Origin of the sequence: Gaetbulibacter sp. PBL-D1, assembly GCF_050509525.1 — a bacterium.
Taxonomy (GTDB): domain Bacteria; phylum Bacteroidota; class Bacteroidia; order Flavobacteriales; family Flavobacteriaceae; genus Gaetbulibacter_B; species Gaetbulibacter_B jejuensis.
The window spans coordinates 1-56482 of the sequence record NZ_JBNWKB010000011.1 but is presented as its reverse complement, the minus strand read 5'-3'; the positions used below and the strand labels follow the sequence as shown (position 1 = coordinate 56482).

The following is a 56482-nucleotide window of genomic DNA, read 5'->3' as shown; positions in this document are numbered from 1 at the left end:
TGCTCGTTACCTACAGTGTAAACCATTCCGCCAACATCAGGAAAATCTTTAATACGTTGAATAGCTGTACCAATGTCTTGTGTCATATATACTGCTGTACCATCACTACGAAGCACGATTTTTTCATCGAGTCCTTCATCGGTAAGGTCGCACCACACTGAGCCATCTTCTTTTTTAAAGAAAACTCCTGTTTTCAATCCTTCGGCAACAAATTCTTTACCTAATAAATAGGTTTGACTTTCATAATACAGTTTGTCAAAATCAACACCCAAGTTTTTATACGTAACATCAAATCCCTCATAAACCCAACCGTTCATTTTTTCCCAAAGCGCAACTGTTTCAGGATCTCCAGATTCCCATTTTTGAAGCATTTGCTGAGCTTCTACCAAAATAGGAGCTTGTTTTTTTGCATCTTCTTCAGTCTTTCCTTCTTCTACTAATTGCTGAATTTCGTTTTTATACTCTTGGTCAAACTTCACATAATAATTACCTACCAGCTTATCGCCTTTTAAGCCTGTGCTTTCAGGAGTTTCATTATTACCGTAACGTTTCCAAGCCAACATACTTTTACAAATATGAATACCTCTATCGTTTATAATTTGAGTCTTGTATACCTTTTTTCCAGATGCTTTTAAAATTTCGGCAACGCTATATCCTAACAAGTTATTTCTAATATGACCAAGGTGTAATGGTTTATTGGTATTTGGTGAAGAATACTCTACCATTATTGCATTGTCGCCTTCTTTTGGTGTTACCAATCCATAAGTGGCTTGATTAGAAATTTCGTTAAAGAAGTTAAGGTAGTAAGCATCATTAATTTCAACATTCAAAAAACCTTTAACTACATTAAATGCTTTTACCTCATCAACCTTTTCAACAAGATATTGACCTACAGCTTCTCCTATTTGCACAGGATTACCTTTTACAACACGCAACATAGGAAAAACAACAATTGTTATATCTCCAGCAAATTCCTTACGAGTAGCTTGGAATTCAACCGATTCTAAATTAGCGTTATACAATGAAGTTATAGCTTCTTGTACGTGCTTTGTCAATATATCTTGAAGACTCATTTGTAGTTAATTTTTAAGTGTGCAAAGATAGCATTTTTATTAAAATTTTAAGACCCAATGCCGCTTAAATACTTAATCTTAAAGCACAATACCGAAATCTAAATTTATATGGAATGTAAAAAGAGCGATTGACAATTTGCCATTGAAGTCTGCTTTTTAAAATATACTCTTATTTGAAAAAATAACAATCTTAAATTAAGAATGGTAATTTAATTAAGTTTTGTGAAGTTATAGCGTAGCGTTATCAAATTACTTCAAAATTCATTTTTAATACTAAAATTCTGACAATCAATATTTTAAATAAAAATTTGTTAATAACTTTAATTAACGTGCATTTCGTCGATAAAAGTGTAGTTTTTCTATGATTTTTTACCGTTCATCGAGTAGGAAAATTTTTAAAATTAAATAATATTCCTTTTATCTAATTTTTTGGTAGTAAAACCTAGAAATTAGCTTTTTATAACCCTTTTAAAGATTTTTGGAAAGCTATTAATCAAAGTCCCAATCGTTGATGATACCTATTTTTCAACCTTTAACAGGATTGTTATTGTGTTTTGTGTTTTTACTTTTCCTATCCCTCAAGGCAAGTTGGCGTCAAAGCAGCATTGCAATTTATAACACTAATTGTAGAAGATGAAACAGTTAATAACTTTAGCTGCTTTTTTTTCTGTGCTCTCTACTTTTGCTCAAAAAATAGAGAAGGATAGTCTTTTTATTCAATCAGAGATTGAACACCTAACTATTCAATTAGCTTACCAACCTCAGGATTCTGCAAAGGTTGAAACTTCCCTTTTATTAATTGAAAAGCTATACACTGTAAAAGACTACAAAAAAGCGTTATTGTTTATTGACCAAACTGAAAGGTTATCTGAAACTTTAAAATATAAAAGAGCAATTGCCGAAGCCAAATATTTTAAAGCCCTTATTTATTCAACAAAAAATGATTACTACAACGCAATTGATAGTTACAATAAGTCCAAGAGACTATTTAAAGAACTTGACGACACACTAGGTTATGCCAGAGTTAGTAATGGTATTGGTCTTATTGAAATTAAACGTGGAAACTATGCTGAAGGTCTTGAAAATGCTTTATTAGCTATTCAGGTTTTTGAACGCATGAACTTGAGAGAAGAACTTAGTTTAGCCTACAATAGTTTAGCCGAAGCTTACTACAATACAAACCAAATAGATAAAGCGCTTGAGTTTAATTTTAAAGCATTAAACGTTAGAACCCAACTACAAGACAATGCTGGAATTAAAAACTCAACCAAAAACATTGCTTTACTTTATTCTGAAAGAAAAGAACATAGAAAAGCCATTGAGTATTTTGAGAAAGTTTTAAATCTTTTAGATACTGAAAATGATAATGACTTAAGAGGCGAGATTTTACCTCGAATTGGTGAAGAATATTTACAGTTTAGAGAATATGAAAAAGCTGCAGAGTATTTACTTGAAGGATTAAAATACAACAGAAACACACAAAATGAAGATGGTCTAATTAGGTCATTAAACTCTATAGGTCATCTCAATTTAAAACAAAATAAGTTAAAACTTGCCCAAGCACAATTAGACGAAGCCTACAGTATTGCAAAAAATGGAGTTAACAAACATGAGCTTTTAAAAAACTACAAACTTCACAAAGAGCTAGACTCCATACAAAAGCAATATCAAAACGCATTTTTCTGGCAAGGAAAATATTATGACTTAAAAACTGAACTTGATAAAGAGAGTCAACCTAAAATACCTGTAATTACTACTCCTATTGCTGAAACCAATATTGACGAAGTGTTTACTAACGAGGTGAGTATTGAAAATGAAGCAATAAATAAAGAGAATGAAAAATCTATTAAACGATTAAAACTGCTAAGTTACGTCTTAGCTTTTGCTGTTTTAGTATCCTTACTTGTTTTAGTTATTTCTCACCTAAAGCATAGAAAACGTTTAGAGTACGCTAGAGAACTTGAAGAAAAAAACAAACAGATACAGTTACAAAACGAAGCTATATTAGAGCAAACACACCATTTAGAAGAGGTTAACAAGGTAAAAGATCGTTTGTTTTCTATAGTATCTCACGATTTAAAAGATTCGATTTCGTCCATTAAAGGATTTATTGATTTGCTTCGCGAAGACAGTCTTACCAAAGAAGAGTTTTATGAGCTTATCCCTGAGTTAAGTGAGAATGCTGACAATGCTTCTTTATTACTTTTTAACCTATTGAACTGGTCTAAATCCCAAATGCAAAACTTAGAGTCTAACCCTGAGTTATTCAACATCCAAGATGTATTCCACAATAAAATGGGATTAATAGAACAAAAGGTTGAACAAAAACGAATTGTTTTAATTGACGAGTCACAAAGAGATTTTGTTTATGCTGATAAGAGCATGATAGAAATTGTAATCCAAAATCTACTTACAAATGCTGTTAAGTTTAGTAGAATTGGTGATGCTATAACTGTTTCAAACAGAGACCAAAATGGTAAGTCCTTGATATGCGTAGAAGATACTGGAGTTGGTATTTCTCCAGAAAACTTAAACAAGCTATTTAAAAATAACAATACTTTTACTACAATAGGTACTAAAAACGAAAAAGGTACAGGATTAGGATTAACTATTTGCAAAGAACTAGTTGAACTTAATGATGGTAGAATTTGGGTTGAAAGTGTTCAAAATGTGGGAACTAAATTCTACGTTGAGCTTCCAAAAGTAAAATCAGCAGAATAATTAAGCTCTAGGTAAAAACACCTCAGCCATCATACAACGAGCACTTCCGCCTCCACAAGTTTCTATAGTTTCTAAAGAGCTAGAAATTATCTCACAATGCTTTTCTATTTTTGAAATTTGTGATGCTGTTAAACTATCATGAGCAGCTTTACTCATTATTAAATAAGGTGTATTGTTTGCTCCTTTTAATTGAAGCATGTTACCAGCAAACTGATGCATTTGAGACTCAGTAATTTCTATAATTTCTTTACCATCCGATTTTAGATGCTGAATAACATTTTTGCGTTCTTTTTTATCATCAATAGTATCCAAGCAAATCACAGCAAAGTTTTCAGCTAAACACATCATTACATTAGTATGGTAAATTGGTAATCGCTTACCACCTACAGTTTGGTTAGCGGTAAATACTACAGGAAAATAGTCAAAATCTTCACAAAACTCAATAAACAACTCTTCGTCTGCTCTAGGTGACAACGCGCAATAAGCTTTACCATTAGCTCTATCTAACAATAAACTTCCTGTTCCTTCAAGAAAAATGCCTTCATCTTCTGCACTTGTATAGTCAATAATATTTTCAATTTTGAAACCTTCGTTTTCAAGCCTAACAAATATCTCTTCGCGTCTTTCTTTTCTTCTGTTTTCTGCAAACATTGGATAAATTGCAACATCACCATTTTCATGAAAACTCACCCAGTTATTAGGAAAAATTGAGTCTGGAGTATCTGCTAACACATCATCTTGCTCAACAATTACATTAATGCCAACTTGCCTTAACTTTGCAACAAAAGCGTCAAACTCTTCTTGAGCTTTGGCATTAATCTCAGCGTTTTTAACATCTATAGTTTCTTGAAAATAATTGTTGACAGCTGTCTGTTCGTTCATCCTAAAGTTTATAGGACGAATCATTAAAATAGTATTCGTAATCTGTTGCATTATTGGTAAAAATTCTGCTGCAAAATTACTATTTTAAAATGTATTTTTCTCTAAAGACATCAATGAAGTATGTGTTAAAATTTACATTGAAATTCTTTTATTTTTCTCTTCATTAAGCCATATCAAAGCTTCTTCTCTTAGATAAAACATTTTCATTGTCCAGTTTTCATCATTATTCAAACTCAATATTGTTTTAGTAGCCATTTTACTACCAATTGAGTTCACAACAACTGCTACAGCAAAAACTTCTTTCAATTTTGAAATCTTACGTTGAACATCAAAAGTATAAGAGTAAGAATGAAGTTTGTTTACTAAAAGCGAAAATGGAGGCGTTAAATTTTCGAGTAAAAAATTATGATATTCTTCCATTAGTTTTTTGTCCATTTCAACACCTTCGTCAATAATTACCTCAGCTAAATGCTCATTGAGAATAATAATAGTGCCAAATGACAATTTGTGAGAAAGCTCTCTTTCTTGCATATTATTTTAGTTAATAAGGGATAGTTAAAAATAAAAAAAATCCTTGATTTTGCTAAGGTTTTGACAAAATAAATACACGATATTCTAACATAAAACGATAACAATCTTAAAATCAATTACTATTTTAAGTAAGTTTGAAATATCAAAAATCATACACATGAAAAAATTTGCGCTACTTTTTATAATACTGTGTTCTTGCTCCCAAAACAACCCCAAAAAAACTTATGATTTCACTACTGTTTTTGAAAAAAGTGAAGGCAAGGAAACTGCCACTTATGAAGAAACCATAATGTATTATAAAAACTTAGCCCAAGCTTATCCTGAAATTTCGATAGACTCAATTGGTAAGACAGATTCTGGCAAACCACTTCATCTTGTAACATTAAACCCTGACAAAGTTTTTGATTTTTCGCAAATAAGAGCCAACAATAAGCGCATACTTCTTATCAATAATGGCATTCATCCTGGTGAAAGCGATGGTATAGATGCCACAATGCTGCTTTACAGAGATATTGCTCAAGGCACTATTGAAATGCCTAAACACACTGTTTTAGCAACCATACCAATATATAACATTGGAGGTAGCTTAAATAGAAATTCTACAACAAGAACAAACCAGAATGGACCTGTATCGTATGGTTTTAGAGGAAATGCTCAAAACTATGACCTCAACAGAGATTTTATAAAATGTGACACCAAAAACGCACGTGCTTTTACTGAGATTTATCATTTAGTAAACCCTGATGTATTTATTGATAATCATGTAAGCAATGGTGCAGACTACCAATATACGCTCACTCATTTATTCACACAACACAATAAATTAGGAGGCGATTTAGGCAATTATATCCATACCGAAATGATGCCTAAACTAGAAGAAAAACTAGCCGCAAAAAATTGGGATATTACACCTTATGTCAATGTGTTTAACAGAACTCCAGAGACTGGTTTTAATCAGTTTATGGACTTCCCAAGATACTCTACTGGTTACACAACACTATTTAACACTTTAGGTATGATGGTTGAAACTCACATGCTAAAACCCTACAAACAACGTGTTGAAGGCACTTATGAACTTATGAAAAGTATGATTGATATTATTGAAGAAGACTATCAAAAAATACAATGGAAACAAATAAGCACAGAAGAACATATTCGTGATTATGCTGAGACCTATACGCTAGATTGGAAAATCGATACTAGCAAAACCTCTACATTAAGTTTTAAAGGATATGAAGGCAATAGAATACCTAGTGAAGTTACTGGAGCGCAACGTTTAAAATACGATCGCACAAAACCATTTACAAAAGATGTGGTTTACAACAACTATTTTGAACCAAGCATTGAAGTAACTATACCTAGTGCTTACATTATTCCACAAGGTTGGTGGAAAGTAATTGAACTTTTAAAACTTAATCAAGTAGAAATGCGCAAGTTTGAAAAGGACACTACAATAACAGTAGAATCCTATGAGATTGAAAGTTATGAGAGTAGAAAAATGCCTTATGAAGGCCATTATCAGCATTACAATACAAAAGTTGTTAAAACAGAAAAAGAGGTAACATTTTTGAAAGGCGATTATATTATTAACACACATCAAAATGCGTTCAGGTATTTAATGGAAACTTTAGAACCTGAAGCTCCTGATTCATTCTTTAACTGGAACTTTTTTGATACAATTCTGCAACAAAAAGAAGGTTTTTCACCTTATGTATGGGAAGATATTGCTAAAGAATTATTAGATAAAAACCCTGATTTAAAAACAGAATTTGAACAGAAAAAACAAACAGATACTAATTTTAACAATAACTGGTATGCGCAATTAGATTGGCTACACAAACAAAGTGACTATTACGAAAAAGCTCACCTACAATATCCTGTGTACAGATTGCACTAAACCAAAATTTTAATATTAGCATAAGAGTTTGTCATAGCTTCTTGACGTTGCGTTTCGTTGAGCCATTCTACCTTGGTAATACCTTCTTTCTCTTCTGGTTCAAGTTTACCTGAGTAAGTTGTTTTCATCTCAAACCAGTAAGTTACTTTTATTTTGTGCTTACCATTTCGCTTAAAAATGTGATAGGTAGTATCAAGCGGTTTTACAATTTCAAGACCTTTAACACCTGTCTCCTCTTCCACTTCTCTAATTGAGGTTTCTTCTATCGATTCTTTAGCTTCAGCTTTTCCTTTTGGTAAGTCCCATTTTTTATTTCGGTAGATAAACAGTGTTTCTCCTTTTTCATTAATAACCTTACCACCTCCTGCAACTACATTTGGTAATTTCTTTAAAAATTTTTTAAGGAGTTTATCAGGGTTTTTGTGTATTAATCTCACCTCTTCCAAACTGGTAGAATTAAGTTCTTTTATAACTTTACCAATATTAACTGTATCTAATAAATAGTTTTTAAAGTTAGTTTCTTCACTAACAATAGTCGTTAATATAATTGGTTTGTCACCTACAAAAACTTTATACATAATATTTAGGCAAATAGGTTTTCAATGGTAAAAATATAACTTTTAAGCACATATTACCATTTTCAAAAATTAATTTTATTTTAAGTTTTGAAATTTAAATTTAACAAAATTGTGTAGTTTTGCGCTATGATTTTTAACAAACATACCGCTAAAAAAACTGCTGAAGTTTTATTGCAAGTAAATGCGATAAAACTTAGCCCTGAAGAGCCTTTTACTTGGGCTTCTGGCTGGAAATCGCCAATATATTGTGATAACAGAATTGTGTTATCTTATCCGCAAATTCGCAACTACATTAGAGAAACCATGGCTAAGCAAATTGAAAAGCAATATGGCAAGCCTGATGTTATTGCTGGTGTTGCTACAGGAGCTATTGGTATTGGGATTTTAGTTGCTGAGTATTTAGGACTTCCGTTTGTTTATGTAAGACCTGAAGCAAAATCGCATGGTCGCAAAAACCAAATTGAAGGTCATCTAGGACATGGACAAAATGTGGTAGTTGTTGAAGACTTAATAAGTACTGGAAAAAGTAGTTTAAATGCTGTAGCTGCTCTTAAAGAAGCTGGTGCCAATGTAAAAGGAATGATTGCCATTTTTACTTACGGTTTCAATGTTTCTAAAGACAGTTTTGAAGCTGAAGACCTTACTTTACATACTTTAAGTAACTATGAAAGCTTATTAGACCAAGCACTAGAAACTAACTATATCACTAAAAAACAACAGGACCTTTTGGCACAATGGAACGCTAACCCAAGCGAATGGAACGCTAATTGATACACCTTTAGAAAAAGACTTATATACATGAATTTAGAATCGCCAAAGGTAACCCTTAACAAATCAGCTCAAGAGACTTTTGATTTTTTATCTGATGTGAAAAATTTTGAAGCTTTAATGCCTGAAAACATCAGCAAATTTGAAGTTTTAGAAAACGACAAATTTTTGTTCGCTTTAAAAGGAATGCCTGAAATAGTGCTTAAGAAAAAAGAAGCTACACCTCCTAATAAAATTGTACTTGGTGCTGCTGGTGGAAAACTAGACTTTTCACTTACAGGAAACATCACTGAAGTAGATGCTAATACTAGTGAAGTTCAATTAACTTTTGAAGGAGAGTTTAATGCTATGATGGCTATGATGATTAAAGGCCCAATTAGTAAGTTTATTGAAACTCTAGCAACAAACATGACTACTGCTGTTTAGTACAACAGAGTTATTTCTTTTAAATCAAATTCTTTAATGATTTCATCTTCAAGCAACACTTGAAGATTACCAGAATTTGACACACCTTTTATATAACCTGAAAACATATTACCTTCCATATCTTTAAATGTGGAAGGTTTATTTTTTCTAAAGAGATGCTCTTCATACTGAGATTTAAGTGTAGAAAAGCTATTCTTCTGTAGTAATTCGAAAAAATATTCAAGCTTCTGTAATACAGTAATCATTATCTCATCCAATTCAAAAAAGCGTCCAGACATTAATTGTAAAGACGAAGCTTTAGGTAAATTTTCAAATTCTGTTTGGTTAACGTTAATCCCAATGCCTATAATAGAAGCTTGTAATCTATTTTGCTTTATGACATTTTCAATTAAAATTCCAGCTATTTTTTTATTTTCTGACAAAATGTCGTTAGGCCATTTAATGCTTAGTTTTTCAACGTTAAGGCTTTTTAAAGCTTCAAAAACCGCTAAAGACACAGCTATACTAATATAAAAATTACGTTCTACATCAACACCTGTAATGTCTTTAAACACACTCATAGTAAGATTTTTAGCATCCTGAACGTTCCATTGGGTTCCCATTTGTCCTCTGCCTTTTGTTTGATGTTTAGCAACAACAACCGTAAAATCCTCAATAGCCTTACTAGCACTTAATTGTCTTAAATAAGTATTAGTTGAGTCAATGGCATTAAGTTTGATTATATGCATAAAAGCAGCAAATGTTAATTTATAATTTTCTTAAGAAGAATTAAAGTTCAAAAGAACTAAAAAAATAATAACTTTGCACAAAACTAAATCAATTTAATGGCGAAAAAAAATAGTAATGTCGACCAATTAATAACTACCATATTAGCTGGTATTGAAGATGTAAAAGGGAAAGAAATAACAATCCTTGATTTAAGAGAAATTGAAAACACAGTTTGTGATTATTTTATTGTTTGCGAAGGTACTTCAAATACGCAAGTAAACGCCATAGTAAATTCAATTCAAAAAAAGGTTAGCAAAGAACTTAAAGACAGTCCTTGGCATGTTGAAGGTGTTGAAAATGCTGAATGGGTTTTGATAGATTATGTTAATATTGTTGTACATGTTTTTCAAAAACACATTAGACAGTATTACGACATTGAAAGTCTTTGGGGAGATGCAAAAACAACTGTTATAGAAACTAGTTACTAAAAAAGAATTAATGGCAAACGAAAATAAAAATACAAATAAGAAACCAAAGCTTAATCCGTATTGGATTTATGGAATAGCAATTTTTGCTATTATCGCTTTTCAGTTATTTTCAGGTGGATTTGGATCGCAAAATGTGGCGACCACAACTCCTTCTCAATTTTTAGAATATTTAAAAAATGGTGATGTTTCAAAAATTGAAATCATAAACCGAAGAGAAGCAAAAGTTTATCTTACCGAAGAAGCACAAAATAAAGAAATACATAAAAAGACTAAACCTAGTAGTATTTTCCCTGCAATGACTCCTGCTCCAAACTATTCGTTTGAGTTTGGTGATTTGCAAAACTTTGAAAAAGACATCAACAAAACCCTTGAGGATAACAACTTAAATACTGAGCTAAAGTATAAAACCGAAGAAAATCTTTGGGGTAACTTTTTAATCTCCTTATTACCGTTTATCCTAATCATAGGTGTTTGGATTTTTATAATGAGACGTATGTCATCAGGTGCTGGTGGAGGCGCTGGAGGACAAATTTTTAACATCGGAAAATCTAAAGCAAAACTTTTTGATGAAAAGACTGACATTAAAACTTCATTCAAAGATGTAGCAGGTTTAGAAGGTGCAAAAGAAGAGGTTCAAGAAATTGTAGACTTCCTTAAAAACCCTGAAAAATACACTTCACTTGGTGGAAAAATACCTAAAGGAGCTTTACTGGTAGGACAACCTGGAACAGGAAAAACCTTATTAGCAAAAGCTGTTGCTGGTGAAGCACAAGTACCTTTCTTTTCACTATCTGGTTCTGACTTTGTAGAAATGTTTGTAGGTGTTGGAGCATCGAGAGTACGAGATTTATTTAAACAAGCAAAAGAAAAATCGCCTTCAATTATATTTATTGACGAAATTGATGCAATTGGTAGAGCTAGAGGAAAAAACAATTTTTCAGGATCTAATGACGAACGTGAAAATACCTTAAACCAATTATTAACTGAAATGGATGGTTTTGGCACTAACACCAATGTTATTGTATTAGCTGCTACAAACAGAGCCGACGTATTAGATAAAGCTCTTATGCGTGCTGGACGTTTTGATCGTCAAATTTTTGTTGACTTACCAGATGTAAGAGAACGTAAAGAGATTTTTGAAGTTCACCTAAGACCTATCAAAAAAGCAGAAGATTTAGATATCGATTTTCTTTCAAAACAAACACCAGGTTTCTCTGGTGCTGATATTGCCAATGTATGTAATGAAGCTGCACTTATTGCTGCTAGACAAGGTAAAAAAGCAGTAACAAAACAAGATTTCCTTGATGCTGTTGATAGAATTGTTGGTGGATTAGAGAAGAAGAACAAAATCATTACACCAGAAGAAAAACGTGCTATTGCTTTCCACGAAGCAGGACACGCAACTGTAAGCTGGATGCTAGAGCACGCTGCTCCTTTAGTAAAAGTAACTATTGTTCCTCGTGGACAATCGTTAGGAGCTGCTTGGTATTTACCAGAAGAACGCTTAATTGTTAGACCAGAGCAAATGTTAGACGAAATGTGTGCTGCATTAGGTGGTAGAGCTGCTGAAAAAGTTATTTTCAATAAAATATCAACTGGTGCTTTAAGTGACTTAGAAAAAGTAACCAAACAAGCTCGTGCCATGGTTACAATCTATGGATTGAGTGATAAAGTAGGAAACTTAACCTACTACGACTCTTCAGGTCAGTCTGAGTATGGGTTCACAAAACCTTATAGCGAAGAAACTGCTGAGTTGATTGATAAAGAAATTTCTAATATTATCGAAACACAGTACCAAAGAGCTGTAGCACTTCTTGAAGAAAACAAAGATAAGCTTACTGAACTTGCAGAAGTTTTATTGGAAAAAGAAGTTATTTTTAAGGATAATTTAGAGAAGATTTTTGGTAAGCGTCCTTTTGGAAAAGACGAAGAAGAATAAAAGCCAAAAACATAATATTATTATAAAAAGCTTAAATTAATCACGTGTTAATTTAAGTTTTTTTATATTTGAAATAATACGCAAATTAAAACCTAGGTAATAGCAACCCATACATGAGTCTATTTCGTAAAATCTTCGGTCTAAAATCTGATAGTGAAGAAGATAACATAAAAAGCGAAGAGAGAGGCAAATATATGCCTGAAATTAAATTGCCCGCTGACGAGAGATTTACCATAAATTTTAAAGCCAATGGCGGAAAGTTTTTGTATTGCGAAAATTTAAACGAAGTCAAGGATAATTTATCGCAAATTCTTAGTGAAAATGAATGGGAAGACAAAAACGCTTTACTCTTTGATGATAGACTTTCTGAATTATTTAAAGATTTTCATTTAAATCCAACTAAAAAAGTTTCAGAAAGCACGTATTTTTTATCCACTTGTGAATACCTTATTTCAGATGATGGTTCGCTATTAATTTCTTCAAATCAAATTGCTGAGAAAAAACTAAAAGAGCTGCCTACCAATTTTATAATATATGCAACAACAAGTCAGTTTGTTGAAAATATAGGTGAAGGACTTAGAGGTATTAAAGGTAAAAACAGAGAAAAAATCCCAACTAACATTACTACGATAAAGCATTTTAAAACTGTTGAGGATAAAGATTTTCTAACTTATGGAAGTAGCTCAAAAAACCTATATTTGCTTCTTCTAGAAGACCTATAGATGAAAGAAGCCGTTACCAGAGCATTATCCGGAGCAATATACATCACATTACTAATCTTGTCACTGTATTGGCAACATGCATTGGCTGCATTATTTTTTGTGTTTGGTATTATTTGTCTAGCTGAGTTTAAAAAACTTATCAACTTAAAAGATTTTTATCCGTTTATAATCTTCACGATTTTATATTTTGTGTTTGGATATTGGTCAACTATTATAACCACTACACATGGTTTTGATGAGGCTATTCAAATACTTCATGTAATTACAATTTTTGTTCAGTTGTTTTTAATTAAAGATTTATTTTCTGAGAAAACCATACCGCTTTTCAGCTCTAAAAGATATCTAATCACTACTTTTTATTTAAGTAGTGCGTTTGTGTTTTTAATTTTAATAGCAAACTTTAAGCATGAGTTTACACCATTGTTGCTTTTAGGTACTTTTATTCTAATATGGATCAATGACACATTTGCGTACTTGGTTGGAAAAAACTTTGGAAAACAAAAGCTATTTCCTAGTATTTCGCCTAAAAAAACAGTTGAAGGATTTTTAGGTGGTTTGTTTTTTTCGTGTGTTGCTAGTTATTTTATTGCTAAATTTACAAATACGTTAGATTCTACTTATTGGTTAATTTTAGCAATTATTGTTAGTGTTTTTGGTACACTTGGAGATTTGATAGAATCTAAATTTAAACGACAAGCTAAAGTAAAGGATAGTGGTGTAATCATGCCTGGTCATGGTGGCTTATTAGACAGACTAGATAGTATAATATTTGCTGCTCCTTTTATTTATTTATTTTTAAGAATAGTAACTTATGTTTCATAAAGAAGGCCATAAAATTATATTTATTTCACTAGTTATAGTAGTTGGAGCTGTTTTGCTCATTGATTATTTTATACAACTACCTTGGCTAAGAACTTCACTAATGCTACTTTTTGTAGTGTTCTTGGTTTTAATTCTTCAATTTTTTAGAAACCCTAAACGAAACACCATTTTAAATGAAAAACAAGCCGTTTCGCCTGTTGATGGTAAGGTTGTAGTTATTGAAGAAGTTTTTGAAAAAGAATATTTTAACGACAAGCGCATACAGGTATCTGTTTTTATGTCGCCAATTAACGTTCATGTTACACGTTATCCTATAAGTGGAAATGTATTGTACAGCAAATACCATCCTGGGAAATATTTAGTTGCATGGCATCCAAAAGCCAGTGAAGAAAACGAGCGCACGACTATTGTTGTGGAAAACAACTCGTTTGGAAAAATACTATATAGACAAATTGCTGGAGCACTAGCAAAACGTATTGTTAACTATGCTAAGGTTGATGACAAAGCAATACAAGGTGCTGATGCTGGGTTTATAAAATTTGGGTCGAGAGTAGATTTATTTTTACCTTTAGATGCAGACGTTAAAGTAACCTTGAACCAAGTTGTAAAAGGAGGCGAAAGTATTATTGCTGAAATTTAAAATGACACCTGAAGAACTAGACATAGAGTTTAGAGACGCTGTAGAGCGTATAAACAATCATACCGAACCTTTTCCGGCTGATTTTTTACTTCGCCTTTATGCTTACTACAAAAAGGCTACAAACAACTATGGTAGACCAAGTAGCCGAAAGCCTATAATTAACGCGTTTAAAACAAATGCATTATTTCAGGTTAAAGATGTTTCGCCAGATGAAGCTAAACGTATTTATATTGATTTGGTAAACAATTATTTTTTATACCGAAAATAAGTTAATCCCTTATCAAAGGCATTGTAGAGCAACGTAGTAAACCTTCTTGTTTAGCTATTTCTGCATAAGGCACTTCTTCAACAGTAAATCCATTTTTTCTTAACCAAGTATTTAATCTTGTAAAGTTTTTTTCTGAGATAATCACGTCTTCAGATATTGAAAAAATATTACTGTTCATATCATACATTTCGTCTTTTGTAATGACAAAACAATTTTCTTCTCCAAAGAAATTAAGCAACCACTCATACTCTTCTTCAACTAAAAACCCTTCTTTATGTAAGATTGCTTTATTTGTTCCTATTGGCTGAAAGCAGCAATCTAAATGTAAAGCATTGTCTCTAGGGTTTACTTGAGATTTTCTAAGGTCGAAACTTTTTATGGTTTTATGCGGAAATTTTTCAGTAATGTAATCTACACCTAATTGGTTTGTACGAGCCACTATATAATCAGAATAATCAGCTCCTCGGTAAGTTCCAATAAAGATATGGTCATTCCATACAATCACATCTCCTCCTTCAATATGAGCTTCTTCAGGAGGTCTAATTACTTTTTTAGGGTCAATTTGGTCAATAACATATTGAATCGCTTCAAGCTCTTCTTCTCGATCTGGTAATATATTGGCTTTTACAAACACATCGTCAATTACGAAAGCTATATCTCTGGCAAAAATTTGATTACAGTCCTCAATAATATTAGGTCTGTACACTTTTACATCATACTTTTCAAAAACTTTAGCTACTGCTTCCATTTCATTAACCATATCGGCTTCTAAGGGATATGTCCCTGCTTTTATGTGCTCAAGAGATTTTGGGTCGTATGCATCCTCTATTTTAGGAGTTGGACCATTACTTTTAGCTGTTCCTAAAACCACTGCTCTAAGACGAGAGGTTTCATTTTTAACATTCAATTTCAGCATAATATAAATTATAAAAAAAGCTTCATTAAAATAAATAATGAAGCTTATATGATGTAATAAGCCTAAGCTTAACGCTCGTTAATTCCTTTAAACGATCTTAATGTTTCACCTGTATATACTTGTCTTGGACGACCTATTGGCTCTTTATTTAAGCGCATTTCTCTCCATTGAGCAATCCAACCAGGTAAACGCCCTAGTGCAAACATTACTGTAAACATTTCAACAGGAATATTCATTGATCTATAAATAATTCCTGAGTAGAAATCTACGTTAGGATATAGTTTTCTTTTTACGAAGTAATCATCTTCTAAAGCTTCTTTTTCTAATCCTTTAGCAATATCTAAAATAGGATCTTCAACACCTAAATCACCTAAAACGTCATCGGCTGCTTTTTTGATTATTCTAGCTCTTGGGTCAAAATTCTTGTATACACGGTGTCCGAATCCCATTAAACGGAAAGGGTCTTCTTTGTCTTTTGCTTTACTCATATATTTTTTAGTATCTCCTCCATCTTCTTTGATAGCTTCAAGCATTTCTAAAACTGCTTGATTTGCTCCACCATGTAAAGGTCCCCAAAGTGCAGAAATACCTGCAGATAAAGAAGCAAATAAACCAGCATGTGAAGAACCTACAATTCTTACAGTAGAAGTTGAACAGTTTTGTTCATGATCAGCATGTAAAATTAAAAGCTTGTCTAAAGCATTTACTAAAATTGGGTTTTGCTCATAGTTTTCATCTGGTCTTTTGAACATCATTTGTAAAATGTTCTCAACATAGCCTAATGATGAGCTTCCGTAATCTAATGGTAATCCCATTTTCTTACGCATTGTCCATGCTACTAAGATTGGGAACTTACCTAAAATTCTAACAATAGCATTGTACATTTCTTCTTCAGAATCTACATTTACTGACGAAGGATTAAATGCTGTCAATGCACTTGTAAGTGAAGATAAAACTCCCATTGGATGTGCTGACTTAGGGAAAGCATCTAAAATTTTCTTTATATCGTCGTCAACAACAGAATGCTTTTTTATGTCGGAGTGAAATTTATCTAATTGCTCTTGTGTTGGCAATTCTCCAAAAATCAAAAGATAAGCTACTTCAAGGAAATCTGCTTTTTCAGCTAGTTCTTCAATTGAATATCCTCTATACCTCAATATTCCTTTTTCTCCATCTAGAAATGTAATGGCACTTACACAAGATCCTGTATTTTTATAACCTGGATCAATTGTAGTAACGCCTCCTGTTACACTTCTTAAGGCCTTAATATCTATTGCAACCTCATTTTCGGTTCCTGTAATTAAAGGAAATTCATGTTTTTGACCGTTAATTTCTAATGTAGCTTTATCTGACATTTTTATGTTTATATTTTTTTAAAGTTTTATTGTTAAAAAGATTGTACGAAAATACGAAATATCTTAGGATTTTTAAAGCTTCTCCATAAAGGATTTATCTATTGTGATATTACGAAAATTGATGCTTGGATGTAACTCATAATTGAAAATACAAGCGCACATAAACTACAGCATTATTTGACATTTATTTTATACAATTTCTTGTAATATTCTCTTACTGAAGATTGCCATGTAAACTTTTGTGATTTAGCATTGAGGCAAATAGTATCCCACTGACTTTTGTCTTCAAAAAAGATTTTTAATGCTTGAGAAAATACCGATAAAAAGTTAGCATTCTTTTCATTAATTGTTTTTCCGTTGAATGAAAACCCTGTTTTTAAATGTTCAACAGTATCTTTCAATCCACCTGTATGGTGTACTAGACATGGTTGAGCATTTCGCATTGCTAACATTTGACTGATTCCACATGGTTCAAAAAGACTAGGCATTAAGTATAGATTAGATTCGGTATAAATCGAATCTATAACCTCTTCGGACTGTCCATTAAAAAACACAAAGTTGTCATATTCATAGCTTATGTTTTGTAATAGCTGCTCATACTCTGGTGCTCCAGTTCCAAGTACTACATAAATACCATTTACTGCTTTTAGTTTTTCTAAAATTGATTTTAATAATTCAGGTGAATTTTTAAAAAAGAAAAACTTCTGCTCAGTTAATCTCGCAACACTAGCACAAACAAATTTTGCTGGTTCTTTTATAAGTTTTACAATTTTTTCTCCTGTATGAATTAAAAAATCAGCTTTATATTCTTTTTCAGGTTCTTGCAACCACTCAAAAATCGCTTGAATAGCATTAACATAAAATGCTCCATGTTGCACTAAGTTTATGTTTTGATAATTACAACCGTTTAAAATTCCTACTAGGCGTTTTTCTTTATTAGCTTCTTTTAAATAGTTTTCTAAACCTTCTCCACCTATAAAATCTGGAAAATTGCTAGACTTCATTATATCTTCTTTATAGGAAGGAGACACTGTGTGCACAACATCAGCAAGTTTAATTCCTACAGCCATAAGGTTTATACAATCTTGATATCTTGGATCTTTTAAATTCTCATAATCTATATCTAACTCAGGATAAAAAGTATGTAACGAAGAGTAATTATCCTTAAATGGTCTAATACCTTGAATAGCCAAATTATGAATTGAATATACAAACCTTATATTTTGCAATACTTTATAAGAAGGATGATATTCTTTTAAAAACAACAGTAAACTAGTATGCCAATCGTGTAAGTGTACAACATCTAATTTCCCAAAACTATTTTGTGTTATACTCTCTGCTACTGCACTACAGAATAAGGAGAACATACAAGCATCAGTATAAAATGGTTGTTCTGGGTCATTAAAATAAATATGGGCAATATTACCTGACTTTATATCAGGATGATGAACAACATAATGTGTAATGTTTTCAATTTCTTTCTTTGGAGCTACTTGATAGATAATTGCTTTGGCTGTTTCTCCTCTATAAGAAAACTCAACCTCTTTAATCTTTTTTTGCCCTATGTGCAATCGTCCATAAGCAGGTGTTACAACACTAACTCCATCACCTAAAGCTGCTATTTGCCTAGGAACGTCTCTAACAACATCTCCCATACCACCAGCTTTACATTTTTTGATGGCATCGTTTTCAGCAGAAACAAAAAGGAAATTTGACATTAAGTACTGAGTTTTAATAATGAAGTATAAATTACTTAAAATAAATTTACTTAAAAAACTAATACACATTAATTAGTTGTTAAAAGTAAAAAAGGCTTCTGTAATTAAACAGAAGCCTTTTTTAATACCATATTTTAAATATTACTTTACTTTAAAAGCCTTTTCTTGAGGATAGTAAGCAACGTTACTTAATTCTTCTTCGATTCTTAATAACTGATTGTACTTTGCCATTCTATCACTACGAGATGCAGAACCTGTTTTAATTTGACCAGTGTTTAATGCTACTGCTAAATCAGCAATAGTATTATCTTCAGTTTCACCAGAACGATGAGACATCACTGACGTATAACCTGCGTTATGAGCCATATTAACAGCTGCAATAGTTTCGGTTAAGGTACCTATTTGGTTTACTTTAATTAAAATTGAGTTAGCAATACCGTTTTCAATACCTCTTGATAAACGCTCTACATTGGTTACAAATAAATCGTCACCTACTAGTTGTACTTTATCTCCAACTTTTTCGGTTAAGTATTTCCAACCTTCCCAATCGTTTTCATCCATTCCATCTTCAATAGAAATAATAGGATATTTAGCAGCTAATTCAGCTAAGTAGTCTGCTTGCTCTTGACTAGTTCTTACTTGACCTTTGTCTCCTTCAAACTTAGTATAGTCATATTTTCCATCTACATAAAATTCGGCCGAAGCACAATCTAAAGCAATCATTACTTCATCACCTAATTTATAACCTGCTTTTTCAACAGCTTTGGCAATTGTATCAAGTGCATCCTCTGTACCATCTAATGTTGGAGCAAAACCTCCTTCATCACCTACAGCAGTACTAAGACCTCTATCGTGTAATACTTTTTTAAGGTTGTGGAAAATTTCTGTACCCATTTGCATAGCATGAGTAAAGTTTTTTGCTTTTACAGGCATTACCATAAACTCTTGAAATGCTATTGGCGCATCACTATGAGAACCTCCATTAATGATATTCATCATTGGTACTGGCAACGTGTTTGCTGAAACGCCTCCAACATATCTGTATAATGGCATTCCTAATTCGTTTGCAGCAGCTTTAGCAGCAGCTAAAGACACTCCTAAAATAGCATTAGCTCCTAATTTTGATTTATTTGGTGTACCGTCTAATTCAATCATTAATTGATCGATAGCATTTTGTTCAAACACTGAAACACCTAACAACTCTTGAGCAATTATAGTATTGACGTTTTCTACAGCTTTTGTAACTCCTTTTCCCATATAGGCATTTCCACCATCTCTAAGTTCAACTGCTTCATGTTCTCCTGTTGACGCTCCTGATGGCACTGCAGCTCTACCTACAACTCCATTTTCTGTAGTAACATCAACCTCTACAGTTGGATTACCACGTGAATCTAAAATTTGTCTTGCATGAATATTAATTATAATGCTCATATATTTCTATTTAATGTTGTTTAATTGTATGTCAAATTTACAAAATTGTTAATCTAAAAGGTATTTACCAATTCATTATTACATTTTAATTTTACTAAAATGTTTTCGTAAATAAAAAACCTCAATGAAAATCGATTTTCTTTGAGGTTTGTTCATTATTTATTTTTAATGTTTTCTATAAATTGGTCAAATAGATACGACGAATCGTGAGGTCCAGGACTTGCTTCTGGATGATATTGAACTGAAAAACAGTTTTTACTCTTCATTTTAATACCTGCTACAGTATCATCATTTAAATGCAAATGAGTAATCTCAATATCTGGATGATTTTCAGTTTCTTCTCTATTGATAGCAAAACCATGATTTTGCGACGTAATCTCTCCTTTACCTGTAATAAGGTTCTTTACAGGATGATTAATACCTCTATGTCCATGGTGCATTTTATAAGTAGAAATTCCGTTTGCTAACGCAATTACTTGGTGTCCTAAACAAATACCAAATAGCGGAAGGTTACGTTTAATGATTTCTTTAGCCAAATTTTGTGCTTCAACCAATGGCTCAGGATCTCCTGGTCCATTAGATAAGAAGTAGCCATCTGGTTTAAATGCTTCTAACTCTTCAAAAGTCGAATTGTAAGGAAATACCTTAATATAGGCATCTCTTTTAGCTAAATTTCTAAGGATATTAGTTTTAATTCCAATATCTAAAGCTGCTATTTTATACGTAGCATTTTCGTTACCAAAATAATATGGTTCTTTAGTAGATACTTTAGAAGCCAACTCTAAACCATTCATATTTGGTACATCTGCTAGTTGTTTTTTAAGGTCTTCAATATTATCAACCTCAGTAGAAATTACAGCATTCATAGCTCCATTGTCTCTGATATAGCTTACAAGAGCTCTTGTATCTACATCAGATATAGCCAATACATTATGCTTCTCAAAGAAATTTTCGAGTGAATCATCAGCTGCAGGTCTTGAATAGTTAAAACTGAAATTTTTACAAATTAGACCTGATATTTTAATGGAATTAGACTCCACTTCTTCAGAAAGTGTTCCATAATTACCAATGTGCGCATTGGTAGTCACCATTAATTGTCCGAAATAAGATGGATCGGTAAATATTTCTTGGTAGCCTGTAGTACCAGTGTTAAAGCAAACCTCTCCAAATGCAGTACCTTTTTTCCCTATTGATTTTCCATAGAATATGGTTCCGTCTGCTAGTAATATTAGTGCTTTTTCTCTTTTATTATACTTCATAGATTCTAAAAGTTTCGCAAAATTGCATAAAAAAAAGGATAAACTAAAATGTTTATCCTTTAATATTTCAAATGCTTATTAACATTTATTCTTCTTCGTTAGTAGCCTTAGTTTCTGCAACAGGAGCTGCAGCTGCTTTGCTACCACCTCTTCTACTTCTACGAGTAGATTTTTTCTTAGGCTTGTCAGCATTGTAGATTTCATTGTAATCAACTAATTCTATCATTGCCATATCAGCGTTATCACCAAGACGGTTACCAAGCTTAATAATTCTTGTATATCCACCTGGACGATCACCTACCTTAGCAGCAACATCTCTAAATAATTCTGCCACAGCCTCTTTTTGTCTTAATCTAGAAAACACAATACGTCTGTTATGAGTAGTATCTTCTTTAGATTTAGTTACTAAAGGCTCAACAAATTGTTTTAACGCTTTAGCTTTAGCTACTGTAGTGTTAATACGTTTGTGCTCTATTAAAGAACATGCCATATTAGCTAACATTGCTTTTCTGTGGGCAGTTTTTCTACCTAAATGATTAAATTTCTTTCCGTGTCTCATGACTTTTGTTTTATCATCTTGCTACCAAATCCAAAGAGTAAATCTAAGGAGAGCAAAATATGATTAATCTTTATCTAATTTGTATTTGCTTAAGTCCATTCCGAAGTTAAGACCTTTAACATTTACTAATTCTTCTAGCTCTGTTAAAGATTTTTTACCGAAGTTACGGAACTTCATTAAATCATTTTTGTTGAATGATACTAAATCTCCTAATGTATCAACCTCTGCTGCTTTTAAACAGTTTAAGGCACGTACAGAAAGATCCATATCAACTAATTTAGTTTTTAATAACTGTCTCATGTGAAGTGATTCTTCATCATAAGTTTCAGTTTGAGCAATTTCGTCAGCCTCAAGAGTTATACGCTCATCAGAGAATAACATGAAGTGGTGAATTAATATCTTAGCCGCTTCAGTTAATGCATCTTTAGGATGAATAGAACCGTCTGTGATGATTTCAAAAACTAATTTTTCGTAATCGGTTTTTTGCTCAACACGGAAGTTTTCTATACTGTACTTCACGTTTTTTATTGGCGTATATATTGAGTCAGTAAAGATAGTTCCAATAGGTGCAGAAGCTTTTTTGTTTTCTTCAGCAGGAACATATCCTCTACCTTTTTCAATAGTGATTTCCATATTGATGCTTACTTTAGGATCTAAGTTACAAATCACTAAGTCTTTGTTTAGTACTTGGAAACCTGAAATAAACTTTTGGAAATCTCCAGCTGTTATTTGCTCTTGACCAGAAATTGAGATTGAAACAGACTCATTATCGATTTCATCTATTTGACGCTTAAAGTTTACTTGCTTTAAGTTCAAAATCATTTCTGTTACATCTTCAACTACACCTGCAATTGTAGAAAACTCGTGATCTACACCTTCTATTCTTACAGATGTGATTGCGAAACCTTCTAAAGAAGATAATAAAACTCTTCTTAAAGCGTTTCCTACTGTTAGTCCATAACCTGGTTCTAGTGGTCTGAATTCGAATTTGCCTTCAAAATCAGTAGAATCGATCATGATTACTTTGTCAGGCTTTTGAAAATTTAATATTGCCATAGTGTTCTTCGTTTTAATTGTTATTTAGTTGCGCGATTTAAAAGCTTGAAGACGTCTAATAAATCCTTTGGCTAAATACCAATATGTTTAATTTATTATTTAGAATATAATTCGACGATGAATTGCTCGTTGATGTTCTCAGGAATTTGAACTCTTGCAGGAACAGATACAAATGTTCCTTGTTTAGTGTCGTTATTCCATGTAATCCACTCATAAACATGACTAGAGTTTGTTAATGAATTTTGGATTGCTTCTAAAGATTTTGATTTTTCTCTTACTGCCACAACATCTCCTGCTTTTAATTGGTAAGAAGGAATGTTTACGATATTTCCGTTAACAGTAATGTGTCTGTGAGATACTAATTGTCTAGCTCCACTACGTGAAGGAGACATTCCCATTCTGTAAACTACGTTGTCTAAACGAGACTCACAAAGTTGTAACAACACCTCACCAGTAATTCCTGGAGCAGCAGTTGCTTTTTTGAACATGTTTCTGAATTGCTTTTCTAAAATACCATAAGTGTATTTAGCTTTTTGCTTCTCCATTAATTGGATAGCGTATTCAGATTTTTTTCCACGACGCTTGTTTGCACCATGTTGACCTGGAGGATAATTTCTTTTTTCAAAAGCTTTATCATCTCCAAAAATAGCTTCACCAAATTTACGAGCTATTTTAGTTTTAGGACCAGTATATCTTGCCATTTTTAAATTAAATTATGAGAGTGTTTATGAATTAAGGTCTTAATCTTATCCTTCGATAAACGTGAATCTCTCGTTGATACTTGTTTAAAATTTTTCAGTTTGCAAATTTACATATAAAAAATTAATATCAACTATAAAAAACAGTTGATATTAATTCTTCAAAATATAAATTAAACTCTTCTACGTTTTGGTGGACGACATCCATTATGTGGTAATGGAGTAACATCTACGATTTCTGATACTTCAATACCAGAGTTGTGAATAGATCTAATTGCAGATTCTCTACCATTTCCAGGACCTTTAACAAACACTTTCACTTTCTTTAATCCAGCTTCTTTTGCTACTCCTGCAGCATCTTCAGCAGCTAATTGTGCAGCGTATGGAGTGTTCTTTTTAGAACCTCTGAATCCCATTTTACCTGCAGATGACCATGAAATTACGTCACCTTTTTTGTTTGTTAAAGAGATAATGATGTTATTGAAAGATGCAGCAATGTGCGCTTCTCCAATTGCATCTACTATTACTTTACGTTTTTTAGTACTTGACTTTGCCATATTTTTTAGTTTCTAGTTGTTAGCTTTTAGTTGTTAGAATCCTAAACCTTTCGATTTCGAACAGATTCATCTAACGTCTAATTACTAATGACTACTGTCTTGTTATTATTTAGTTGCTTTCTTCTTGTTAGCAACGGTTTTTCTTCTACCTTTTCTAGTTCTAGAGTTGTTCTTTGTACGTTGACCTCTTAATGGAAGCCCAGATCTGTGACGAATACCTCTGTAACATCCAATATCCATTAATCGCTTAATGTTTAATTGAGTTTCAGAACGCAATTCACCTTCGATAGTATAAGTTCCAACAGCGTCACGGATTGCTCCAATTTGATCATCTGTCCAATCTTGTACTTTTGTGCTTTCATCAACTTTAGCCGTTGCCAAAATTTCTTTTGCTCTACTTTTACCTACTCCGTAGATATAAGTTAAAGAGATTACTCCTCTTTTCTGTTTTGGTATGTCTACACCTGCAATTCTTGCCATAATTATCCTTGTCTTTGTTTGAATCTAGGATTCTTTTTGTTAATTACGTAAAGTCTACCTTTTCTACGCACTAATTTACAATCAGCGCTTCTTTTTTTAACTGATGCTCTTACTTTCATCGTATTAGTATCTATAGGTTATACGAGCCTTTGTTAAATCGTAAGGACTCATTTCTAATTTTACTTTGTCTCCTGGTAACAACTTAATATAATGCATACGCATTTTACCAGATATATGTGCAGTCACAATATGACCATTTTCTAATTCAACACGAAACATCGCATTAGATAATGCTTCTATTATTGTTCCGTCTTGTTCTATTGCTGCTTGTTTTGCCATAGTATATAGTTTTAAGCTACTGCTTTTCTATTTTTACCTGTTTTCATCAAGCCATCATAGTGTTTATTCAACAAGTAAGAATTTACTTGTTGCATGGTATCAATTGCAACTCCTACCATAATCAATAATGACGTTCCTCCAAAAAACAATGCCCAACCAGCTTGTACGTCCATAAGCTTTACAATAATTGCTGGGAACACAGCTATTAATGCTAAGAATAATGATCCTGGTAAAGTTATTTGAGACATTATTTTATCTAAATACTCAGAAGTTTCAGTTCCTGGTCTAATACCTGGAATAAAACCTCCGCTTCGTTTTAAGTCGTCAGCCATTTTGTTTGTTGGTACTGTAATAGCTGTATAAAAATATGTAAACACTATAATTAAGAGTGCAAATACTAGGTTGTACCAAAATCCGAAAATATCAGAAAACTGTGTTTGCATCCATGTACCTACTTCTCCTGATCCAAATGATTTACCAATTAAACTTGGCACAAACATGATAGCTTGAGCAAAGATGATTGGCATAACTCCTGAAGCGTTTAACTTTAATGGTAAAAACTGTCTAGAGCCAAATGCATTTTTTTCGTATCCACCTGTAGCTGTACGTCTTGCATATTGCACTGCAATTTTACGTACTGCCATAACTAGCATTACTGAGCCTAGTATAATTAACAACCAAATAACAAGCTCAATTAAAATCATAATTAAACCTCCATTAGATTGTGTTACTCTAGCCGCATACTCTTGTAAAAATGATTGTGGTAAAGTAGCTATAATACCTACCATAATTAATAATGAAATACCATTACCAATACCTTTATCAGTAATTTTTTCACCTAACCACATTGCAAAAATACATCCAGTAACTAATATTATTACTGAAGAAATCATAAATGTAGTTGGAGAAAAACCATTAACTAAAAGTGCACTTGTTGAGTTAACTCCTGTTAATGATGGTAAGCTTGCTAAATATCCTGGTGCTTGAACCAAACAGATACCTATTGTTAACCAACGGGTTATTTGAGTGATTTTCTTTTGACCACTTGCTCCTTCTTTTTGAAGTTTTTGTAAATAAGGAATTGCTATTCCCATTAACTGCACTACAATAGAAGCAGAGATATAAGGCATAATACCTAGGGCAAATACTGATGCGTTAGAAAAACCTCCACCAGTAAACGCATTGATTAACCAAATTAATCCACCTTCGGCAGCATCTCCTTGTAATCCTGATAATTTAGTAAAGTCAATACCTGGAAGCACAATTTGTGCACCAAAACGGTAAACTAAAAGCAAACCAAGTGTTAACATGATTCGGTCTTTTAGTTCCGTTATTTTCCAAACATTTTTTATAGTGTCTATAAATTTCATACTTATAATAATCTTATAAAGTTACAGCTTCTCCTCCTGCAGCTTCAATAGCAGCTTTTGCTGAAGCAGTAAATTTATGAGCAGATACTTTTAATTTAGATTTTAATTCTCCACGACCTAATATTTTTACTAAATCGTTTTTACCAGCCAAACGTAATTGTACTAGCGTTTCAAAATCTATAGTATCTTTTATCTTCTTATCGTCAACCAATTGTTGTAATGTATCAAGATTTACACCTTGATATTCTACACGGTTGATGTTAGTAAATCCGAATTTAGGCACACGTCTTTGAAGTGGCATTTGTCCACCTTCAAAACCAAGTTTTTTAGAATATCCAGAACGAGACTTTGCTCCTTTGTGACCACGTGTTGCAGTACCACCTTTTCCAGAACCTTGTCCTCTACCTACTCTTTTTCCTTGATTTTTAACTGAGCCTTCAGCTGGTTTTAAATTACTTAAGTCCATTTTTATGTCTTATTATTTTGTTTCTTCAACAGAAACTAAATGTTTAACTTTATTAACCATACCAACGATATTTGGAGTGGCATCATGTTCTACAACCTGACCGATTCTTTTTAAACCTAAAGCCTCTAAAGTTCTCTTTTGGGTTTGAGTACGATTGATTGTACTTTTTACTTTTGTTACTTTGATCTTTGCCATCTTCCTTAAGATTAACCGTTAAATACTTTTTCTAATGATATTCCTCTATCCTTAGCAACTGTGTCAGCACTTCTTAATTGTAATAAAGCATCAAAAGTAGCTTTAACAACGTTGTGAGGGTTAGAAGATCCTTGAGATTTAGATAATACATCATGTACACCTACTGCTTCAAGAACTGTTCTTACAGCTCCACCAGCAATTACTCCTGTACCAGGAGCAGCAGGAATGATGTTTACTCTAGCTCCACCAAATTTACCTTTTTGCTCGTGTGGCAAAGTTTTTTTGATGATTGGTATTCTAACCAAGTTTTTCTTTGCGTCTTCAACTGCTTTTGCAATTGCGGTAGCAACATCTTTAGATTTTCCTAAACCATGTCCTACTACACCTGCTTCATCACCTACTACTACGATAGCTGAAAAACCAAATGCTCTACCACCTTTAGTTACTTTTGTAACTCTTTGTACACCAACTAAACGATCTTTAAGATCTAATCCACCTGGTTTTACTAATTCTGCGTTTTTATATTTTTGATACATAATGTCTTAAAATTTTAGTCCGCCTTCTCTAGCACCTTCTGCTAACGATTTTACTCTTCCGTGATATTGATATCCACCTCTGTCAAAAGAGATAGTTTCTACACCTGCTTTTAATGCTTTTTCAGCTACTGCTTTACCAACTAAGGCTGCAATTTCTGTTTTAGTACCTTTTGCAGAACTAATGTCTTTGTCTCTTGAAGATGCAGCACTGATAGTTTTACCTGTTACATCATCCACAACTTGAGCATAAATTTCTTTATTACTTCTAAATACAGCTAAACGTGGTCTAGATTCAGTTCCTGAAACTACCTTACGAATTCTGCTTTTTATTCTTAATCTTTTTTGATTCTTTGTTAATGCCATAACTAAACTATTAAGCTGATTTACCTGCTTTTCTTCTTAATACTTCTCCTACAAACTTAATTCCTTTTCCTTTGTAAGGTTCTGGTTTTCTAAATGCACGAATTTTCGCTGCTACTTGTCCTACCAATTGTTTGTCGTGAGATGTTAATTTTACGATTGGGTTTTTTCCTTTTTCAGAGATTGTCTCTACTTTTACTTCTGGAGCTAAATCCAAAATAATGTTGTGAGAAAATCCTAAAGCTAAATCCAATTTTTGTCCTTGGTTAGATGCTCTATAACCTACACCTACCAATTCTAGTTCTTTTGTCCATCCTTCAGATACACCTTTAATCATGTTGTTGATTAAAGCTCTGTAAAGACCATGTTTTGCTCTTTGGTCTTTTTTATCTGTTGAACGCGTTACTTGTACGCTTCCTTCTTCAACAGCTATATCTACGTCTGAAAATTCTTGAGTTAATTCACCTAATTTACCTTTTACAGTAATTACATTGTCTTTAACTTCTACTGTAACTCCTTGTGGGATAGTTACTGGGTTATTACCTATTCTTGACATGTTCTTTCTGTTTTAAATTAGTAAACGTAACACAATAATTCTCCACCAACGTTTTCTCTTTGCGCTTGTTTTCCTGTTAATACACCGTGAGATGTTGAAACAATTGCAATTCCAAGACCGTTAAGGATTCTTGGCATTTCGTTAGCACTTGCGTATTTACGTAAACCTGGTTTACTTATTCTTTGAATTTTCTTGATTACAGGTTCTTTAGTCTCTTTATTGTACTTAAGAGCTATTTTAATAGTTCCTTGTACTGTAGAGTCATCAAACTTGTAACTTAAAATATATCCTTGATCGAATAATATTTTAGTAATTTCTTTTTTTAGATTAGATGCAGGTATCTCAACCACTCTGTGGTTAGCTTTTACTGCATTTCTAACTCTCGTTAGATAATCTGCGATTGGATCTGTATACATTTATATTAATTTGCGGTTTTGGTTTTCGAAAATTAGTTTTCGAACTTCAAACCAATTTATAATTCTTTGTTTACCAACTTGCTTTTTTAACTCCTGGTATTAAGCCTTTGTTAGCCATTTCGCGTAACATTACACGAGAAATTCCAAATGTACGTACGTATCCTTTTGGTCTTCCTGTTAATTTACAACGGTTGTGCATACGTACAGGTGATGCATTTCTTGGTAACTTTTGTAATGCTTCGTAGTCTCCAGCTTCTTTTAAAGCTTTACGTTTTTCAGCATATTTTGCTACCGTTTTTGCTCTTTTCACCTCACGGGCTTTCATTGATTCTTTAGCCATATCTTAGTTCTTTTGAAAAGGTAATCCTAATTCAGTTAATAACGATTGTGCTTCTTTATCTGTGTCTGCAGATGTTACGAAAGTAATATCCATACCAGAAATTCTGTTGATCTTGTCAATATCAATCTCAGGGAAAATGATTTGCTCAGTAACTCCTAAGTTGTAGTTACCTCTACCATCAAATCCTGTAGCTTTAATACCATCAAAGTCTCTAACTCGTGGTAAAGCTGAAGTAATTAAACGGTCTAAAAACTCATACATTTGCTCACCTCTAAGTGTAACTTTAGCACCTATTGGCATTCCTTTACGTAATTTGAATGATGCAACGTCTTTTTTAGATAAAGTTGCAACAGCTTTTTGACCAGATATTTTTGTTAATTCTTCAACAGCGTGATCAATTAATTTTTTATCTGCTACTGCTGCTCCAACACCTTTAGAGATTACAATCTTTTTAAGTTTTGGAACTTGCATTACATTTTTATAACCGAATTCTTCTGTAAGAGCAGAAACTATTTTGTCCTTGTACTCTTGTTTTAATCTTGGAATGTAAGCCATAATTATATTACTTCATTAGATTTTGTAGAAAATCTTACTTTCTTATCACCTTCCATTTTATATCCTACTCTTGTTGGTTCACCTTTACTTGTTAAAAGTGACAAGTTAGAGATATGAATTGGTGCTTCTTTTTCTACGATACCACCTTGAGGGTTTTGTGCACTTGGTTTAGTGTGTTTCTTTACCATGTTTACACCTTCTACGATGGCCTTGTTTTTATCGATAAATACTTTAAGTACTTTCCCTTCAGATCCTTTGTGATCTCCAGCGATTACTTGTACTGTATCTCCTGATTTTATTTTAAGCTTTGTCATCTTGTTTATCAATTAAAGCACTTCTGGTGCTAATGATACAATTTTCATGAATTGTTTATCACGAAGTTCTCTAGCAACAGGTCCAAAAACACGTGTTCCTCTCATTTCTCCTTGCGGATTTAAAAGTACACAAGCGTTATCGTCAAATCTGATATAAGATCCGTCTGGACGTCTTACTTCTTTTACTGTACGCACAACAACAGCTGTTGATACTGCTCCTTTTTTAATGTTTCCGTTAGGAGTTGCGTCTTTTACTGAAACTACTATTTTGTCACCAATAGAAGCATATCTTCTTTTGGTTCCACCTAGAACACGTATTGTTAATACTTCTTTTGCTCCAGTGTTATCAGCTACTTTTAATCTTGATTCTTGTTGTACCATAATTACTTCGCTCTTTCAATTATTTCTACTAATCTCCAACATTTAGATTTACTTAAAGGTCTTGTTTCCATGATCTTTACTGTATCTCCAATGTTACAGTCGTTTGTCTCATCGTGTGCAACGTATTTTTTCGTTTTTAACACGAATTTTCCATACATAGGATGTTTTACTTTTTTAACCTCAGATACCACAATTGATTTCTGCATTTTGTTACTTGTAACAACTCCTATACGTTCTTTTCTTAAGTTTCTTTTTTCCATCTTTCAGCGGAATACAATTATTGTATTTCTCTTTTAGTTAATTCAGTTGCGATTCTAGCTACTGAACGTCTTACGTTTCGTAACTGGATTGGATTCTCTAAAGGAGATACTGCGTGAGCCATTTTTAGGTCAGCATAACTCTTTTGTGTCTCACCAAGTTTTTCTTGTAACTCAGCCGTTGATAGCTGTTTAATTTCTGATTGCTTCATAATACTACTATTAAGCCTCGTAATCTCGAGCTATTATAAACTTTGTTTTAACTGGTAACTTTTGAGCTGCTAAACGTAATGCTTCTTTAGCAGTTTCTAAAGGCACACCTCCAACTTCAAATAAAACTCTTCCTGGTTTTACCACAGCTACCCAATATTCTACAGAACCTTTACCTTTACCCATACGTACTTCAAGAGGTTTCTTTGTTATAGGCTTGTCTGGAAATATTTTAATCCAAAGTTGCCCTTCTCTTTTCATGTAACGTGTTGCGGCAATACGAGCTGCTTCTATTTGACGTGATGTTAAGAAATTCGAATCGAGTGATTTTATACCAAACATTCCATTAGATAACTGGTGTCCTCTTCCGGAATTTCCTTTCATACGTCCTTTTTGGACTTTACGAAATTTTGTTTTTTTCGGTTGTAACATTTTCTTTTACTTTAAAAATTACTTTCTGCGACGAGATTTATTGTTCCCACCACGTCCTCCACCAGACTTACCTTGTTTTTTAGACAACCCTACAAGTGGAGAAAGTTCTCTTTTACCATATACTTCACCTTTCATGATCCATACTTTAATTCCCAATCTACCGTAAGTAGTATGAGCTTCAACTAAAGCATAGTCAATATCGGCTCTAAATGTTGATAATGGAATTCTACCTTCTTTGTAATGCTCGCTACGTGCCATTTCAGCTCCGTTTAAACGACCACTAATTTGAATCTTGATTCCTTCAGCATTCATACGCATAGCAGCAGCAATAGCCATTTTTATTGCACGACGGTAAGAAATACGATTTTCAATTTGACGTGCAATGCTTGATCCTACTAAGAATGCATCTAATTCAGGTCTCTTAATTTCGAAGATGTTCAATTGAACTTCCTTATCTGTAATTTTCTTAAGCTCTTCTTTTAACTTGTCTACCTCTTGACCACCTTTCCCGATAATAATACCAGGTCTTGCAGTAGTGATAGTAACGGTTACAAGTTTAAGTGTACGCTCAATAATTACTCTAGACACACTAGCTTTTGATAAACGTGCATGGATGTACTTTCTGATTTTGTCGTCTTCAGCAAGTTTGTCTCCATAATCGTTTCCACCATACCAGTTAGATTCCCATCCTCTGATGATTCCTAAGCGATTTCCGATTGGATTTGTTTTTTGTCCCATACCTCTATCTTAGCTTTGTGTGTTATTTAATGCTCCAATCACAACTGTTACGTGATTTGAACGTTTTCTAATTCTGTGTGCACGACCTTGAGGTGCTGGACGTAATCTTTTTAACATAGATCCTCCATCAACTCTGATCTCTTTTACAAATAGGTTTGCGTCCTCAATACTTGCATCTTCGTTTTTTGCTTGCCAGTTAGCTATTGCAGATAACAATAACTTCTCTAAGCGACGAGATGCTTCTTTTGAACTAAACCTTAAAATTTGAAGAGCTTTCTCAGCTTTTTGACCTCTAACCAAGTCTGCAACTAAACGCATTTTTCTTGGTGAGGTTGGACAGTTGTTCAACTTTGCAAAAGCAACTTGTTTTCTGTCTTCCTTTATAGCATCTGCCATTTGTTTTTTACGACTTCCCATAGCTCTACTTATTTTTTACCTTTATTTTTTGCACCTGCATGTCCTCTAAACGAACGTGTTGGTGAAAATTCTCCTAATTTATGACCTACCATATTTTCAGTTACATAAACTGGTACAAATTGACGACCGTTGTGTACAGCTATAGTCTGCCCTACGAAATCTGGTGAAATCATTGATGCTCTAGACCAAGTTTTAATAACAGTCTTTTTATTTGAAGCTACGTTTTCTGCAACTTTCTTTTCTAATTTATAATGTATGTAAGGTCCTTTTTTTAATGAACGTGCCATATTATCTCAATTATTTCTTTCTACGTTCTACAATATACTTGTTACTCGCTTTGGTTTTAGAACGTGTTCTATAACCTTTAGCTGGAATACCATTTCTAGATCTTGGGTGTCCACCAGACGAACGTCCTTCTCCACCACCCATTGGGTGATCAACTGGGTTCATTACTACTGGTCTTACTCTAGGCCTTCTTCCTAACCAACGTGTTCTACCTGCTTTACCAGATACTAACAATTGGTGGTCAGAGTTTGATATAACACCTATTGTTGCCATACAATCTGCAAGTACTAAACGTGTTTCACCTGATGGTAATTTAATAGTTGCAAATTTTCCGTCTCTTGCCATTAATTGAGCAAACGCTCCTGCACTTCTTGCCATAACCGCTCCTTGACCTGGACGTAACTCTATACAAGAGATAATAGTACCAAGAGGAATTTGGCTTAAAGGCATTGCATTACCAATTTCAGGAGCGATACCTTCTCTACCCGAAACAATGTTTTGTCCAACCTGTAGACCGTTTTGAGCAATGATGTATCTTTTTTCTCCGTCTTGGTAGTTCAATAACGCGATAAAAGCTGTTCTGTTTGGATCGTATTCAATTGTTTTAACTTCAGCTGGAATTCCAGTTTTGTTACGTTTAAAATCAATGATACGATACTTCTTCTTATGACCTCCACCAATATGGCGCATGGTCATTTTTCCTTGACTGTTTCTACCACCAGATCTTTTGTTCGGAGCAAGTAAACTTTTCTCCGGCTTATCAGTAGTGATGGCGTCAAATCCATTTACTACTCTAAAACGCTGAGCTGATGTGATCGGTTTTAATTTTCTTACTGACATTTTCGTCTAATTACATGTTACTGTATAAATCAATAGTCTCACCTTCCGCCAGTTGTACAATTGCTTTTTTAATTGCATTTGTTTTACCATGTTGAATACCTGTTTTTGTGTAACGGGTTCTTCTATCTGGACGGACATTTATAGTACGAACTTTTTCAACAGAAACTCCATAAGCAGCTTCAACTGCTTTTTTGATTTCTACCTTGTTCGCCTTTGTATTCACTTGGAAACTAAAGCAGTTGTTTAACTCACTATTAGTTGTCGCTTTTTCAGTGATAATAGGTTTAATTAAGATACTCATGGTTTTCTTATTTACTTAAATTCGACTCAATTTCTTCTAGAGAACTCTCTAAAAGAACTAATTTATTTGCGTTTAAAATTTTATAAGTGTTTAATTCTGAGTTAGTTACAACTTCAGACCCTTTAAAATTTCGTGATGACAAATATACATTATTATTTGAAGCACCCAACACAAACAACGATTTTTTGTCTTGTATGTCTAATGCTTTCAGTACTGCTGTAAAGTTTTTCGTCTTTGGAGCATCAAAATTGAAGTCTTCCAAAACAACGATATCTTTATCATTAGCTTTCATTGTTAAAGCAGATTTTCTTGCTAAACGCTTCAAGTTTTTATTTAATTTGAAGCTGTAGTTTCTTGGTCTTGGTCCGAACATACGTCCACCACCTTTAAATACACCAGACTTGATACTACCTGCTCTTGCAGTACCAGTACCTTTTTGTTTTTTAATCTTACGTGTACTTCCTGCAATTTCTGCTCTTTCTTTAGCCTTGTGCGTTCCTTGACGTTGGTTAGCAAGATATTGCTTAACGTCTAAGTAAACAGCATGGTTGTTAGGCTCAATAGCGAACACATCTTTAGAAAGCTCTGCTTTTCTACCTGTGTCTTTTCCGTTTATATCTAAAACTGCTACTTTCATTATTTCTCAATGATTACATAAGAGTTTTTGTGTCCAGGAACACATCCTTTTACAACTAGTAAGTTCTTTTCTGGAACTACTTTGTACACTCTTAAATTTTCAACTTTCACTTTTTCGCCACCCATTCTTCCGGCCATCTTCATTCCTTTGAATACTCTCGCAGGATAAGAAGCTGCACCAATAGAACCTGGAGCTCTTAAACGGTTGTGCTGACCATGCGTTGCTTGACCAACTCCACCAAAACCATGACGTTTTACAACACCTTGGAATCCTTTTCCTTTAGATGTACCAGCAATATCTACAAACTCACCTTCAATAAAGTGCTCTACAGTAATTGCATCACCTAATTTGTAATCTCCTTCAAATCCTTGGAATTCTACGACTTTAGTTTTAACAGAAGTACCAGCTTTCTTAGCATGACCTAATTCAGCTTTAGTAGCACTTTTATCTGTCTTGTCATCGAAACCAAGTTGAAGGGCATTGTACCCGTCAACCTCTTCGGTTCTGACTTGGGTAACGATACATGGACCTGCTTCAATTACTGTACAAGGAATGTTTTTCCCGTTTTCATCAAAGATGCTGGTCATACCGATTTTTTTTCCTATTAACCCAGACATATTTATTAATTATTAATTATTACTATTCTATTTATTAAAACTCAAGGCTGAAAAATACGTTTCAGCCTTGAATTGTATTTTTAACCGTTTTTCCCTCGCTCGCAGCTTAGGACATGTTTGTGTTCACTTACACTTTAATCTCAACTTCAACTCCACTTGGTAATTCAAGCTTCATTAAAGCATCAATTGTTTTTGAAGATGAAGAGTAAATATCCAATAATCTCTTGTAAGAACTTAATTGGAATTGTTCTCTTGACTTCTTGTTTACGTGTGGTGAACGTAACACAGTGAAAATCTTTTTATGTGTTGGTAACGGAATTGGTCCTGTTACAACAGCTCCAGTACTTTTTACTGTTTTTACAATCTTATCAGCAGACTTGTCAACTAAATTGTGATCGTAAGACTTTAATTTTATTCTAATTTTCTGACTCATTTTCTTTTAGTTTTAAGCTTCTACGCCTTTAGCTGCTTTGATTACTTCTTCTGAAATGTTTGAAGGAGTTTCAGCATAGTGTGAAAATTCCATTGTTGATGTCGCACGTCCTGAAGACAATGTTCTTAATGTTGTTACATATCCAAACATTTCTGATAAAGGCACAACAGCTTTTACTGTTTTAGCTCCTGCTCTGTCACCCATATCACTTACTTGTCCTCTACGACGGTTAAGGTCACCTACTATATCACCCATATTTTCTTCTGGAGTGATTACTTCTAGTTTCATCATAGGTTCCATTATTACAGCTTTTGCAGCTTTTGCAGCAGCTTTGAATCCTAATTTAGCAGCTAATTCGAATGATAGCTGATCAGAATCCACATCATGGTAAGAACCATCAGTTAAAGTTACTTTCATAGCGTCAACTTCGTATCCTGCTAAAGGACCGTTTTGCATAGCCATTTTGAATCCTTTTTCAATTGAAGGGATAAATTCTTTAGGAACATTACCACCTTTAATTTCAGAGATAAACTCTAAACCTTCTTTACCTTCTTCTGCAGGCTCAAGAGTAAATACAATATCAGCGAATTTACCACGTCCACCAGATTGCTTTTTATAAACTTCTCTGTGTTCTGCACGTTGAGTAATAGCTTCTTTGTACTCTACTTGTGGTTGACCTTGGTTAACCTCTACCTTAAACTCACGCTTAAGACGGTCAACAATAATATCTAAGTGAAGCTCACCCATTCCAGAAATAATAGTCTGTCCTGAAGCTTCGTCAGTTCTTACTGTAAATGTTGGATCTTCTTCTGCTAATTTCCCTAATGCCATACCAAGTTTATCAACATCGGCTTTAGTTTTAGGTTCAACAGCGATACCAATTACTGGATCTGGGAAGTCCATAGATTCCAATACTATTGGGTGTTTTTCATCAGACATGGTATCACCTGTCTTAATATCTTTAAAACCTACTGCTGCTCCAATATCTCCTGCTTCAATAAAATCGATAGCGTTTTGTTTATTAGAGTGCATTTGGTATATTCTTGATATACGTTCTTTTTTTCCAGAACGGTTATTTAAGATGTAAGATCCTGCGTCTAAACGACCTGAATAAGCTCTAAAGAATGCTAAACGACCTACGAAAGGATCAGTAGCGATTTTAAATGCTAAAGCTGAAAAAGGTGCCTTTGCATCTGGTTTACGAGACTCCTCAGCTCCAGTAACAGGATTGGTTCCTACAATATTATCTCTATCTAATGGTGAAGGCAAATAACGACATACAGCATCTAATAAAAACTGAACCCCTTTATTTTTAAATGAAGAACCACATACCATTGGTATAATAGCCATATCCATTACCGCAGCTCTAAGTGCAGCATGCACTTCTTCTTCTGTAATAGAATCTTCATCTTCCATGAACTTTTCTAATAAGTTTTCATCGTAAGTTGCCACTTCTTCAATAAGTAATGCACGGTACTTACGAGCTTCTTCTTTTAGTTCATCTGGAATTTCAACTACGTCAAAAGTTGAACCATAGTTATCATCGTGCCAAATTATAGCACGGTTTTTTACTAAGTCTACAATTCCTTTAAAATCGGCTTCGTCACCAATATTTAATACAATAGGCACTGCATTAGACTTTAACATATCCTTTACTTGCTGGCATACTGCTAAAAAGTTAGACCCTTGACGATCCATCTTATTTACAAAACCAATACGTGGTACTTTGTAATTATCTGCAAGCCTCCAGTTAGTTTCAGATTGCGGCTCAACACCATCAACTGCACTAAATAAGAACACCAACCCATCAAGAACACGTAAAGAACGGTTTACCTCAACCGTAAAATCAACGTGACCTGGAGTGTCTATAATATTAAAGTGATACCCTTTAGTTTCCGGGGTTGGTTGCGCATTTTCTAACGGAAACTGCCAAGTACAAGTAGTTGCAGCCGAAGTAATTGTAATACCACGCTCTGCCTCTTGCTCCATCCAGTCCATAGTTGATGCTCCATCATGCACCTCTCCTATTTTGTGAGACACACCCGTATAAAAAAGAATACGTTCAGTTGTTGTTGTTTTTCCTGCGTCAATATGCGCAGCAATTCCTATGTTTCTAGTATATTTTAAATCTCTTGCCATTTTAATTAAAATCTAAAGTGTGAGAATGCTTTGTTTGCTTCTGCCATTTTGTGAGTATCAACTCTTTTCTTAACAGCAGCTCCTTCTTCTTTAGCAGCAGCTAAAATTTCAGCAGCTAATTTTTGTGACATAGATTTTTCATTTCTCTTACGAGCATAACCTATAAGCCATTTCATTGCTGTTGAAACTTTACGATCTGGACGTATTTGCATTGGAATTTGGAATGTAGCTCCACCAACACGACGACTACGTACTTCTACGTGAGGCATAACGTTGGATAACGCATCTTTCCAAATTTCTAAAGCTGTTTTTTCTTCATCTGTTTTTTTCGATTCTACAATATCAATTGCATCATAGAACACTTTAAAAGCTACAGACTTTTTACCGTCCCACATCATCATGTTAACAAAACGAGTTACTAACTGGTCGTTAAAACGTGGATCTGGTAAAAGCGGTCTTTTTTTCGCTTGTCTTTTTCTCATGTCTTCTTCTTAAAGTTTTTTAATTACTTCTTAGGGCGTTTTGCACCATACTTAGATCTACGTTGCGTTCTACCTGAAACACCTGCTGTGTCTAAAGCACCACGAACGATGTGATATCTAACACCTGGTAAATCTTTTACCCTTCCACCTCTAACCAATACTATCGAGTGCTCTTGTAAATTGTGACCTTCACCACCGATGTATGCGTTAACCTCGTTTCCGTTTGTTAAACGAACCCTTGCCACCTTACGCATTGCTGAGTTAGGTTTTTTAGGAGTTGTCGTGTAAACACGAGTACACACACCACGTCTTTGTGGACACGAATCTAAAGCAGCCGATTTACTCTTCTTGGTTATTTTGGCTCTTCCTTTTCGTACTAATTGTGAAATTGTTGGCATATATTACTATATAATTTTTATTAAACCCTTGTTTAAAGGGCTGCAAATGTAGAAATAAATATTAATTTTTCAAACGTAAATCAATTAATTTTAAATTAGTTGCCTATTTATTTTTAGCTAAACATATTTTTAGTGATAAAAATCCGTTAGCTTTGGGTAATCTTTTTATTTATGCCTGAAAAAAAATTGCTGCTACTATTTGCGATTTGGTTGCTTTTTACAGCTAACCTTTTTTCGCAGTCGTTATATTTATCAGCAATTGGTGATAATGAAAATGAAACTGCCATTATCGATTCATTATTATATAGGAAAACATTTAATGATTACCAAAGCTTATTACAGGAAGTTAATACACTAAAAACCAGGTTAAACACAATTGGATATATTGAGAGTAAACTCAAGGGTTTCAACAAGTCTAACGACTCAACCTTCACTGCTCAGTTTTCTTTAAACAATAAATACGATTACATACATATATATTACAAAGATGTCATCGACAAAAAACTATTATCTTTAATTTCTAACTCTGTAACTGATGATTATTTTGAAGTTAACATCAGCAATTTAGAAGCGTCATTAAACATTCTAAATACTGAAATTTCTAATCAAGGTGATCCGTTTTCTTTTTTACAGTTAGATGAGATTTCTAAAAAAGACACTTCTACACTATCAGCAAACTTAGTACTATCAAGTAAAAGTCAAAGATTTATTGACAAGATTATTGTAAAAGGTTACGAAAAGTTTCCGAAGTCTTATCTACGACACTACCTTAATATTAAAAAAGGACAGATTTTTAATCTTTCAGACATAAAAAATAAATCTTCAGTAATTAACGATTTGAGGTTTGCGAATCAAATTAAAGATCCTGAGGTTTTATTCACAAAAGACTCTACCATATTATATGTATACATCGAAAAAGTAAAAAGCAACACTTTTGATGGCTTTTTGGGCTTTGGCACAAACACTGAAACCAATAAAATTGAATTTGACGGTTACTTAAATTTAAATCTTACAAACAACTTAAATTATGGAGAGTCTTTAAAACTACTTTACAAAAGTGATGAAAACGAACAAAAAACTTTTGACATTAACACCACGTTTCCTTATATGTTTAGAACTCCTTTAGGCGTAGATTTAAATCTAAATATATTTAAACGAGATTCTTCATTTATTAATATATCACAAAAGGCGAAGCTTTTTTATCAGATAAATCCAAACAATCAAGTATCATTAGGAATTAATTCTATAAAATCTGAAAACTTACTTAACTCAAACGTTACAACCATTACTGATTTTAAATCAGATTATTACACTGCCAACTACATCCACACAAGGCCACAAAACTACAACATATTATTTCCTACAAATTTTCTCTTCGACATTACATTAGGTTTGGGAGATAGAAATTCTGAAGGTGAAGATGAAAGGCAAACCAAAGTAGAGTTAAACACCTTTAAAATTTTCAATTTAAATGATAAAAACAGCTTTTATTCACGGTTAAATTTTGCCTATTTAGACTCTAACACCTACTTAGAAAACGAATTATTTCGATTTGGTGGAATAAATTCAATTAGAGGATTTGAAGAAAACAGTCTTACAGCAAACCTATACACTGTTTTAAATACAGAATATCGCTACCAACTAAACAACACACTTTACGTAAACAGTGTTATTGACGCTGCATATTTTGAAGACAATTTCAACTTAATAAAAGAAAAACTTTTTGGTTTTGGGTTTGGCTTCGGACTACTTACAAACTCTGGTTTATTCAAACTAAACTACTCAGTTGGTAAAACCGAAAATCAAAAGTTTAAATTTTCTAATTCAAAACTTCACATTAGCTTATCCGCAAACTTTTAGCTAAAACCATAAGGTTTTTTTTAAAATTTTAATACAATATTATTGTTTTATTAACTTTTTATTAAGACTTTTGGCTTAGGCTAATTCAAATTAATTTAAATATGAAAACAAAGTTTAGTGGAATTCTAACGCTATTACTAGCGTTTGTCGTGCAATTAACTTTTGCACAAGAAAAAACAGTCTCAGGGACTGTGTCAGACGAATCTGGCTTACCCCTCCCTGGCGTTAATATCATTGTAAAAGGCACAACAAATGGAACTCAAACTGATTTTGATGGTAAATACTCCATCAATGCCAATGCGGGTGACGTGTTAACTTTTACATATGTAGGGTTAAAAACCCAAGAAATCACAGTTGGAACTTCAAACACAGTTAATGTTACTATGTTAGAAGATGCAGCAGTACTTGATGAAGTAGTAGTAACAGCATTAGGTATTGAAAGAGAAAAGAAATCTCTAGGTTATGCAACCCAAGAAGTTAAAGGGGAAGCTGTATCTAAAATTAAAAGTTCAAACTTTGTTAATTCACTATCAGGTAAAGTTGCTGGTTTAGATATTAAATCTTCTGGTACTTTAGGTGGATCAACAAATGTTGTTATTAGAGGTAGCAGCTCTATCGCAGGCAACAACCAAGTGCTATTTGTTGTTGATGGTATTCCTATTGACAACGGAAACACTAACTCAAGCGATCAAATAACAGGTCGAGGTGGTTACGATTATGGTAATGCTGCATCAGACATTAACCCTGACGACATTGAATCTATCAACGTTTTAAAAGGTGCTGCTGCATCTGCCTTATACGGTTCTAGAGCATCAAATGGTGTAATTATGATTACAACCAAAAAAGGTGCTAAAAAGAAAGGCTTAGGAATTACAATAAGCTCAAGTTTAACATTAGGAAATGTTGATAAAGAAACATTACCTGTATACCAAAAAAGATATGGTGCTGGTTATGGACCTTATTATGATGACCCTACAGGTTATTTTGGCTTAGCAGATGTTGATGGTGATGGAATTGACGATTTAACAACGCCATTTACTGAAGATGCTTCTTATGGAGCTGAATTTGACCCTAGCTTAATGGTATTTCAATGGAATTCAATTTTTCCACAGTTAGACACTTACCAACAAGCATCTCCTTGGGTTGCAGGAGCTAATGACCCTAATTATGTATGGAAAACAGCATCAACAGCTGTTAATTCAGTATCAATTGATGGAGGTACTGACAAATCTGCTTACAGATTAGGATTTACCAATATGTTGCAAGAAGGCGGTTTACCTAACAGTAATATTAAAAGAAATACAATTAATTTTTCTGGCTCTCATGATTTATCAGATAAACTAACCGCTTCAGCAACTATAACCTATACTAAAACAAATGGTAAAGGTAGATATGGTACAGGTTATGACGCCAACAACGTTATGCAACAATTTAGACAATGGTGGCAAGTAAATGTTGATGTTAGAGAACAACAACAAGCTTACTTCGCAACTCGTGAGAATATCACATGGAACACCAACTCAGCAACTGACCTAACTCCAATTTATTCTGATAATCCTTACTGGACATTTTATGAGAACTATGAAACCGATCAAAGAAATAGATACTTTGGTAATGTTGCTTTAAACTACGAAATTAATGACTGGTTGAGTATTTTAGGACGATTTACATTTGACACCTATAGCGAGATTCAAGAGGAAAGAACAAATGTAGGAAGTGCTAATGTATCTAAATACAGTAAATTTAACAATAACGTAGCAGAATATAACTATGACTTCATCTTAAGTTTCAATAAAGACTTAACTGATAAATTAGACTTAGATGGTAACTTAGGTGCTAACTTAAGAAGGAACGACAATAGTAGCACATTTGCATCAACTAATGGAGGATTAAATATACCTGGGTTTTACTCATTAACAAACACTTTTAGCCCAATAGAAGCTCCAGATGAATATGAAGCTGTACAAATGGTAGACGGTATTTATGCGCGTGCAGGTTTAGGTTATGACGATTTTGCATTTATTGAAGGTACATATAGAATTGATCGTAACTCAAGCTTACCAAAAGCTAATAATACATACGATTATTGGTCTATAACAGGTAGTATGATTTTTACTCGCTACTTAAAAGCTGATTGGTTAAACTTTGGTAAGTTACGTGCTAACTATGGTATTGTAGGAAACGGTACTGTTCCTTACAGAGTATTTAACACTTTTGCAGTGAACACTCCTTTTGGAGGAACAGCCTCAGCTTCAAATCAAGGGATTTTAAATAATCCTGAATTAAGACCAGAAGAGCAAAAAAACTGGGAAATAGGTTTAGAAATGCAGTTCTTAGACAGACGTTTAGGATTTGACGTAACCTATTACGATGCATTAAACATTGATCAAATTACAGCAGTTCCAGTATCTAACTCAACTGGGTATACTGCTGTTTTACTTAATGCTGGTACTATATCAAACAAAGGATGGGAAGTACAATTAAACGGTACTCCTTTAAAGACTGAAGACTTTAGATGGGATGTAAACTTAAACTGGGCAAAAAACACAAGTTTAGTTGAAAGTTTAGCTGATGGTATTGATAACTTAGAGCTTGGTTCTTTCCAAGGTGGTGTATCAATTAACGCTACTCCTGGGCAACCTTACGGTACTATCAGAGGTACAGATTTAGTATACCATGAAAACGGTCAACCAATTGTTAACCAAACTGGTTCTGCTTCAAGAATTGGTACTTACATGGTATCTGACACAAACAACGAAGTTATTGGTGATATCAACCCTGAATGGACTGCTGGTTTATTCAACAGCTTCACTTACAAAAACTTCAATTTAAGCTTCTTAATAGACATGCAAAAAGGTGGAGATGTTTTCTCTCTTGATACATGGTATGGGTATGCAACGGGATTATATGATTTCTCAGCTGGAAACAACGAATTAGGAAACCCTATTAGAGATGCTGTTACTGGTACTCCTGGAAATTATGGTGCTGATAGTGGTGGTATAATACTACCTGGTGTTGCTCCAGACGGTTCTCCTAACGAAGTAAGAGCTAACGCAAATATTTATGCAAACCCTTGGGGTTATGCAAGAGCTGCTAATAAGCAACACGTTTATGATGCAGGATTTATTAAACTACGTGAAGCAAGTTTAACTTATAATTTAGATTCTAAAATTTTAGACAGACTTCCTTTTACAGGAGCTTCAGTTTCAATTATTGGTAGAAATTTATGGATAATTGATAAAGATGTTCCTTACGCTGACCCTGAAGCTGGTTTAAGTTCCGGTAACATCCAAGGATATCAATCTGGTTCTTACCCAACTATGAGAGAAATAGGAGCAAGTCTTAAATTACAATTTTAAAAAAGAAGAATTATGAAAAAAATATTTTTAACAGCTCTATCACTTGTAGTATTAGTGTCTTGTAAAACAGATGACCAATATGAAGATTACAATAGAGACCCAAAAAACCCGACTCAAGTGGCTGCTGAGTTTACTTATAACGCAGCTGTAAAAAGTTTGTTTGACCAAATGACTAGCACAAATGTTAACACTAACATCTTTAGACTTTTAGGTCAACACTGGACAGAAACCACCTATACTGATGAGGCTAACTATGATTTTACAACGAGAAATATTCCTCAAAATCATTGGTCTGAAATGTATAGAGATGTATTACTAGATTTAAAAACTACTAAAGAAATCGTTGCTGATGATGCTGAATTGACAGACGCTGAAAAAACAGCAAGAACTGCTCAAGCTGAAATCTTAATGATATACACTTGGCAACAACTTGTGGACACATTTGGAGACATCCCTTATACTGATGCTTTAAGCGATGTGACATTACCAACATATGATGATGACACGGTGATTTATGAAAACTTAATTGAAAGAATTAACGCTGTTATTCCTGATATTTCTGGTTCTGGTTTTTCTGATGCTGATAAAATTTATGGTGGAGATGCTGCTGCTTGGAGTAAGTTCGCTAACTCTTTAAAGTTAAGGCTTGGTATTCGTTTAACCGATGTTAACCCAGGATTAGCTCAGTCAACAATTACTTCTGCTGTAAGCGCTGGTGTATTTACTTCAAATGCTGATAATGCACTATTACAGTATGAAACCGCTACACCTAACACTAACCCTCTTTGGGTTGATTTAGTTCAATCAGGACGTTCTGACTTTATTGCTGCTAACACTTTAGTAGATATTATGAATGACTTAAGCGATCCTAGAAGAGAAGTTTACTTTGATCAAAACTTAGGAGCAGGTGTTTATGTTGGTGGTCCTTATGGAGAGAACAATAGTTTCCCTAATTACACTCATGTAGGAGCTGCAATGCACGAACCTACTACTCCAGGAGTTTTATTAGATTATGCTGAAGTTTCTTTTTACTTAGCTGAAGCTGCTGAGCGCTCAATTGTAGGAACTCCTGCAGACGCTGAGATGTACTACAACCAAGCTATTACTGCTTCTTTTGATTATTGGGGAGCGGACATCACTGGTTATTTAGCCAATCCTGATGTTGCTTATACAACTGCTGCTGGAGACTGGAGACAAAAAATTGGTACCCAAATGTGGTTAGCAATGTATAACAGAGGCTTTGAAGCTTGGACAGCATGGAGAAAATATGATGCTCCTGCATTAAATATTGCTGCAATTTCTGAGTTACCTGTACCTACTAGATACACTTATCCTGTAAACGAACAAAACCTTAACCAAGTTAATTACGAAGCGGCTTCTGCTGCTATAGGTGGTGATGATCAAACCACTAAAGTATTTTGGGATACAATGTAATTGTAAACCATTATATTAAACAACTAAAAAGCCCGAAAAGTTTAGATTTTTCGGGCTTTTTCATTACAACAACCACCTCCTTAATTTAACATATTTTAACGTTTTTAGCACGCTTTTTTAAGATTTAATCATTTTTCAACCCTTATTTTTGTGAAAATTTTTAAAAAAAGAAAAATGCTATTGAAAAAACACTACTCAATTTTATTGATATGTCTTCTATTATCCATCATTACCAAAGCTCAAAATACAGTTGGTACTATATTAAATACTGAAGACTCATTTGGTGGATATACACTTTTTACAGCTCAAACTGAAACTTATTTAATAAACAACTGTGGAGAAGTTGTAAACCAATGGACTAGTCAGTACCCTCCTGGTAACTCTGTATATCTATTAGAAGACGGTTCTTTATTAAGAGCTTGTAATGTAGGTAATACGCATATACAATTTGGTGGTACTGGTGGTAGAATTGAAAAATTTGATTGGGATGGAAATTTAACTTGGGAATTTGATTATTCTAATACCACTATGTTACAGCATCATGATATTTTCCCAATGGATAATGGAAATATACTGGTTCTAGCCGCTACTGAAATGACTAGCGAAGAAGCTATTGAAGCTGGTAGAGACCCAAGTAAATTAGATAACGGAAGATTATTAAACGAGCAAGTTATTGAAATTGAACCATCCGGAACAAACTCAGCTACTATTGTATGGGAATGGAATATTAAAGACCACCTTGTTCAAGATTTTGATAGCACAAAAGACAATTACGGAGTAATTTCTGAAAACCCAAATAAACTTGACATTAACTATCTTGGAGGTTTAAGCGGTAACGAAAACTGGTTACACATAAACTCTATTCAGTATAATAAGAATTTAGACCAAATTGTATTATCGTCTAGACATATGAATGAAATTTACATCATAGATCACTCAACAACTACAGCTCAAGCAGCCTCTAGTACAGGAGGAGTTTATGGAAAAGGTGGTGATTTTCTTTACCGATGGGGAAACCCACAGGCTTACGACCATGGTACTGAAAGCGATAGAAAACTTTTTGGTCAGCATTACCCACATTGGATTCCTGAGGGATTACCATATGCTGGAAAATTAATATTATTCAATAATGGATTTGGTAGAGCTCCTAGTTTTTCTGAAGTATTTATAATTACTCCACCAACTACTAGTCCTGGTGTTTATTCATATTCTCAAAATGTAGCATTCGGTCCTACTTCTACTGATTACACATATACTGACCCTAATAATGAAACGGAATTCTTTTCAAGAATTTTATCTGGAGCTCAAATGCTTCCTAACGGAAACATTTTAATTTGCGATGGAGATTCAGGATACTTTTTTGAAATAGATTCTAACGAAAATACTGTTTGGGAATACATAAACCCTTCAAGCTCTAATGGAATTTTATCGCAAGGAGATAATCCTAATGAAAACCCCAATATAGTATTTAGAGCCACCAGATACTCTCCAAGTTATTCTGCCTTTACAGGAAGAGATTTAACACCTGGAGACCCTATAGAATTGAACCCTAATTTATCAGGATGTGAAGCTCTTAGTTTATCTGAAGTTGAGCAAAACTCTGTTAGCGTATACCCTAACCCAACAACAAACAGAATCAATATTAAAACCCAAGGGACTATTGACAGGATTGAAGTATATGACGTCATGGGTATGAGAGTAGCTCAAAACAAAAACACCAATGGTATTGATTTGAACAACTTAAAGTCTGGAGTATACTTTTTAAATATTACAGATAATGGTAAGCTAACTACAAAAAAAGTCATAAAGCAATAATTCTTTAAATACCATTAACTCTTTTACTTTTAAAGGTTGGTTTTTTATACCTTTGACCCAATGGAAAAAGAGACCACAATTTTCGGCATAAGAGCTATTATAGAAGCTATTAAATCTGGTGAGAATATTGATAAAATATTTCTTCAAAAAGGTTTAAAAGGAGATTTATTTACAGAATTGGAGCAAGTTATAAGACAAGAGCGATTGAACGCGTCTTATGTTCCTGTTGAGAAATTAAACCGATTAAGCAAAAAGAACCATCAAGGTGCTGTAGCTCAAATAGCTCCAATTTCATTTTATGATATTGAAGACTTGGTACTAAATGTTATAGAATCTGGTAAAACGCCACTATTCTTATTGTTAGACCAACTTAGCGATGTTAGAAATTTTGGCGCCATTATTAGAACTGCTGAATGTACTGGTGTTTCAGGAATTATTATCCAGAAAAAAGGCGGAGCTCCTGTAAATGGAGACACTGTAAAAACAAGTGCTGGAGCTATTTTTAAAATCCCAATTTGTAAAGTAGATCATATAAAAGATGCTGTTTTTCATATGCAAGCATCAGGAATTAAAGTTATTGCAGCCACAGAAAAAACTGATAATACGATTTATGATGTTTCGTTTAACGAACCTTGTGCTATCATCATGGGATCAGAAGGTAAAGGCATCAACCCTTCGGTGTTGAAAGTAGCTGATGAAAAAGCAAAACTTCCTATTCTTGGAGAAATTGAATCTTTAAACGTTTCAGTAGCTTGTGGTGCTTTTTTATATGAAGCCGTTAGGCAACGTCTTTAATCGTCACCTTTTTCTTTCTTCCTAAAGTCATACACAACCTTTATTGACCTTTGCTCTGAATCTACATTGGTTTCAGATTCAATCTCAGATTCTATATGTTCAATAAAATTACCATTTTCATCAAAATGTCTTAAAAAAGGATCATCCTCTTCGTTATACTCTGGTTGCTGCCAAACATACTTTTCTGGTTTAGCAATAGCTTTTCTAAAAATTAAAGCAAATACAAAGCCAGTAATTAATCCTGCTAAGTGACCTTCCCAAGAAATGCCCTTTTCAACAGGAAATACATACCATATCATACTTCCATATAAAAATATGATTAGTAGTGATAATGCTACAAGCCTAAAATGTCTTGCAAAAACGCCTTTAAAAAATATAAAACTTACAAGCACATAAATTAAACCACTGGCTCCAATATGGTTTGCAGGTCTACCAATACACCAGGTGATTAATCCTGACAGTAAAATACCGTACAAAATCACTTTCCAAGAAATTTTTCGGTAGAAATAAAACAAAGCCATTGAAAGCACAAACAACGGAATGGAATTATTGTACAAGTGCTCAATATCTGAATGAATAAAGGGACTTAGTACAATTCCTTTTAGTCCTTTTAATGTTAATGGATATACACCTAAGCTTTTTATACCAGGAAAAAAGCGCACTTGCATCCAAAACACAAGCCATAGCAACATAACAAAAAAGACAGGATATGCTATCACTCCTGTAGAATACTTAAACTGTTGCTGATTGCTCATAGACTAAATTTAAAATTTTATATTCAAAATATTGACCATTTATAGGTTTTATGAAATATTGTCACCTACAATTTTGTAATTTTACTTTATGAATGAACCTTTAGCAGAACGTCTACGACCAAAACACTTAAAAGACTACCTTAGTCAAACGCATTTAGTTGGAAAAAACGGAGCACTTTCACTGCAAATAAAGCAAGGTATAATCCCTTCCATGATATTTTGGGGACCTCCAGGAATAGGAAAAACTACACTTGCTAACATTATTGCTAATGAATCTGACAGACCGTTTTACACGCTAAGTGCTATAAATTCTGGTGTTAAAGACATTAGAGAGGTTATTGATAAAGCAAAACAAAGTGGTGGTTTATTTACTACTAAAAACCCTATTTTGTTTATTGATGAGATTCATAGGTTTAGTAAATCGCAGCAAGATTCATTATTACAAGCGGTTGAAAAAGGTTGGGTTACGCTTGTAGGAGCAACTACTGAAAACCCAAGCTTTGAAGTAATACCTGCTCTCTTATCTCGCTGCCAAGTGTATGTGTTAAACTCGTTTAGTAAAGACGATTTAGAAGCTCTTTTAAATCGTGCAATTACTGAAGATGAACAACTCTTAAAACGCAATATAGAGCTTAAAGAAACTGAAGCTTTAATACACCTTTCTGGTGGTGACGCTCGAAAACTACTTAATATTTTTGAACTGATTGTAAATGCCTTTGATGCAGATAAAAAGCTAATTATCACTAATGATTTAGTGCAACAAAAAGTACAAAACAATACTGCCAGATATGACAAAACTGGTGAGCAACATTACGACATTATTTCGGCTTTTATAAAATCTATTAGAGGTAGCGACCCAAATGCAGCTGTGTACTGGTTAGCACGTATGATTGAAGGTGGTGAAGATGTAAAATTTATTGCACGACGATTACTTATTCTTGCTAGTGAAGATATTGGAAACGCAAACCCAACTGCTTTAGTAATCGCCAACAATACATTTCAAGCGGTTTCAGTAATTGGAAATCCGGAATCTAGAATTATCTTAAGCCAATGCGCTACTTATTTAGCCTCTTCTCCTAAAAGTAATGCTGCATATCAAGCTATCAACGATGCGCAACAATTGGTCAAACAAACTGGAGACCTATCAGTACCACTATCTATAAGAAATGCACCTACCAAACTTATGAAAGAGTTAGGTTATGGAGATAATTATCAATATGCACATAACTACGAAAACAACTTTGCAGCACATGAGTTTTTACCTGATGAAATAAAAAACACTACCTTATATCAACCAGGTAATAATAGTAGGGAAAATGCGCAACGTGAATTTTTAAAATCGCGTTGGAAAGACAAATACGATTATTAAAACTTAATATTTAATGTTTTAATTGAAACTGTTTTTCCATCATTGCTTGAATAATACCAAAACCCATCTTCTTTATACACAATTGCATTTTGATCTTTTACAATAAATACATTTTGCTTTTTGGTTTCTAAAAGTACCATAACAACACTAGGTTTCATATCTACAACCTGAAACCCATTAGCTATTGGTTGTGCATATAGTGCATCAACTTCTGTAAGTTCTGAAATTGTAGGTTCAGTGTTAGTAACCGCTTCAACCTCTGGTTGTGCTTCAACTTTTGGTTCTTTTGTTGCGCTTTCTTTGGCTTCTTTTAAATCATCAATCTCTTTTTGCAAACGTGCAATTTCAGCTTTTGACTGCTGTACTTCCTCAACAGCAACAACATCAGCAGCTTGTGTTTGGGTTGAAATTGATGTGATTTTAGTGTTAGGCTCATACTTATAATCAAGATATTGATATGTTTCAAAAGCATCTCTTAACGCTAAATTATAAGCCTTTGCATATTCCTTTTCTCTGGTTTCTCCAACTTTAGACTCATATACAATTCTTCCATTGCAGTCTTTTAAGTCTATCTTAATCTTAGTCTTAAAAAGTCCTTTTTCATTTGATACATCAGCATACATTGCCAAACATCTGTTAGACTGTAAATCATCAGGAAATTGGTCTTCGTTAAAAAATGCGGTGTAACCGTATTTATTAAACAAAAACTTGGTAAGCGAGTTCAATTGGTATTGATCTTTTTCTTTTAGGAAATTATATTCAGATGGAATAACTACATACTTATAGCTATTAATAGATTCTTGCGAAAAAAGTTGTGATGGCAAACATGCTATTGCCAATAACAATAATATAGACTTATAAAATTTCATTCTTACGTAATGGTTTTCAATATTTATATACAATAGTTAAAGATAGTTTTTTAATTGTAATAAGGTATCAACTTCTTTAATGTTTGCTTCAGGTTCTAGTTTGTGGATGTTATATAAAATGGCTTCTAACCCAACATCTAAAGCACCAAGAATATCGGCTTCATAGTTATCTCCTATCATAATACTTTCATTTGGTTTTGCCTTAGCTTGATCCAAAGCAAAATTGAAAATTAATGGGTTTGGTTTTTTTACACCTACCATTTCAGAGTTTGTAACAGTTTCAAAATAATGAAGAATATTAGATGCTTTCATCTTTTTTTCTTGAGCTTCTTGAAATCCGTTAGTGATAATATGTAATTTATACCTTGGTTTCAAATAGTTTAAAATATCTAAAGTATCATGAAACAAGTGGTTAAAAGAAGTTAAGTATTCAATATAATCCACCGATAGTTTATTGATAACCTCATCTTCAATAGTATGTTCAATACTATCAAAACTATCCTTTAGCCTTTTATACCTTAGGTTTTCCTTATCTATTCGCTCTTCACGGTAAAGCTTCCAATAGCTTAAATTAATAGGCTCATACACTTTTAAAAAACGGTCAATTTCAACCTCAACATTGTGTATTTTAAAAATTTTTTCAAAAGTCAATGCTGAGTTTTTATCAAAGTCCCAAAGTGTATGGTCTAGGTCAAAAAATACATGTCGAATACTATTACTATTCATCATCTACTGAATCTAAAATTACACCAAATAAATCTCTAAATCCTTTCCAGCGTACATCATCGCCAAAGGTATAATTATGAAATACAGGTGTAAAAGTTCCATTTACTTGCTTTACCTGTTGTATTAAACGTTCTAGTTCTTGTTTTTTATCTAAAAAAGAATGCCTTTTTAGCAACGCATAATCTATACAATGAAATGCATTGATTTGCAAAGGTGTTTGCACTTCGTAGTCTAAATCGTAAAACTGAAAAGGTGTACAAGTTCCTGCTCTAAAACCCAGTTCGTTAATATAACCCATTGTGAAATCCTGTTTTACCTCAAGCTCAATAAGGTTTCTGTAAGATTCTGGTAAGTTCAATTTAGAAAACGAATGTCTTGAAGCCTCTAAACCATAATTGACAATAGACTCCATTTTTTTCTTTTCCTTTTTCAACACTTCAATATCTTCCAATGCAAAATAAGAGGCTTTGAGTCCTACTTTGCAATAATCAGAAACCGATTTTATCAACGACACAAACTGCTTTCTATTAACATTAATATTCTTGTCATAGGTTGAATAATCGCCTATCAAGAAAAAGACAACAAACTTAAACTTGGTTTGTTTTTGCTTAGTGATGATCCATTTAAACGTATCATAAGGGTCTCTTTGAAATCCAAAAAGCACTAAATAGCGTTGGTAAAACTGCCTGAATTTAAACCTAAACAAATCGCCTAAAGTTCCGCCAATGGTTCGTAGCAATCCTTTTTGCCTAAAGTAGTATGCCATTGGAACATCAATAACTGGCTGAATGGAATACGACTTCTTTGGAAATTCAAAATCTGGAAATTGAGCTTGCAACACACTTTTAAATTTATATGCCCAAATATCAATTACAGGTTGGTGTAAAAATCCGTTTTTAAAGGCTAAACTTTCTTTTGCTAAAAAGCGTCCGTACTCATCTTTTACATGCGGCAAATATTCTTCATAGCGACTTAACAGGTAAAAAGTAGCTGCAAAAATATCATAAGGCAAACTACTTTTTTCTGAAGTACCAAAAAATGCTTTAGTAGTATCCCAATCGTGCACGTGTATTTCTACATCGTTGAGTCCTTGTTCAAATAACAGCTCATGACTTCTTATAAAAATCTCATTGCTCAACGGTTGTTTAGCATACGAAATCTTTAAGCTTTCATGAGCTATAAACTCTTCAATAGTTGTGGTAAAACTTACTGGAACACCTAAAATTCTTGTGCATATATGCTTAAAAGCATAGCTTAACCTTGGTGTTATTTTATGGGTGAAAACTAATAGCACTTATAAGATATTTTCATCTGCAAAGCTAAAGTATGCTTTTTCGGTAATAATTAAGTGGTCTAGCACTTTTATATCCAAACTCTCTCCTGCATATTTCAGTTTTTGGGTAAGTTGCTTATCGGCTTCACTAGGTTTTAATGTTCCTGATGGATGATTGTGCGCTAAAATAAGTCCTGTAGCACCAAGCTCCAGCGCATTTTTCATCACCAAACGTACATCTACTAGAGTTCCAGTAATGCCACCTTTACTTAATTGTTGCTTCTGAATCACTTTATTAGAATTGTTTAAATACACAATCCAAAATTCCTCATGAGGCAACTCACCAATAACAGGTTGCATCAATTCAAATACCGAAATACTTGAGGTAATTTTCTTTCTTTCCAGTGCTTCTTCTCCTCTACGTCGTCGTCCCAATTCCATAGCTGCTGCAATAGTAATGGCTTTAGCTTCACCAATACCTTTAAAATCCATCAATTGTTTGAGTGATAGTTTTCCAAGTTCGTTTAAGTTATTGCCAACGCTTGCCAAAATACGTTTAGACAACTCTACAGCACTTTCTTCTTTATTTCCTGAACCTATCAATATAGCTACCAATTCAGCATCGCTTAACGTTGCTTTACCTTTATCGCGAAGCTTTTCTCTAGGTTGGTCGTCTTGACTCCAATGCTTTATAGAAAATGAAGTGGGTTTCTCCTGCATAGCATAAAGATAAATATTGTAACTTTCAGAAGCAATTTTTTATCCATTCAACCCTTCAAAAAATTTATTATGAAATCATTGTTTTCAGAAGACGCAGTTACAGAAATAAAATCTCGTTTAGAACAATTATCACCATCTCACAAGCCACAATGGGGAAAAATGAATGCCTCACAAATGTTAACACACTGCCAGTTTCCATTACAAGTTGCTGTAGGCGAGTTAAAACTTGAAAGACCAAATGCCTTTAAACGTGCGTTGTTTTCAATGTTTAAATCCTCATTATACAACGATAAACCTTGGAAACAAGGATTACCAACAGCTAAAGAATTTGTAGTTACGACTAATACTGAATTTGCTCCTGAAAAATCAAAGTTACTCGCTGAAATTGATAAGTTTCATGCCAAAAAAACGCAAACCCAATGGCCTGAACACCCTATGTTTGGTAAGTTTAATTCAGAACAATGGGGACAAATGCAGTATAAGCATCTTGACCATCATTTAAAACAATTTGGTGTGTAATGTCCTATCCTCCAAAAATACATCAGGATGACAGTAAAGCACATATGATTGCTGTGATGCAGCAGTATCCTTTGGCAACGCTTATTTCGGTAAAAAACAATGAACCTTTGATAACGCATTTACCATTGATTTACAAAAACGAAACCCTTGTTGGTCATTTGGATATGTTTAATCCGCAAGCCGAACTACTTAAGAATAACCAAGCTGTAACGGTTATTTTTTCTGGACCAGAATGTTACATTTCGCCAAGTATTTACAGTACCGAACAACTCCCAACATGGAATTATGTAAAAGTACACCTTAAAGGAACGGTTGCCGAAATTGATAATCCTGAAGCCATAAAGCAAAGCATGATTGATATGACCGAATTTCTTGAACCTGATAATGCGTATGTACTAGAACCTGACAACCCTAAAATGGATGCATACCTGCCTTATGTAAAGGGTTTTAAAATTACAATTACCGCTTGGGGAGGCAAGTTTAAACTCTCCCAAAACCGAAATAAAAAAGATTTTGAATTGGCTAAAGATGAACTAATTAAACAAAATCAGAATAGCATTAAAGCGTTTTTGGATTCAATTTTTTAGTTTGAATTAAATAATAGAAATTCGTTAAAATTGGATGCAATTTACTTAAAGAACAATATTTACTGAGCATTAAAAAAAATAGACTGCAAAATTGAAAATAAAACATTTTATTATAATCTTAATAACCTTCTCTTCCTGCAAGGATGATATTCATAACGAAAAATACCGAAATGAAAACTTCGTCTTCTATCAAGAAAATGGAAAAAAAGGGGAATGGCTAAAAATTGATCCTCAATTAAAAATAAAATTACCAAAATCACACTCAACCTACTTTTTTCCTAATGGAAACAGATACGCAGAATTAGAAGTCATTGACAGTTTTCCCAACAGAATATTAAAATTCTTCAACAAAAAAGATAAATTAATGAGAACATGTAAATATCGTTCTGATTCTATCGAAAGTGAATTTTATGAAAATGGATATTACACTCAATATCATTCTAATGTAGGATTAATTCAATCTGAAGGATTAATAGAGAATAATATGTCACAAGGAAAATGGAAATTTTATAGAAAAGATGGATCTCTCAAACAAATTGTACATTATGTCAATGATACTTTAATGGGAATGAGAAAAGATTATTGGAAGAATGGAAACCTTGAAAGTTCAGTAAACATTACAAATGGAATTCATAATGGAAAAGCTCTACATTATTATGAAAATGGAAATTTGAAAGAGCTGAACACTCTTAAAAACGGAGAATTTCATGGTCCAATGATTAAATATTATCAAAATGGTAATGTGGAATCAGCTCGAACTTATTGGAAAGGGAAACTTATAGACACTTGTAAAAGTTATTATGAAAGTGGTCAATTAAAACTTTTACAGTTTTTTGATTTAGATACTGTTACTATGTCTAAAAGCGGCATAGAAATTAACTATTATCCTAATGGAAATCTAAATGCTAAAGCTTCTTTTAATGGTAATAAATCAAATATTACAATTTATCACGAAAATGGAACTATTCAAGAAGTTTCCGAAAAGATTAATGGTAAACATCATGGTAATGTAACGGTTTATCATGAAAACGGATATAAAAAACTTGAAGGAATTGCAAAAAGTGGATATTATAATGGAAGTTTTAAATTCTATAACAAATATGGAAGACTAATAAAAACAGTAAATTATGATTTAGGTCAGCCTATTGACTCCATTATTCACTAAAAAATGTATATTTTCAACCTAAACAATTTATTTACTTCTAATTTTCCTCTCGGAAAACCTTTAACCTCATAAAACCTAAAAATCTTTGTTATTCTGTCCCAAAGCTTCGAGAGATTCAAAACCCAAAAAAACAGAGTAGATTCCGCATCGCAGTACGGAATGACAAACTAGCCAATCAATCCTTTAATGGCATCAAAATCCAATCCGCCATAATTCCCAGAACTCATTAACAACAAGGCCTTGTCTTTAAAATCTTGAGAGAATAAGTAGTTTTTAAAATCGTCAGGATTGGTATAAATAATTAAATCATCACGCTCAAACGCTTTGGCAATTTGCTCGTGCGTTACTGCATCTAGCTTTTTTATTTCCACTGCATGCGGACTATAAAATACCACTGCAACATCAGCAGCATCTAAAGCACCTTTGTATTCTTTTAAAAATTCAGCATTTAAACTAGAATAGGTATGCAGTTCTAAACACGCAACTAGCGTTCTATTTTTATACTGCTCTTTAACCGCTTTTGTAGTGGCTTCTACCTTACTTGGCGAGTGCGCAAAATCTTTGTAAGCAACACTGGTTGCGCTTTCAGCTATTTTCTCCAAACGCTTGCTGGCTCCTTTAAAGGTTGCAATAGCTTCGTAAAAATCGTCTTCGTCAATTCCCATGTGTTGGCAAATCCATTTAGCTCCTGCAAGATTGTTTAAATTATGCTTTCCAAATACTTCAATAG

At 33.4% G+C, this 56482-nt stretch carries 67 protein-coding genes (1 of these 67 cut by a window edge); 19 read left to right on the top strand and 48 right to left on the bottom strand.

Annotation, left to right across the window (positions count from 1 at the left end):
• On the bottom strand, window positions 1-1073 hold the 5' portion of the coding sequence (argS, locus tag ACQ0RB_RS10815; RefSeq protein WP_430498390.1) for an arginine--tRNA ligase. 703 nt of this gene lie to the left of the window's left edge; the window shows 1073 of its 1776 coding nt (coding positions 1-1073); its start codon is at window positions 1071-1073; its stop codon lies beyond the left edge, outside the window.
• 633 nt (window positions 1074-1706) lie between these two features.
• Between argS and ACQ0RB_RS10810 the strand changes: the two genes are divergently transcribed.
• Complete coding sequence (locus ACQ0RB_RS10810; RefSeq protein WP_430498388.1) at window positions 1707-3794, top strand: tetratricopeptide repeat-containing sensor histidine kinase; 2088 nt, start codon at window positions 1707-1709, stop codon at window positions 3792-3794.
• Here ACQ0RB_RS10810 and ctlX read toward each other — a convergent pair whose 3' ends face one another.
• Together ctlX and ACQ0RB_RS10800 are read right to left on the bottom strand one after the other, a co-directional pair.
• On the bottom strand, window positions 3795-4727 hold the full coding sequence (gene ctlX / locus ACQ0RB_RS10805) for a citrulline utilization hydrolase CtlX (protein ID WP_430498386.1): 933 nt from the start codon (window positions 4725-4727) through the stop codon (window positions 3795-3797).
• Between the two features lie 81 nt (window positions 4728-4808).
• The gene (locus ACQ0RB_RS10800) at window positions 4809-5207 is read right to left on the bottom strand and encodes a hypothetical protein (RefSeq protein WP_129761402.1); all 399 of its coding nucleotides are present in this window, start codon (window positions 5205-5207) and stop codon (window positions 4809-4811) included.
• A 157-nt stretch (window positions 5208-5364) separates the two neighbouring features.
• Between ACQ0RB_RS10800 and ACQ0RB_RS10795 the strand changes: the two genes are divergently transcribed.
• A complete protein-coding gene (locus ACQ0RB_RS10795; RefSeq protein ID WP_430498383.1) occupies window positions 5365-7104 on the top strand; it encodes a M14 family metallopeptidase in 1740 nt (579 codons plus the stop codon).
• Here ACQ0RB_RS10795 and ACQ0RB_RS10790 read toward each other — a convergent pair.
• Window positions 7101-7682, bottom strand: a complete 582-nt coding sequence (locus ACQ0RB_RS10790; protein ID WP_129761404.1) for an NUDIX hydrolase — start codon at window positions 7680-7682, stop codon at window positions 7101-7103. The genes ACQ0RB_RS10795 and ACQ0RB_RS10790 overlap by 4 nt on opposite strands.
• Window positions 7683-7808: 126 nt before the next feature.
• On the opposite strand from ACQ0RB_RS10790, the gene pyrE reads away from it, so the two are divergent.
• Both pyrE and ACQ0RB_RS10780 read left to right on the top strand, forming a co-directional pair.
• Complete coding sequence (pyrE, locus tag ACQ0RB_RS10785) at window positions 7809-8453, top strand: orotate phosphoribosyltransferase (RefSeq protein WP_430498381.1); 645 nt, start codon at window positions 7809-7811, stop codon at window positions 8451-8453.
• Between the two features lie 27 nt (window positions 8454-8480).
• A complete protein-coding gene (locus ACQ0RB_RS10780; RefSeq protein WP_129761406.1) occupies window positions 8481-8876 on the top strand; it encodes an SRPBCC family protein in 396 nt (131 codons plus the stop codon).
• On the opposite strand, the gene ACQ0RB_RS10775 is transcribed toward ACQ0RB_RS10780, so the two are convergent.
• Entirely contained in the window at window positions 8873-9604 is a 732-nt protein-coding gene (locus ACQ0RB_RS10775; protein WP_430498379.1) for a biotin--[acetyl-CoA-carboxylase] ligase, read from the bottom strand. The genes ACQ0RB_RS10780 and ACQ0RB_RS10775 overlap by 4 nt on opposite strands.
• A 96-nt stretch (window positions 9605-9700) precedes the next feature.
• Between ACQ0RB_RS10775 and rsfS the strand changes: the two genes are divergently transcribed.
• The 6 genes from rsfS (at window position 9701) to ACQ0RB_RS10745 (ending at window position 14463) form a co-directional block, all read left to right on the top strand.
• A complete protein-coding gene (gene rsfS / locus ACQ0RB_RS10770; protein ID WP_134199521.1) occupies window positions 9701-10072 on the top strand; it encodes a ribosome silencing factor in 372 nt (123 codons plus the stop codon).
• 10 nt (window positions 10073-10082) lie between these two features.
• The gene (gene ftsH / locus ACQ0RB_RS10765) at window positions 10083-12011 is read left to right on the top strand and encodes an ATP-dependent zinc metalloprotease FtsH (protein WP_131508168.1); all 1929 of its coding nucleotides are present in this window, start codon (window positions 10083-10085) and stop codon (window positions 12009-12011) included.
• Between the two features lie 113 nt (window positions 12012-12124).
• Window positions 12125-12733 (top strand): LUD domain-containing protein, encoded by a 609-nt coding sequence (locus ACQ0RB_RS10760; RefSeq protein WP_129761410.1) that lies wholly within the window; start codon window positions 12125-12127, stop codon window positions 12731-12733.
• Window positions 12734-13555: a phosphatidate cytidylyltransferase gene (locus ACQ0RB_RS10755; RefSeq protein ID WP_134199517.1), complete on the top strand. Its 822-nt coding sequence runs from the start codon at window positions 12734-12736 to the stop codon at window positions 13553-13555.
• On the top strand, window positions 13545-14195 hold the full coding sequence (locus tag ACQ0RB_RS10750) for a phosphatidylserine decarboxylase family protein (protein ID WP_131508164.1): 651 nt from the start codon (window positions 13545-13547) through the stop codon (window positions 14193-14195). Before ACQ0RB_RS10755 ends, ACQ0RB_RS10750 begins: the two co-directional genes overlap by 11 nt.
• 1 nt (window position 14196) lies before the next feature.
• The gene (locus ACQ0RB_RS10745) at window positions 14197-14463 is read left to right on the top strand and encodes an acyl-CoA-binding protein (RefSeq protein ID WP_129761413.1); all 267 of its coding nucleotides are present in this window, start codon (window positions 14197-14199) and stop codon (window positions 14461-14463) included.
• A gap of 1 nt (window position 14464) precedes the next feature.
• Here the strand turns inward: ACQ0RB_RS10745 and ACQ0RB_RS10740 are convergent, their stop codons facing one another.
• The 37 genes from ACQ0RB_RS10740 to rpsL form a co-directional block, all read right to left on the bottom strand.
• A complete protein-coding gene (locus ACQ0RB_RS10740) occupies window positions 14465-15379 on the bottom strand; it encodes a dimethylarginine dimethylaminohydrolase family protein (RefSeq protein ID WP_343798754.1) in 915 nt (304 codons plus the stop codon).
• Between the two features lie 68 nt (window positions 15380-15447).
• Window positions 15448-16734, bottom strand: a complete 1287-nt coding sequence (locus tag ACQ0RB_RS10735; protein ID WP_430498374.1) for a citrate synthase — start codon at window positions 16732-16734, stop codon at window positions 15448-15450.
• A 173-nt stretch (window positions 16735-16907) separates the two neighbouring features.
• Window positions 16908-18452 carry a glycogen synthase gene (locus tag ACQ0RB_RS10730; protein ID WP_430498372.1) on the bottom strand — a complete coding sequence of 515 codons (1545 nt, stop codon included), beginning with the start codon at window positions 18450-18452 and terminating at the stop codon, window positions 16908-16910.
• A gap of 141 nt (window positions 18453-18593) precedes the next feature.
• The gene (gene eno, locus ACQ0RB_RS10725; RefSeq protein WP_131508157.1) at window positions 18594-19883 is read right to left on the bottom strand and encodes a phosphopyruvate hydratase; all 1290 of its coding nucleotides are present in this window, start codon (window positions 19881-19883) and stop codon (window positions 18594-18596) included.
• Between the two features lie 155 nt (window positions 19884-20038).
• Window positions 20039-21142, bottom strand: a complete 1104-nt coding sequence (carA, locus tag ACQ0RB_RS10720; RefSeq protein WP_129761418.1) for a glutamine-hydrolyzing carbamoyl-phosphate synthase small subunit — start codon at window positions 21140-21142, stop codon at window positions 20039-20041.
• Between the two features lie 85 nt (window positions 21143-21227).
• A complete protein-coding gene (rplQ, locus tag ACQ0RB_RS10715) occupies window positions 21228-21701 on the bottom strand; it encodes a 50S ribosomal protein L17 (RefSeq protein ID WP_129761419.1) in 474 nt (157 codons plus the stop codon).
• 63 nt (window positions 21702-21764) lie between these two features.
• The gene (locus tag ACQ0RB_RS10710) at window positions 21765-22757 is read right to left on the bottom strand and encodes a DNA-directed RNA polymerase subunit alpha (protein WP_129761420.1); all 993 of its coding nucleotides are present in this window, start codon (window positions 22755-22757) and stop codon (window positions 21765-21767) included.
• A 95-nt stretch (window positions 22758-22852) separates the two neighbouring features.
• Entirely contained in the window at window positions 22853-23458 is a 606-nt protein-coding gene (gene rpsD / locus ACQ0RB_RS10705) for a 30S ribosomal protein S4 (RefSeq protein WP_262733171.1), read from the bottom strand.
• A gap of 170 nt (window positions 23459-23628) precedes the next feature.
• Window positions 23629-24012, bottom strand: a complete 384-nt coding sequence (gene rpsK, locus ACQ0RB_RS10700) for a 30S ribosomal protein S11 (RefSeq protein WP_129761422.1) — start codon at window positions 24010-24012, stop codon at window positions 23629-23631.
• A 105-nt stretch (window positions 24013-24117) separates the two neighbouring features.
• A complete protein-coding gene (gene rpsM, locus ACQ0RB_RS10695; protein WP_129761423.1) occupies window positions 24118-24492 on the bottom strand; it encodes a 30S ribosomal protein S13 in 375 nt (124 codons plus the stop codon).
• A 2-nt stretch (window positions 24493-24494) separates the two neighbouring features.
• Window positions 24495-24611 carry a type B 50S ribosomal protein L36 gene (gene ykgO, locus ACQ0RB_RS10690; protein ID WP_008269159.1) on the bottom strand — a complete coding sequence of 39 codons (117 nt, stop codon included), beginning with the start codon at window positions 24609-24611 and terminating at the stop codon, window positions 24495-24497.
• A 4-nt stretch (window positions 24612-24615) separates the two neighbouring features.
• Window positions 24616-24831, bottom strand: coding sequence for a translation initiation factor IF-1 (infA, locus tag ACQ0RB_RS10685; RefSeq protein ID WP_007094967.1), 216 nt, complete (start codon window positions 24829-24831; stop codon window positions 24616-24618).
• 11 nt (window positions 24832-24842) lie between these two features.
• Complete coding sequence (gene secY, locus ACQ0RB_RS10680; RefSeq protein WP_131508153.1) at window positions 24843-26201, bottom strand: preprotein translocase subunit SecY; 1359 nt, start codon at window positions 26199-26201, stop codon at window positions 24843-24845.
• Between the two features lie 13 nt (window positions 26202-26214).
• Window positions 26215-26667, bottom strand: coding sequence for a 50S ribosomal protein L15 (gene rplO, locus ACQ0RB_RS10675; protein WP_129761425.1), 453 nt, complete (start codon window positions 26665-26667; stop codon window positions 26215-26217).
• A gap of 12 nt (window positions 26668-26679) precedes the next feature.
• A complete protein-coding gene (gene rpmD / locus ACQ0RB_RS10670; protein WP_129761426.1) occupies window positions 26680-26862 on the bottom strand; it encodes a 50S ribosomal protein L30 in 183 nt (60 codons plus the stop codon).
• 11 nt (window positions 26863-26873) lie between these two features.
• Entirely contained in the window at window positions 26874-27398 is a 525-nt protein-coding gene (rpsE, locus tag ACQ0RB_RS10665; protein WP_129761427.1) for a 30S ribosomal protein S5, read from the bottom strand.
• 6 nt (window positions 27399-27404) lie between these two features.
• Complete coding sequence (gene rplR, locus ACQ0RB_RS10660; RefSeq protein WP_129761428.1) at window positions 27405-27761, bottom strand: 50S ribosomal protein L18; 357 nt, start codon at window positions 27759-27761, stop codon at window positions 27405-27407.
• A gap of 10 nt (window positions 27762-27771) precedes the next feature.
• On the bottom strand, window positions 27772-28314 hold the full coding sequence (gene rplF, locus ACQ0RB_RS10655; protein WP_131508151.1) for a 50S ribosomal protein L6: 543 nt from the start codon (window positions 28312-28314) through the stop codon (window positions 27772-27774).
• A gap of 17 nt (window positions 28315-28331) precedes the next feature.
• Entirely contained in the window at window positions 28332-28730 is a 399-nt protein-coding gene (rpsH, locus tag ACQ0RB_RS10650) for a 30S ribosomal protein S8 (RefSeq protein WP_129761430.1), read from the bottom strand.
• A 70-nt stretch (window positions 28731-28800) separates the two neighbouring features.
• Window positions 28801-29070: a 30S ribosomal protein S14 gene (rpsN, locus tag ACQ0RB_RS10645; RefSeq protein ID WP_129761431.1), complete on the bottom strand. Its 270-nt coding sequence runs from the start codon at window positions 29068-29070 to the stop codon at window positions 28801-28803.
• A gap of 3 nt (window positions 29071-29073) precedes the next feature.
• Window positions 29074-29625, bottom strand: a complete 552-nt coding sequence (rplE, locus tag ACQ0RB_RS10640) for a 50S ribosomal protein L5 (protein WP_129761432.1) — start codon at window positions 29623-29625, stop codon at window positions 29074-29076.
• A gap of 2 nt (window positions 29626-29627) precedes the next feature.
• Window positions 29628-29939, bottom strand: coding sequence for a 50S ribosomal protein L24 (rplX, locus tag ACQ0RB_RS10635; protein ID WP_129761433.1), 312 nt, complete (start codon window positions 29937-29939; stop codon window positions 29628-29630).
• A gap of 12 nt (window positions 29940-29951) precedes the next feature.
• Entirely contained in the window at window positions 29952-30320 is a 369-nt protein-coding gene (gene rplN, locus ACQ0RB_RS10630; RefSeq protein WP_129761434.1) for a 50S ribosomal protein L14, read from the bottom strand.
• 2 nt (window positions 30321-30322) lie between these two features.
• Complete coding sequence (gene rpsQ, locus ACQ0RB_RS10625; RefSeq protein WP_073085362.1) at window positions 30323-30580, bottom strand: 30S ribosomal protein S17; 258 nt, start codon at window positions 30578-30580, stop codon at window positions 30323-30325.
• A 17-nt stretch (window positions 30581-30597) separates the two neighbouring features.
• Window positions 30598-30789, bottom strand: coding sequence for a 50S ribosomal protein L29 (rpmC, locus tag ACQ0RB_RS10620; protein WP_129761435.1), 192 nt, complete (start codon window positions 30787-30789; stop codon window positions 30598-30600).
• Between the two features lie 10 nt (window positions 30790-30799).
• Entirely contained in the window at window positions 30800-31219 is a 420-nt protein-coding gene (gene rplP, locus ACQ0RB_RS10615; RefSeq protein ID WP_129761436.1) for a 50S ribosomal protein L16, read from the bottom strand.
• Window positions 31220-31237: 18 nt separating this feature from the next.
• Complete coding sequence (rpsC, locus tag ACQ0RB_RS10610; RefSeq protein ID WP_129761437.1) at window positions 31238-31957, bottom strand: 30S ribosomal protein S3; 720 nt, start codon at window positions 31955-31957, stop codon at window positions 31238-31240.
• A gap of 9 nt (window positions 31958-31966) precedes the next feature.
• Window positions 31967-32374 (bottom strand): 50S ribosomal protein L22, encoded by a 408-nt coding sequence (rplV, locus tag ACQ0RB_RS10605; RefSeq protein WP_129761438.1) that lies wholly within the window; start codon window positions 32372-32374, stop codon window positions 31967-31969.
• A gap of 8 nt (window positions 32375-32382) precedes the next feature.
• Complete coding sequence (gene rpsS, locus ACQ0RB_RS10600) at window positions 32383-32661, bottom strand: 30S ribosomal protein S19 (protein ID WP_008269180.1); 279 nt, start codon at window positions 32659-32661, stop codon at window positions 32383-32385.
• 10 nt (window positions 32662-32671) lie between these two features.
• Entirely contained in the window at window positions 32672-33499 is an 828-nt protein-coding gene (gene rplB, locus ACQ0RB_RS10595) for a 50S ribosomal protein L2 (protein ID WP_262733178.1), read from the bottom strand.
• Between the two features lie 10 nt (window positions 33500-33509).
• On the bottom strand, window positions 33510-33800 hold the full coding sequence (gene rplW / locus ACQ0RB_RS10590) for a 50S ribosomal protein L23 (RefSeq protein WP_129761440.1): 291 nt from the start codon (window positions 33798-33800) through the stop codon (window positions 33510-33512).
• A 7-nt stretch (window positions 33801-33807) separates the two neighbouring features.
• Entirely contained in the window at window positions 33808-34437 is a 630-nt protein-coding gene (rplD, locus tag ACQ0RB_RS10585) for a 50S ribosomal protein L4 (RefSeq protein ID WP_131508147.1), read from the bottom strand.
• Window positions 34437-35054: a 50S ribosomal protein L3 gene (gene rplC / locus ACQ0RB_RS10580; protein ID WP_129761442.1), complete on the bottom strand. Its 618-nt coding sequence runs from the start codon at window positions 35052-35054 to the stop codon at window positions 34437-34439. The genes rplD and rplC overlap by 1 nt, the downstream gene beginning before the upstream one ends.
• Before the next feature lie 127 nt (window positions 35055-35181).
• Entirely contained in the window at window positions 35182-35487 is a 306-nt protein-coding gene (gene rpsJ / locus ACQ0RB_RS10575) for a 30S ribosomal protein S10 (RefSeq protein WP_007650482.1), read from the bottom strand.
• Window positions 35488-35499: 12 nt separating this feature from the next.
• Window positions 35500-37626, bottom strand: coding sequence for an elongation factor G (fusA, locus tag ACQ0RB_RS10570; protein ID WP_430498358.1), 2127 nt, complete (start codon window positions 37624-37626; stop codon window positions 35500-35502).
• Between the two features lie 5 nt (window positions 37627-37631).
• Window positions 37632-38108 carry a 30S ribosomal protein S7 gene (rpsG, locus tag ACQ0RB_RS10565; RefSeq protein WP_129761444.1) on the bottom strand — a complete coding sequence of 159 codons (477 nt, stop codon included), beginning with the start codon at window positions 38106-38108 and terminating at the stop codon, window positions 37632-37634.
• A 23-nt stretch (window positions 38109-38131) separates the two neighbouring features.
• Window positions 38132-38506 (bottom strand): 30S ribosomal protein S12, encoded by a 375-nt coding sequence (gene rpsL / locus ACQ0RB_RS10560; protein ID WP_019386263.1) that lies wholly within the window; start codon window positions 38504-38506, stop codon window positions 38132-38134.
• 171 nt (window positions 38507-38677) lie between these two features.
• On the opposite strand from rpsL, the gene ACQ0RB_RS10555 reads away from it, so the two are divergent.
• From ACQ0RB_RS10555 to rlmB, 5 genes are all read left to right on the top strand, one after another.
• Entirely contained in the window at window positions 38678-40366 is a 1689-nt protein-coding gene (locus ACQ0RB_RS10555) for a POTRA domain-containing protein (protein WP_430498354.1), read from the top strand.
• Between the two features lie 101 nt (window positions 40367-40467).
• Window positions 40468-43725: a SusC/RagA family TonB-linked outer membrane protein gene (locus tag ACQ0RB_RS10550; RefSeq protein ID WP_430498352.1), complete on the top strand. Its 3258-nt coding sequence runs from the start codon at window positions 40468-40470 to the stop codon at window positions 43723-43725.
• Window positions 43726-43737: 12 nt separating this feature from the next.
• Window positions 43738-45159 carry a SusD/RagB family nutrient-binding outer membrane lipoprotein gene (locus tag ACQ0RB_RS10545; RefSeq protein WP_430498351.1) on the top strand — a complete coding sequence of 474 codons (1422 nt, stop codon included), beginning with the start codon at window positions 43738-43740 and terminating at the stop codon, window positions 45157-45159.
• Between the two features lie 174 nt (window positions 45160-45333).
• Window positions 45334-46974, top strand: a complete 1641-nt coding sequence (locus tag ACQ0RB_RS10540) for an aryl-sulfate sulfotransferase (RefSeq protein ID WP_430498349.1) — start codon at window positions 45334-45336, stop codon at window positions 46972-46974.
• Window positions 46975-47034: 60 nt separating this feature from the next.
• Window positions 47035-47769 carry a 23S rRNA (guanosine(2251)-2'-O)-methyltransferase RlmB gene (rlmB, locus tag ACQ0RB_RS10535; RefSeq protein ID WP_335976942.1) on the top strand — a complete coding sequence of 245 codons (735 nt, stop codon included), beginning with the start codon at window positions 47035-47037 and terminating at the stop codon, window positions 47767-47769.
• Here rlmB and ACQ0RB_RS10530 read toward each other — a convergent pair.
• Window positions 47766-48524: a rhomboid family intramembrane serine protease gene (locus ACQ0RB_RS10530; protein ID WP_335976944.1), complete on the bottom strand. Its 759-nt coding sequence runs from the start codon at window positions 48522-48524 to the stop codon at window positions 47766-47768. The genes rlmB and ACQ0RB_RS10530 overlap by 4 nt on opposite strands.
• Window positions 48525-48612: 88 nt before the next feature.
• Between ACQ0RB_RS10530 and ACQ0RB_RS10525 the strand changes: the two genes are divergently transcribed.
• Window positions 48613-49893, top strand: a complete 1281-nt coding sequence (locus ACQ0RB_RS10525) for a replication-associated recombination protein A (RefSeq protein WP_129761451.1) — start codon at window positions 48613-48615, stop codon at window positions 49891-49893.
• On the opposite strand, the gene ACQ0RB_RS10520 is transcribed toward ACQ0RB_RS10525, so the two are convergent.
• Genes ACQ0RB_RS10520 through radC form a run of 4 tightly spaced genes read right to left on the bottom strand, consistent with a single transcriptional unit; the run spans window position 49890 to window position 53481 of the window.
• Window positions 49890-50762, bottom strand: coding sequence for a hypothetical protein (locus ACQ0RB_RS10520; protein ID WP_430498346.1), 873 nt, complete (start codon window positions 50760-50762; stop codon window positions 49890-49892). The two genes, ACQ0RB_RS10525 and ACQ0RB_RS10520, sit on opposite strands and share 4 nt — an antisense overlap.
• 36 nt (window positions 50763-50798) lie before the next feature.
• Window positions 50799-51491: a YjjG family noncanonical pyrimidine nucleotidase gene (locus tag ACQ0RB_RS10515; protein ID WP_430498345.1), complete on the bottom strand. Its 693-nt coding sequence runs from the start codon at window positions 51489-51491 to the stop codon at window positions 50799-50801.
• The gene (locus ACQ0RB_RS10510; protein WP_430498343.1) at window positions 51481-52782 is read right to left on the bottom strand and encodes a polysaccharide deacetylase family protein; all 1302 of its coding nucleotides are present in this window, start codon (window positions 52780-52782) and stop codon (window positions 51481-51483) included. The genes ACQ0RB_RS10515 and ACQ0RB_RS10510 overlap by 11 nt, the downstream gene beginning before the upstream one ends.
• Entirely contained in the window at window positions 52783-53481 is a 699-nt protein-coding gene (gene radC / locus ACQ0RB_RS10505) for a RadC family protein (protein WP_129761455.1), read from the bottom strand.
• A 69-nt stretch (window positions 53482-53550) separates the two neighbouring features.
• On the opposite strand from radC, the gene ACQ0RB_RS10500 reads away from it, so the two are divergent.
• From ACQ0RB_RS10500 to ACQ0RB_RS10490, 3 genes are all read left to right on the top strand, one after another.
• A complete protein-coding gene (locus ACQ0RB_RS10500) occupies window positions 53551-54000 on the top strand; it encodes a DUF1569 domain-containing protein (RefSeq protein ID WP_430498341.1) in 450 nt (149 codons plus the stop codon).
• Window positions 54000-54587, top strand: a complete 588-nt coding sequence (locus tag ACQ0RB_RS10495; RefSeq protein ID WP_430498339.1) for an FMN-binding negative transcriptional regulator — start codon at window positions 54000-54002, stop codon at window positions 54585-54587. Before ACQ0RB_RS10500 ends, ACQ0RB_RS10495 begins: the two co-directional genes overlap by 1 nt.
• A 91-nt stretch (window positions 54588-54678) precedes the next feature.
• Window positions 54679-55752 carry a hypothetical protein gene (locus ACQ0RB_RS10490; RefSeq protein WP_430498337.1) on the top strand — a complete coding sequence of 358 codons (1074 nt, stop codon included), beginning with the start codon at window positions 54679-54681 and terminating at the stop codon, window positions 55750-55752.
• A 167-nt stretch (window positions 55753-55919) separates the two neighbouring features.
• On the opposite strand, the gene ACQ0RB_RS10485 is transcribed toward ACQ0RB_RS10490, so the two are convergent.
• Window positions 55920-56482 (bottom strand): glutamate ligase domain-containing protein (locus tag ACQ0RB_RS10485; RefSeq protein WP_430498335.1); only part of this gene is annotated, 563 nt, incomplete at its 5' end.

Excerpts from the sequence above, each read along its gene's own strand:
- ACQ0RB_RS10810 (WP_430498388.1), top strand. The coding sequence starts at position 1,707 with ATGAAACAGTTAATAACTTTAGCTGCTTTTTTTTCTGTGCTCTCTACT.
- ctlX (WP_430498386.1), bottom strand. The coding sequence starts at position 4,727 with ATGCAACAGATTACGAATACTATTTTAATGATTCGTCCTATAAACTTT.
- ACQ0RB_RS10800 (WP_129761402.1), bottom strand. The coding sequence starts at position 5,207 with ATGCAAGAAAGAGAGCTTTCTCACAAATTGTCATTTGGCACTATTATT.
- ACQ0RB_RS10795 (WP_430498383.1), top strand. The coding sequence starts at position 5,365 with ATGAAAAAATTTGCGCTACTTTTTATAATACTGTGTTCTTGCTCCCAA.
- ACQ0RB_RS10790 (WP_129761404.1), bottom strand. The coding sequence starts at position 7,682 with ATGTATAAAGTTTTTGTAGGTGACAAACCAATTATATTAACGACTATT.
- pyrE (WP_430498381.1), top strand. The coding sequence starts at position 7,809 with ATGATTTTTAACAAACATACCGCTAAAAAAACTGCTGAAGTTTTATTG.
- ACQ0RB_RS10780 (WP_129761406.1), top strand. The coding sequence starts at position 8,481 with ATGAATTTAGAATCGCCAAAGGTAACCCTTAACAAATCAGCTCAAGAG.
- ACQ0RB_RS10775 (WP_430498379.1), bottom strand. The coding sequence starts at position 9,604 with ATGCATATAATCAAACTTAATGCCATTGACTCAACTAATACTTATTTA.
- rsfS (WP_134199521.1), top strand. The coding sequence starts at position 9,701 with ATGGCGAAAAAAAATAGTAATGTCGACCAATTAATAACTACCATATTA.
- ftsH (WP_131508168.1), top strand. The coding sequence starts at position 10,083 with ATGGCAAACGAAAATAAAAATACAAATAAGAAACCAAAGCTTAATCCG.
- ACQ0RB_RS10760 (WP_129761410.1), top strand. The coding sequence starts at position 12,125 with ATGAGTCTATTTCGTAAAATCTTCGGTCTAAAATCTGATAGTGAAGAA.
- ACQ0RB_RS10755 (WP_134199517.1), top strand. The coding sequence starts at position 12,734 with ATGAAAGAAGCCGTTACCAGAGCATTATCCGGAGCAATATACATCACA.
- ACQ0RB_RS10750 (WP_131508164.1), top strand. The coding sequence starts at position 13,545 with ATGTTTCATAAAGAAGGCCATAAAATTATATTTATTTCACTAGTTATA.
- ACQ0RB_RS10745 (WP_129761413.1), top strand. The coding sequence starts at position 14,197 with ATGACACCTGAAGAACTAGACATAGAGTTTAGAGACGCTGTAGAGCGT.
- ACQ0RB_RS10740 (WP_343798754.1), bottom strand. The coding sequence starts at position 15,379 with ATGCTGAAATTGAATGTTAAAAATGAAACCTCTCGTCTTAGAGCAGTG.
- ACQ0RB_RS10735 (WP_430498374.1), bottom strand. The coding sequence starts at position 16,734 with ATGTCAGATAAAGCTACATTAGAAATTAACGGTCAAAAACATGAATTT.
- ACQ0RB_RS10730 (WP_430498372.1), bottom strand. The coding sequence starts at position 18,452 with ATGTCAAATTTCCTTTTTGTTTCTGCTGAAAACGATGCCATCAAAAAA.
- eno (WP_131508157.1), bottom strand. The coding sequence starts at position 19,883 with ATGAGCATTATAATTAATATTCATGCAAGACAAATTTTAGATTCACGT.
- carA (WP_129761418.1), bottom strand. The coding sequence starts at position 21,142 with ATGAAGTATAATAAAAGAGAAAAAGCACTAATATTACTAGCAGACGGA.
- rplQ (WP_129761419.1), bottom strand. The coding sequence starts at position 21,701 with ATGAGACACGGAAAGAAATTTAATCATTTAGGTAGAAAAACTGCCCAC.
- ACQ0RB_RS10710 (WP_129761420.1), bottom strand. The coding sequence starts at position 22,757 with ATGGCAATATTAAATTTTCAAAAGCCTGACAAAGTAATCATGATCGAT.
- rpsD (WP_262733171.1), bottom strand. The coding sequence starts at position 23,458 with ATGGCAAGATATACTGGTCCTAAAACTAAAATAGCTCGTAAATTTGGT.
- rpsK (WP_129761422.1), bottom strand. The coding sequence starts at position 24,012 with ATGGCAAAGTCAAGTACTAAAAAACGTAAAGTAATAGTAGATGCAATT.
- rpsM (WP_129761423.1), bottom strand. The coding sequence starts at position 24,492 with ATGGCAAGAATTGCAGGTGTAGACATACCAAAACAGAAAAGAGGAGTA.
- ykgO (WP_008269159.1), bottom strand. The coding sequence starts at position 24,611 with ATGAAAGTAAGAGCATCAGTTAAAAAAAGAAGCGCTGATTGTAAATTA.
- infA (WP_007094967.1), bottom strand. The coding sequence starts at position 24,831 with ATGGCAAAACAAGCAGCAATAGAACAAGACGGAACAATAATAGAAGCA.
- secY (WP_131508153.1), bottom strand. The coding sequence starts at position 26,201 with ATGAAATTTATAGACACTATAAAAAATGTTTGGAAAATAACGGAACTA.
- rplO (WP_129761425.1), bottom strand. The coding sequence starts at position 26,667 with ATGGACTTAAGTAATTTAAAACCAGCTGAAGGCTCAGTTAAAAATCAA.
- rpmD (WP_129761426.1), bottom strand. The coding sequence starts at position 26,862 with ATGGCAAAGATCAAAGTAACAAAAGTAAAAAGTACAATCAATCGTACT.
- rpsE (WP_129761427.1), bottom strand. The coding sequence starts at position 27,398 with ATGTATCAAAAATATAAAAACGCAGAATTAGTAAAACCAGGTGGATTA.
- rplR (WP_129761428.1), bottom strand. The coding sequence starts at position 27,761 with ATGGCATTAACAAAGAATCAAAAAAGATTAAGAATAAAAAGCAGAATT.
- rplF (WP_131508151.1), bottom strand. The coding sequence starts at position 28,314 with ATGTCAAGAATAGGTAATAACCCAGTAACTATCCCACAAGGAGTTACA.
- rpsH (WP_129761430.1), bottom strand. The coding sequence starts at position 28,730 with ATGTATACAGATCCAATCGCAGATTATCTAACGAGAGTTAGAAATGCA.
- rpsN (WP_129761431.1), bottom strand. The coding sequence starts at position 29,070 with ATGGCTAAAGAATCAATGAAAGCCCGTGAGGTGAAAAGAGCAAAAACG.
- rplE (WP_129761432.1), bottom strand. The coding sequence starts at position 29,625 with ATGGCTTACATTCCAAGATTAAAACAAGAGTACAAGGACAAAATAGTT.
- rplX (WP_129761433.1), bottom strand. The coding sequence starts at position 29,939 with ATGACAAAGCTTAAAATAAAATCAGGAGATACAGTACAAGTAATCGCT.
- rplN (WP_129761434.1), bottom strand. The coding sequence starts at position 30,320 with ATGGTACAACAAGAATCAAGATTAAAAGTAGCTGATAACACTGGAGCA.
- rpsQ (WP_073085362.1), bottom strand. The coding sequence starts at position 30,580 with ATGGAAAAAAGAAACTTAAGAAAAGAACGTATAGGAGTTGTTACAAGT.
- rpmC (WP_129761435.1), bottom strand. The coding sequence starts at position 30,789 with ATGAAGCAATCAGAAATTAAACAGCTATCAACGGCTGAGTTACAAGAA.
- rplP (WP_129761436.1), bottom strand. The coding sequence starts at position 31,219 with ATGTTACAACCGAAAAAAACAAAATTTCGTAAAGTCCAAAAAGGACGT.
- rpsC (WP_129761437.1), bottom strand. The coding sequence starts at position 31,957 with ATGGGACAAAAAACAAATCCAATCGGAAATCGCTTAGGAATCATCAGA.
- rplV (WP_129761438.1), bottom strand. The coding sequence starts at position 32,374 with ATGGGAAGTCGTAAAAAACAAATGGCAGATGCTATAAAGGAAGACAGA.
- rpsS (WP_008269180.1), bottom strand. The coding sequence starts at position 32,661 with ATGGCACGTTCATTAAAAAAAGGACCTTACATACATTATAAATTAGAA.
- rplB (WP_262733178.1), bottom strand. The coding sequence starts at position 33,499 with ATGTCAGTAAGAAAATTAAAACCGATCACATCAGCTCAGCGTTTTAGA.
- rplW (WP_129761440.1), bottom strand. The coding sequence starts at position 33,800 with ATGAGTATCTTAATTAAACCTATTATCACTGAAAAAGCGACAACTAAT.
- rplD (WP_131508147.1), bottom strand. The coding sequence starts at position 34,437 with ATGAAAGTAGCAGTTTTAGATATAAACGGAAAAGACACAGGTAGAAAA.
- rplC (WP_129761442.1), bottom strand. The coding sequence starts at position 35,054 with ATGTCTGGGTTAATAGGAAAAAAAATCGGTATGACCAGCATCTTTGAT.
- rpsJ (WP_007650482.1), bottom strand. The coding sequence starts at position 35,487 with ATGAGTCAGAAAATTAGAATAAAATTAAAGTCTTACGATCACAATTTA.
- fusA (WP_430498358.1), bottom strand. The coding sequence starts at position 37,626 with ATGGCAAGAGATTTAAAATATACTAGAAACATAGGAATTGCTGCGCAT.
- rpsG (WP_129761444.1), bottom strand. The coding sequence starts at position 38,108 with ATGAGAAAAAGACAAGCGAAAAAAAGACCGCTTTTACCAGATCCACGT.
- rpsL (WP_019386263.1), bottom strand. The coding sequence starts at position 38,506 with ATGCCAACAATTTCACAATTAGTACGAAAAGGAAGAGCCAAAATAACC.
- ACQ0RB_RS10555 (WP_430498354.1), top strand. The coding sequence starts at position 38,678 with ATGCCTGAAAAAAAATTGCTGCTACTATTTGCGATTTGGTTGCTTTTT.
- ACQ0RB_RS10550 (WP_430498352.1), top strand. The coding sequence starts at position 40,468 with ATGAAAACAAAGTTTAGTGGAATTCTAACGCTATTACTAGCGTTTGTC.
- ACQ0RB_RS10545 (WP_430498351.1), top strand. The coding sequence starts at position 43,738 with ATGAAAAAAATATTTTTAACAGCTCTATCACTTGTAGTATTAGTGTCT.
- ACQ0RB_RS10540 (WP_430498349.1), top strand. The coding sequence starts at position 45,334 with ATGCTATTGAAAAAACACTACTCAATTTTATTGATATGTCTTCTATTA.
- rlmB (WP_335976942.1), top strand. The coding sequence starts at position 47,035 with ATGGAAAAAGAGACCACAATTTTCGGCATAAGAGCTATTATAGAAGCT.
- ACQ0RB_RS10530 (WP_335976944.1), bottom strand. The coding sequence starts at position 48,524 with ATGAGCAATCAGCAACAGTTTAAGTATTCTACAGGAGTGATAGCATAT.
- ACQ0RB_RS10525 (WP_129761451.1), top strand. The coding sequence starts at position 48,613 with ATGAATGAACCTTTAGCAGAACGTCTACGACCAAAACACTTAAAAGAC.
- ACQ0RB_RS10520 (WP_430498346.1), bottom strand. The coding sequence starts at position 50,762 with ATGAAATTTTATAAGTCTATATTATTGTTATTGGCAATAGCATGTTTG.
- ACQ0RB_RS10515 (WP_430498345.1), bottom strand. The coding sequence starts at position 51,491 with ATGATGAATAGTAATAGTATTCGACATGTATTTTTTGACCTAGACCAT.
- radC (WP_129761455.1), bottom strand. The coding sequence starts at position 53,481 with ATGCAGGAGAAACCCACTTCATTTTCTATAAAGCATTGGAGTCAAGAC.
- ACQ0RB_RS10500 (WP_430498341.1), top strand. The coding sequence starts at position 53,551 with ATGAAATCATTGTTTTCAGAAGACGCAGTTACAGAAATAAAATCTCGT.
- ACQ0RB_RS10495 (WP_430498339.1), top strand. The coding sequence starts at position 54,000 with ATGTCCTATCCTCCAAAAATACATCAGGATGACAGTAAAGCACATATG.